The organism is Klebsiella sp. GG_Kp146 (genome assembly GCF_040061975.1).
In the GTDB taxonomy this organism is placed as follows: domain Bacteria; phylum Pseudomonadota; class Gammaproteobacteria; order Enterobacterales; family Enterobacteriaceae; genus Klebsiella; species Klebsiella quasipneumoniae.
The window spans coordinates 1-55,294 of record NZ_JBEAHA010000014.1; the positions used below are offsets into that span (position 1 = coordinate 1).

Annotated in this window: 58 protein-coding genes (1 of these 58 cut by a window edge); 40 read left to right on the plus strand and 18 right to left on the minus strand. The window is 58.1% G+C overall.

Annotation, left to right across the window (positions count from 1 at the left end; genetic code table 11):
- Positions 1–313: 313 nt before the first annotated feature.
- From ghrA to ABLU95_RS16235, 6 genes are all read left to right on the plus strand, one after another.
- A complete protein-coding gene (ghrA, locus tag ABLU95_RS16210; RefSeq protein ID WP_032452421.1) occupies positions 314–1,252 on the plus strand; it encodes a glyoxylate/hydroxypyruvate reductase GhrA in 939 nt (312 codons plus the stop codon).
- 88 nt (positions 1,253–1,340) lie between these two features.
- Positions 1,341–2,078, plus strand: a complete 738-nt coding sequence (locus ABLU95_RS16215; RefSeq protein WP_004204525.1) for a phosphatase — start codon at positions 1,341–1,343, stop codon at positions 2,076–2,078.
- Positions 2,079–2,100: 22 nt separating this feature from the next.
- Positions 2,101–2,655 carry a molecular chaperone gene (locus tag ABLU95_RS16220; RefSeq protein ID WP_023289113.1) on the plus strand — a complete coding sequence of 185 codons (555 nt, stop codon included), beginning with the start codon at positions 2,101–2,103 and terminating at the stop codon, positions 2,653–2,655.
- Positions 2,656–2,758: 103 nt separating this feature from the next.
- The gene (locus ABLU95_RS16225) at positions 2,759–3,241 is read left to right on the plus strand and encodes a DUF1097 domain-containing protein (RefSeq protein ID WP_044522057.1); all 483 of its coding nucleotides are present in this window, start codon (positions 2,759–2,761) and stop codon (positions 3,239–3,241) included.
- A gap of 151 nt (positions 3,242–3,392) precedes the next feature.
- Entirely contained in the window at positions 3,393–3,920 is a 528-nt protein-coding gene (gene ymdB, locus ABLU95_RS16230) for an O-acetyl-ADP-ribose deacetylase (protein ID WP_023289115.1), read from the plus strand.
- A gap of 65 nt (positions 3,921–3,985) precedes the next feature.
- Positions 3,986–4,579: a TetR/AcrR family transcriptional regulator gene (locus tag ABLU95_RS16235; RefSeq protein ID WP_060592419.1), complete on the plus strand. Its 594-nt coding sequence runs from the start codon at positions 3,986–3,988 to the stop codon at positions 4,577–4,579.
- Positions 4,580–4,613: 34 nt separating this feature from the next.
- Here the strand turns inward: ABLU95_RS16235 and mdoC are convergent, their stop codons facing one another.
- A complete protein-coding gene (mdoC, locus tag ABLU95_RS16240) occupies positions 4,614–5,774 on the minus strand; it encodes a glucans biosynthesis protein MdoC (RefSeq protein WP_065812117.1) in 1,161 nt (386 codons plus the stop codon).
- A 251-nt stretch (positions 5,775–6,025) separates the two neighbouring features.
- Here mdoC and mdoG point away from each other — a divergent pair, with 251 nt between their 5' ends.
- From mdoG to ABLU95_RS16255, 3 genes are all read left to right on the plus strand, one after another.
- Positions 6,026–7,579, plus strand: a complete 1,554-nt coding sequence (gene mdoG / locus ABLU95_RS16245) for a glucans biosynthesis protein MdoG (protein WP_004140751.1) — start codon at positions 6,026–6,028, stop codon at positions 7,577–7,579.
- A complete protein-coding gene (mdoH, locus tag ABLU95_RS16250; RefSeq protein WP_064158267.1) occupies positions 7,572–10,100 on the plus strand; it encodes a glucans biosynthesis glucosyltransferase MdoH in 2,529 nt (842 codons plus the stop codon). Before mdoG ends, mdoH begins: the two co-directional genes overlap by 8 nt.
- A 66-nt stretch (positions 10,101–10,166) precedes the next feature.
- Entirely contained in the window at positions 10,167–10,394 is a 228-nt protein-coding gene (locus tag ABLU95_RS16255; RefSeq protein ID WP_004204534.1) for a YceK/YidQ family lipoprotein, read from the plus strand.
- On the opposite strand, the gene ABLU95_RS16260 is transcribed toward ABLU95_RS16255, so the two are convergent.
- From ABLU95_RS16260 to ABLU95_RS16270, 3 genes are all read right to left on the minus strand, one after another.
- Complete coding sequence (locus tag ABLU95_RS16260) at positions 10,395–10,781, minus strand: MysB family protein (RefSeq protein WP_002898981.1); 387 nt, start codon at positions 10,779–10,781, stop codon at positions 10,395–10,397. It lies immediately after the preceding gene.
- Positions 10,782–10,872: 91 nt separating this feature from the next.
- Positions 10,873–12,111: a multidrug efflux MFS transporter MdtG gene (mdtG, locus tag ABLU95_RS16265; RefSeq protein ID WP_348879962.1), complete on the minus strand. Its 1,239-nt coding sequence runs from the start codon at positions 12,109–12,111 to the stop codon at positions 10,873–10,875.
- A 171-nt stretch (positions 12,112–12,282) separates the two neighbouring features.
- The gene (locus ABLU95_RS16270) at positions 12,283–13,203 is read right to left on the minus strand and encodes a Kdo(2)-lipid IV(A) acyltransferase (RefSeq protein ID WP_044522065.1); all 921 of its coding nucleotides are present in this window, start codon (positions 13,201–13,203) and stop codon (positions 12,283–12,285) included.
- Positions 13,204–13,407: 204 nt separating this feature from the next.
- Here ABLU95_RS16270 and ABLU95_RS16275 point away from each other — a divergent pair, with 204 nt between their 5' ends.
- Positions 13,408–14,472 carry a rhodanese-related sulfurtransferase gene (locus ABLU95_RS16275; protein WP_023289122.1) on the plus strand — a complete coding sequence of 355 codons (1,065 nt, stop codon included), beginning with the start codon at positions 13,408–13,410 and terminating at the stop codon, positions 14,470–14,472.
- Here the strand turns inward: ABLU95_RS16275 and ABLU95_RS16280 are convergent.
- The 7 genes from ABLU95_RS16280 to mdtH form a co-directional block, all read right to left on the minus strand.
- Positions 14,458–14,571 carry a DUF2770 family protein gene (locus ABLU95_RS16280; protein ID WP_004204539.1) on the minus strand — a complete coding sequence of 38 codons (114 nt, stop codon included), beginning with the start codon at positions 14,569–14,571 and terminating at the stop codon, positions 14,458–14,460. The two genes, ABLU95_RS16275 and ABLU95_RS16280, sit on opposite strands and share 15 nt — an antisense overlap.
- A gap of 72 nt (positions 14,572–14,643) precedes the next feature.
- Entirely contained in the window at positions 14,644–15,762 is a 1,119-nt protein-coding gene (gene solA, locus ABLU95_RS16285) for an N-methyl-L-tryptophan oxidase (RefSeq protein ID WP_109547547.1), read from the minus strand.
- Positions 15,763–15,888: 126 nt separating this feature from the next.
- Complete coding sequence (bssS, locus tag ABLU95_RS16290; RefSeq protein ID WP_023289124.1) at positions 15,889–16,143, minus strand: biofilm formation regulator BssS; 255 nt, start codon at positions 16,141–16,143, stop codon at positions 15,889–15,891.
- 303 nt (positions 16,144–16,446) lie between these two features.
- The gene (dinI, locus tag ABLU95_RS16295; protein ID WP_023289125.1) at positions 16,447–16,698 is read right to left on the minus strand and encodes a DNA damage-inducible protein I; all 252 of its coding nucleotides are present in this window, start codon (positions 16,696–16,698) and stop codon (positions 16,447–16,449) included.
- Between the two features lie 73 nt (positions 16,699–16,771).
- Positions 16,772–17,818, minus strand: a complete 1,047-nt coding sequence (gene pyrC, locus ABLU95_RS16300; protein WP_023289126.1) for a dihydroorotase — start codon at positions 17,816–17,818, stop codon at positions 16,772–16,774.
- Positions 17,819–17,943: 125 nt separating this feature from the next.
- Positions 17,944–18,504 (minus strand): lipoprotein, encoded by a 561-nt coding sequence (locus tag ABLU95_RS16305; RefSeq protein WP_004204546.1) that lies wholly within the window; start codon positions 18,502–18,504, stop codon positions 17,944–17,946.
- 113 nt (positions 18,505–18,617) lie between these two features.
- Entirely contained in the window at positions 18,618–19,826 is a 1,209-nt protein-coding gene (mdtH, locus tag ABLU95_RS16310) for a multidrug efflux MFS transporter MdtH (protein WP_065881751.1), read from the minus strand.
- A gap of 228 nt (positions 19,827–20,054) precedes the next feature.
- Between mdtH and rimJ the strand changes: the two genes are divergently transcribed.
- The 4 genes from rimJ to murJ all read left to right on the plus strand — a co-directional run bounded on the left by rimJ (position 20,055) and on the right by murJ (position 23,876).
- Positions 20,055–20,639 carry a ribosomal protein S5-alanine N-acetyltransferase gene (gene rimJ / locus ABLU95_RS16315; protein WP_017900738.1) on the plus strand — a complete coding sequence of 195 codons (585 nt, stop codon included), beginning with the start codon at positions 20,055–20,057 and terminating at the stop codon, positions 20,637–20,639.
- A gap of 9 nt (positions 20,640–20,648) precedes the next feature.
- Entirely contained in the window at positions 20,649–21,302 is a 654-nt protein-coding gene (locus ABLU95_RS16320) for a YceH family protein (RefSeq protein WP_101994973.1), read from the plus strand.
- Positions 21,303–21,317: 15 nt separating this feature from the next.
- The gene (locus ABLU95_RS16325; protein WP_072096704.1) at positions 21,318–22,229 is read left to right on the plus strand and encodes a Gfo/Idh/MocA family oxidoreductase; all 912 of its coding nucleotides are present in this window, start codon (positions 21,318–21,320) and stop codon (positions 22,227–22,229) included.
- A gap of 111 nt (positions 22,230–22,340) precedes the next feature.
- Complete coding sequence (gene murJ / locus ABLU95_RS16330; protein ID WP_086075497.1) at positions 22,341–23,876, plus strand: murein biosynthesis integral membrane protein MurJ; 1,536 nt, start codon at positions 22,341–22,343, stop codon at positions 23,874–23,876.
- 54 nt (positions 23,877–23,930) lie between these two features.
- Here the strand turns inward: murJ and ABLU95_RS16335 are convergent, their stop codons facing one another.
- Positions 23,931–25,145 (minus strand): MFS transporter, encoded by a 1,215-nt coding sequence (locus ABLU95_RS16335; protein ID WP_023289132.1) that lies wholly within the window; start codon positions 25,143–25,145, stop codon positions 23,931–23,933.
- Between the two features lie 16 nt (positions 25,146–25,161).
- Between ABLU95_RS16335 and ABLU95_RS16340 the strand changes: the two genes are divergently transcribed.
- Positions 25,162–26,190, plus strand: a complete 1,029-nt coding sequence (locus ABLU95_RS16340; RefSeq protein ID WP_072096710.1) for a LysR family transcriptional regulator — start codon at positions 25,162–25,164, stop codon at positions 26,188–26,190.
- A 40-nt stretch (positions 26,191–26,230) separates the two neighbouring features.
- Here the strand turns inward: ABLU95_RS16340 and rne are convergent, their stop codons facing one another.
- Positions 26,231–29,473 carry a ribonuclease E gene (rne, locus tag ABLU95_RS16345; protein WP_348879968.1) on the minus strand — a complete coding sequence of 1,081 codons (3,243 nt, stop codon included), beginning with the start codon at positions 29,471–29,473 and terminating at the stop codon, positions 26,231–26,233.
- A 698-nt stretch (positions 29,474–30,171) separates the two neighbouring features.
- On the opposite strand from rne, the gene rluC reads away from it, so the two are divergent.
- Positions 30,172–31,125, plus strand: coding sequence for a 23S rRNA pseudouridine(955/2504/2580) synthase RluC (gene rluC, locus ABLU95_RS16350; protein WP_012542245.1), 954 nt, complete (start codon positions 30,172–30,174; stop codon positions 31,123–31,125).
- Between the two features lie 37 nt (positions 31,126–31,162).
- Here the strand turns inward: rluC and ABLU95_RS16355 are convergent, their stop codons facing one another.
- Positions 31,163–31,747, minus strand: coding sequence for a Maf-like protein (locus tag ABLU95_RS16355; RefSeq protein ID WP_194859432.1), 585 nt, complete (start codon positions 31,745–31,747; stop codon positions 31,163–31,165).
- A 141-nt stretch (positions 31,748–31,888) separates the two neighbouring features.
- On the opposite strand from ABLU95_RS16355, the gene yceD reads away from it, so the two are divergent.
- The 22 genes from yceD (at position 31,889) to ABLU95_RS16465 (ending at position 50,862) form a co-directional block, all read left to right on the plus strand.
- A complete protein-coding gene (gene yceD / locus ABLU95_RS16360; RefSeq protein ID WP_017900733.1) occupies positions 31,889–32,410 on the plus strand; it encodes a 23S rRNA accumulation protein YceD in 522 nt (173 codons plus the stop codon).
- A 16-nt stretch (positions 32,411–32,426) separates the two neighbouring features.
- Positions 32,427–32,600: a 50S ribosomal protein L32 gene (rpmF, locus tag ABLU95_RS16365; protein WP_000290724.1), complete on the plus strand. Its 174-nt coding sequence runs from the start codon at positions 32,427–32,429 to the stop codon at positions 32,598–32,600.
- A 203-nt stretch (positions 32,601–32,803) separates the two neighbouring features.
- Entirely contained in the window at positions 32,804–33,901 is a 1,098-nt protein-coding gene (plsX, locus tag ABLU95_RS16370; RefSeq protein WP_201785712.1) for a phosphate acyltransferase PlsX, read from the plus strand.
- A 53-nt stretch (positions 33,902–33,954) separates the two neighbouring features.
- On the plus strand, positions 33,955–34,908 hold the full coding sequence (locus ABLU95_RS16375; RefSeq protein WP_002899288.1) for a beta-ketoacyl-ACP synthase III: 954 nt from the start codon (positions 33,955–33,957) through the stop codon (positions 34,906–34,908).
- A gap of 15 nt (positions 34,909–34,923) precedes the next feature.
- On the plus strand, positions 34,924–35,853 hold the full coding sequence (gene fabD, locus ABLU95_RS16380; protein ID WP_048334680.1) for an ACP S-malonyltransferase: 930 nt from the start codon (positions 34,924–34,926) through the stop codon (positions 35,851–35,853).
- Between the two features lie 12 nt (positions 35,854–35,865).
- Positions 35,866–36,600: a 3-oxoacyl-ACP reductase FabG gene (gene fabG / locus ABLU95_RS16385; RefSeq protein WP_002899294.1), complete on the plus strand. Its 735-nt coding sequence runs from the start codon at positions 35,866–35,868 to the stop codon at positions 36,598–36,600.
- A 210-nt stretch (positions 36,601–36,810) separates the two neighbouring features.
- Positions 36,811–37,047, plus strand: coding sequence for an acyl carrier protein (gene acpP / locus ABLU95_RS16390; RefSeq protein ID WP_000103754.1), 237 nt, complete (start codon positions 36,811–36,813; stop codon positions 37,045–37,047).
- A gap of 88 nt (positions 37,048–37,135) precedes the next feature.
- Entirely contained in the window at positions 37,136–38,377 is a 1,242-nt protein-coding gene (gene fabF / locus ABLU95_RS16395) for a beta-ketoacyl-ACP synthase II (protein WP_012542241.1), read from the plus strand.
- A gap of 125 nt (positions 38,378–38,502) precedes the next feature.
- Positions 38,503–39,312: an aminodeoxychorismate lyase gene (gene pabC / locus ABLU95_RS16400; protein WP_348879971.1), complete on the plus strand. Its 810-nt coding sequence runs from the start codon at positions 38,503–38,505 to the stop codon at positions 39,310–39,312.
- Position 39,313: 1 nt separating this feature from the next.
- Entirely contained in the window at positions 39,314–40,336 is a 1,023-nt protein-coding gene (gene yceG / locus ABLU95_RS16405) for a cell division protein YceG (RefSeq protein ID WP_080819860.1), read from the plus strand.
- Positions 40,326–40,967: a dTMP kinase gene (gene tmk / locus ABLU95_RS16410; protein ID WP_023289141.1), complete on the plus strand. Its 642-nt coding sequence runs from the start codon at positions 40,326–40,328 to the stop codon at positions 40,965–40,967. Before yceG ends, tmk begins: the two co-directional genes overlap by 11 nt.
- Positions 40,964–41,968, plus strand: coding sequence for a DNA polymerase III subunit delta' (gene holB / locus ABLU95_RS16415; protein WP_069603905.1), 1,005 nt, complete (start codon positions 40,964–40,966; stop codon positions 41,966–41,968). The genes tmk and holB overlap by 4 nt, the downstream gene beginning before the upstream one ends.
- 10 nt (positions 41,969–41,978) lie before the next feature.
- On the plus strand, positions 41,979–42,773 hold the full coding sequence (locus ABLU95_RS16420) for a metal-dependent hydrolase (RefSeq protein WP_348879974.1): 795 nt from the start codon (positions 41,979–41,981) through the stop codon (positions 42,771–42,773).
- A 296-nt stretch (positions 42,774–43,069) separates the two neighbouring features.
- A complete protein-coding gene (gene ptsG / locus ABLU95_RS16425; RefSeq protein ID WP_002900680.1) occupies positions 43,070–44,503 on the plus strand; it encodes a PTS glucose transporter subunit IIBC in 1,434 nt (477 codons plus the stop codon).
- 261 nt (positions 44,504–44,764) lie between these two features.
- Positions 44,765–45,121 carry a purine nucleoside phosphoramidase gene (gene hinT, locus ABLU95_RS16430; RefSeq protein WP_032452442.1) on the plus strand — a complete coding sequence of 119 codons (357 nt, stop codon included), beginning with the start codon at positions 44,765–44,767 and terminating at the stop codon, positions 45,119–45,121.
- A gap of 4 nt (positions 45,122–45,125) precedes the next feature.
- Positions 45,126–45,500, plus strand: coding sequence for a YcfL family protein (locus tag ABLU95_RS16435; RefSeq protein WP_218810193.1), 375 nt, complete (start codon positions 45,126–45,128; stop codon positions 45,498–45,500).
- A gap of 21 nt (positions 45,501–45,521) precedes the next feature.
- Positions 45,522–46,160 carry a penicillin-binding protein activator LpoB gene (gene lpoB / locus ABLU95_RS16440; RefSeq protein ID WP_072096711.1) on the plus strand — a complete coding sequence of 213 codons (639 nt, stop codon included), beginning with the start codon at positions 45,522–45,524 and terminating at the stop codon, positions 46,158–46,160.
- Entirely contained in the window at positions 46,141–46,968 is an 828-nt protein-coding gene (thiK, locus tag ABLU95_RS16445; protein ID WP_348879979.1) for a thiamine kinase, read from the plus strand. Before lpoB ends, thiK begins: the two co-directional genes overlap by 20 nt.
- A gap of 23 nt (positions 46,969–46,991) precedes the next feature.
- A complete protein-coding gene (nagZ, locus tag ABLU95_RS16450) occupies positions 46,992–48,002 on the plus strand; it encodes a beta-N-acetylhexosaminidase (RefSeq protein WP_072199202.1) in 1,011 nt (336 codons plus the stop codon).
- 35 nt (positions 48,003–48,037) lie between these two features.
- A complete protein-coding gene (gene ycfP, locus ABLU95_RS16455; RefSeq protein WP_002900775.1) occupies positions 48,038–48,580 on the plus strand; it encodes an alpha/beta hydrolase YcfP in 543 nt (180 codons plus the stop codon).
- Between the two features lie 244 nt (positions 48,581–48,824).
- Positions 48,825–50,129 carry an NAD(P)/FAD-dependent oxidoreductase gene (locus tag ABLU95_RS16460; protein WP_008805997.1) on the plus strand — a complete coding sequence of 435 codons (1,305 nt, stop codon included), beginning with the start codon at positions 48,825–48,827 and terminating at the stop codon, positions 50,127–50,129.
- 193 nt (positions 50,130–50,322) lie between these two features.
- Entirely contained in the window at positions 50,323–50,862 is a 540-nt protein-coding gene (locus tag ABLU95_RS16465; RefSeq protein WP_002900781.1) for a glycine zipper 2TM domain-containing protein, read from the plus strand.
- A 57-nt stretch (positions 50,863–50,919) separates the two neighbouring features.
- Here ABLU95_RS16465 and ABLU95_RS16470 read toward each other — a convergent pair whose 3' ends face one another.
- A complete protein-coding gene (locus ABLU95_RS16470) occupies positions 50,920–53,109 on the minus strand; it encodes a TonB-dependent siderophore receptor (RefSeq protein WP_048297236.1) in 2,190 nt (729 codons plus the stop codon).
- 68 nt (positions 53,110–53,177) lie between these two features.
- Between ABLU95_RS16470 and ABLU95_RS16475 the strand changes: the two genes are divergently transcribed.
- On the plus strand, positions 53,178–53,300 hold the full coding sequence (locus ABLU95_RS16475; RefSeq protein WP_004140642.1) for a hypothetical protein: 123 nt from the start codon (positions 53,178–53,180) through the stop codon (positions 53,298–53,300).
- Between the two features lie 52 nt (positions 53,301–53,352).
- On the opposite strand, the gene ABLU95_RS16480 is transcribed toward ABLU95_RS16475, so the two are convergent.
- Positions 53,353–53,988: a TetR/AcrR family transcriptional regulator gene (locus tag ABLU95_RS16480; protein ID WP_023289148.1), complete on the minus strand. Its 636-nt coding sequence runs from the start codon at positions 53,986–53,988 to the stop codon at positions 53,353–53,355.
- A complete protein-coding gene (locus tag ABLU95_RS16485) occupies positions 53,985–54,104 on the minus strand; it encodes a hypothetical protein (RefSeq protein ID WP_044522093.1) in 120 nt (39 codons plus the stop codon). The genes ABLU95_RS16480 and ABLU95_RS16485 overlap by 4 nt, the downstream gene beginning before the upstream one ends.
- A gap of 133 nt (positions 54,105–54,237) precedes the next feature.
- Here ABLU95_RS16485 and bhsA point away from each other — a divergent pair, with 133 nt between their 5' ends.
- Positions 54,238–54,495, plus strand: coding sequence for a multiple stress resistance protein BhsA (gene bhsA, locus ABLU95_RS16490; RefSeq protein WP_002900788.1), 258 nt, complete (start codon positions 54,238–54,240; stop codon positions 54,493–54,495).
- Between the two features lie 128 nt (positions 54,496–54,623).
- Here the strand turns inward: bhsA and ABLU95_RS16495 are convergent, their stop codons facing one another.
- Positions 54,624–55,294: the 3' portion of a L,D-transpeptidase family protein gene (locus ABLU95_RS16495; protein WP_023289149.1), read on the minus strand. It continues 283 nt past the right edge of the window; only the last 671 of its 954 coding nucleotides appear in the window; its start codon lies off the right edge, out of view — the gene reads right to left on this strand; it ends in the stop codon at positions 54,624–54,626.

Consider the following 55,294-nt stretch of genomic DNA (forward strand, 5'->3'; position numbering starts at 1 on the left):
ACACACTTTCCAGGCGTGCTCCTTCAGCCACTCGGACACCTCACCATATTGTCTTTCCCGTTGTTGTCGGGAACGGGCGCTAATGTAGGGAAATACGTATCGCCCGTCAATCAACTTTTTGCAAAATCAGCGCGTTTAGACAAACTTCGAACAACTTGCTCCTTAAACGTGCGAAATCCGTTTTTTTTGTCGCCACTCCCTTTTCACTTTGCGACAAGGGGAAATTTGCTATGCTGGCAAACCAATAGAAAACAATGAGTAAAATAAGACGCCAGCATTAACCTGCCCCGGGCGTTTGCTATCAGGAGCCCCTATGGAGATTATTTTTTACCATCCGACCTTTGATACCCAATACTGGATCCGAGAGCTGGAAAAGCAGTTACCCGGCGCGCGAGTGCGCGAATGGAAAGCGGGCGATAACCAGCCGGCGGACTATGCCCTGGTCTGGCATCCACCGGTAGAGATGCTGCAGGGCAGGGCGCTGAAGGCCGTGTTCGCCCTTGGGGCGGGGGTGGATTCGATCCTCAGTAAGCTGCGCGATCATCCGGATATGTTGCCCCTGTCGATCCCGCTGTTTCGCCTCGAAGATACGGGCATGGGACGACAGATGCAGGAGTATGCGGTGAGCCAGGTTCTGCACTGGTTCCGCCGGTTCGATGACTATCAGGCGCAGAAGCTGGCGTCCCGCTGGCAGCCGTTGCCTGAGTATCTTGCCGACGATTTCACCGTCGGGATTATGGGCGCCGGCGTGCTGGGGGCGAAGGTGGCGGAAAGCCTGCAACCCTGGGGATTCCCGCTTCGCGTCTGGAGCCGTAGCCGCAAAGCCTGGCCGCAGGTGCAGAGCTTTGCCGGCCAGGCCGAGCTGGGCACATTCCTGCAGGGGACCCGCGTGCTGATCAACCTGCTGCCGAACACCGCTGAAACCGTCGGCATTATTAACCAGACGCTGCTGGCGCAGCTGCCGGATGAGAGCTATGTCCTAAACCTTGCCCGCGGCGTGCATGTCGTTGAAGAAGATCTGCTGGCGGCGCTGAACAGCGGTAAGCTCAAAGGGGCAATGCTCGATGTCTTCAGTCGCGAACCGTTGCCCCAGGAGAGCCCGCTTTGGGCGCACCCGCGGGTGGCCATGACTCCCCACGTGGCGGCAGTCACCCGCCCGATGGAGGCCATTGCCTACATCGCCGGGACCATTAGCCGCCTGGAGCGAGGGGAACCGGTTAGCGGTCAGGTCGATCGTCAGCGCGGTTATTAAGGTAAGCAAACCCCGCCACGGCGGGGTTTTTGCTAATCAAGCGCCCGGATTCCTGCTATTCTTGCGGCAAACAGAAGAGGAGAATGTGATGTATCCCGTTGACCTGCACATGCATACCGTCGCCAGCACCCACGCCTACAGCACCCTGCACGATTATATTGCGGAAGCAAAGCGTAAAGGGATCAAACTCTTCGCCATTACCGATCACGGCCCGGACATGGCGGATGCTCCGCACTACTGGCATTTCGTTAATATGCGCATCTGGCCCCGTCTGGTGGACGGTGTGGGGATCCTGCGCGGTATTGAATCGAATATTAAAAATATCGAAGGCGAGATCGACTGTTCCGGGCCGATGTTGACGTCGCTCGATCTGATCATCGCCGGATTCCACGAGCCGGTGTTTCCGCCGCAGGATAGCGCCACCCATACGCAGGCGATGATTGCCGCGATGGCCAGCGGTAAAGTGCATATGATTAGCCATCCGGGTAATCCGAAATTCCCGGTGGATATCCCGGCCATTGCCGAAGCGGCGGCCCGTTACCAGGTGGCGCTGGAGATCAATAACTCCTCTTTCGTTTCATCGCGCGTGGGCAGTGAAGATAACTGCCGGGCCATCGCCGCCGCGGTGCGCGACGCCGGAGGGTGGGTGGCGCTGGGCTCGGACTCTCACACTGCGTTTACCCTCGGAGAGTTTACCGAATGCCGCAAGATCCTCGATGCTGTCGATTTTCCGGAGGAGAGGATCCTCAACGTTTCTCCGCGTCGCCTGCTCGACTTCCTCGAGTCGCGTGGTATGCCGGCGATCCCGGAATTTGCTGACCTTTAATTTGTATAACTGGAATAACTGAATGAACGAGTTTTCAATCCTCTGCCGCGTGCTGGGTTCGCTGTATTACCGTCAACCGCAGGACCCGCTGCTGGTGCCGCTGTTTACCCTGATCCGCGAGGGCAAACTGGCCGCCAGCTGGCCGCTGGAACAGGACGAGCTGCTGGCGCGTCTGCAGAAAAGCTGTGAAATGCAGTCCCTGGCGACGGACTATAATGCGCTGTTCGTCGGTGAAGCCTGCAGCGTCCCGCCGTACCGTAGCGCGTGGGTGGAGGGTTCCTCGGAAGCGGAGGTCCGGGCTTTTCTGAGCGAGCATGGCATCCCGACGGGAGAAGGTCCGGCGGATCATCTCGGATCACTGCTGCTGGCCGCCTCCTGGCTGGAGGATCATGCCACAGAAGAGCAGAGCGAGACGCTGGAGCGCCTGTTTGCCGACTATATCCTGCCGTGGTGCGGGACAATGCTGGGGAAAGTCGAAGCGCATGCGCACACAGCGTTCTGGCGCACGATGGCGCCGTTGACCCGCGACGCCATCGCCGCGATGTGGGACGAGCTTCAGGAAGAAGATGAGCAATAAAATGTGATTTAAGTCACTATTTTAATGTAACTGAAATTAGCTTCATTCATATAGTGTGTTTTAGATCGCATTCTTCCGGCGCGTATCTGCTAGGATACGCGCCATGAACATACTCTTCGCAATCGCATTAACGACGGGCATTCTCTCCGGGATTTGGGGATGGGTGGCGGTCGCCCTCGGCCTGCTGAGCTGGGCCGGTTTTCTCGGCTGTACCGCCTATTTCGCCTGCCCGCAGGGCGGTCTGAAAGGTCTGGCCATCTCCTCCTGTACGGTAATGAGCGGCGTGGTCTGGGCGTTGGTGATTATCCACGGTAGCGCGCTGGCCCCGCAGCTGCAGATCCTCAGCTATATGATGACCGGCGTCGTGGCCTTTCTGATGTGCATCCAGGCGCGACAGACGCTGCTGTCGTTTGTCCCCGGCACCTTTATCGGCGCCTGCGCGACCTTCGCGGCAGACGGCGACTGGCGTCTGGTTATCCCTTCTCTGGCGCTGGGCCTGGTCTTTGGCTATGCCATGAAAAATAGTGGCCTGTGGCTGGCGGCCCGTGCGGATAAGCATAAATCGTTCGCCAATGACAACGCCTGACGGCGGGACGATGATAGCAACAGGACCCTCAGGGTCCTGTTTTTTTTACCTTCTTGTCGCCGGCGCGGCGGGATAATCTTGCTCCCGGGGGCGGGTATGCCCTAGTATCGGCAGAAAGCCGTATCTACGCGCTATGCCGACAGGAGGAGAAATGGCTGTTCAACCTGAAGTAATTCTCGGCGATATTACGACGCTTGATGTCGATGTGATTGTGAATGCGGCAAACCCCTCGCTGCTGGGCGGCGGCGGGGTGGATGGCGCGATCCACCGGGCGGCCGGTCCCGCGCTGCTGGCGGCCTGCAAGCAAGTGTTGCAGCAGCAGGGCGAATGTCCCCCTGGTCATGCGGTGATCACGATGGCGGGCGATCTTCCCGCCAGCGCGGTGATCCACACCGTGGGCCCGGTCTGGCACGGCGGCGACCGCATGGAGGCGCAAACCCTGGCCGATGCCTACAAAAACAGCCTGCAGCTGGCGGCGGCAAACAATTATCGCTCCATTGCGTTTCCGGCGATCAGCACCGGCGTGTATGGCTATCCGAAAGAGGAAGCGGCGGCGATCGCCGTGCGCACCGTGACCGCGTTTCTCACCCGCTATAACCCGCTTGAACGGGTCCTGTTCGTCTGTTTCGACGAGGAAACGGCGGCTATCTATCGTCGCCTGCTGGCGGCATACCCCTGATTCCGCAGAATAGGCTATGATAACCGCCGGTATTGACAGGAATGATGGATTGCAGGAGGGAGCAGGTGTCGGAAGGAAAAGTACAGCAGAAGCAGCAGGCGCGCCGCGCGGAGATCGTTGCCGCTGCGCAAAGATGTTTTGCGGCAAAGGGATTGCATGGCGCCTCTGTCGCTGATATCGCCCGCGAGGCGGGCCTGAGCGTCGGTCAGCTGTATCGCATTTTTGCCAGCAAGGAAGCGATCATCGAAGCGATTGTCAGCGAAATCGTCAACGCCAGGGTCGGGGAGATGATCGATGAGAACCACAATCTGGCGCGCAAAGCGGCGGTGCTGGCCGGCAGGATCCCGACTTCGGCAGCCACCAAAAGCGACAATTATCTGTTGATGGAAATTAACGCCGAAGCCTCGCGTAACCCACGCTTGCGCGAGATCCTGGTGCAGGCCGATCGGAGGTTGAAAGAGGAGGGCGGCCGTTTGTCGCAGCGCTATCATCCCGGTCTCGGCGATGCGCGACGCAATGCTGCTTCAGAGCTCATCGCCGTTCTGACGGAGGGGGCAGCCTACCGTTGTGAGCTGAGCGCCTCCACTCCGGTCGATAAAGCGGATTTAGAAGCCCTGTATAATATGATCTTCGACCGGCTGTTTGATGAGCAAGCGTAGCGCGGCACGCCTGGCGTGCCGCAAAGGCTAAAGGTTAGCTGGCCGAGGCCGGGGTTTTTGCCGGTTTGCTCATGGGTTTACCGGAGAACAGGAAACGCAGCAGCGGAATACGCAGATGAATTTCATACAGGATCAGGGCAATCCCCACTACAAAAACCAACCCGCCAATAAAGCCTAAGGTATTCGACTTAATGGCCGGGGTGATCCACGCCCCGTACAGCAGCGTCAGCGGATGGTGCACCAGGTAAATAAACAGCGAAGCATTGACGAAGTAGGTCACCCGCGCCGACTGGAAATTCAGCAGGCGATGGCCGAGCGAGAAGATCACATTCACCATCCACAGCCCCAGCACCATGGTGATCACCGATTCCGTTTCATACATCCAACCGTCGCCAGATCCATACTGCTGGTTCAGGCGGTAAGCGATGAATCCCAGCAGTGACGCCACGCAACACCATGGCGACGGGGTGGTGAACATCGCCTTTAAGCGCGGGTTAATAAAGGTCTGGGCCCCCAGCACAAAGAAGGGCAGATAGAACAGCGTCTGCATGACCACAAAGTTAAACAGACCATTGCTCAGCAGGGGCGGGTAGATCACGAATAATGACCGACGGATCAGCGCGTAAAGCACCCCCAGCGCGAGGAAAATCATCGTCAGCTGGCCCATGGTGACAGTGTCACCGAATGCGTGAGCGCCCGGAGTCGGGCGGCGCGTCAGCCATTTAAACAGCACCACCCCCAGCGAGGTCAGCACCACCAGGACCAGCAAAAACCAGAGGTGGGAAATGAGCTCCCACGCCAGGGTGTTGAATTTGTCGTACCCCGAAAGGGTGTGCCAGTTTTCCGCCTTGCCGTTGACGTACTGCAGCATAATAAACTGCGGCAGCGTCAGCAGCGGGATGGCGGTCAGCATCGGAATACCGACCCGTTCGACGCGCACTTTCCACCACTTTTTCAGCGGGTAGCGCAGGAACAGCATGTAGGAGAAATAGCCGGAGATCACGAAGAAGACCTGCATGCGGAAGGCATGAATGAAATCATTAAACAGCGTCAGCCACCACGAGGGCTCTGCGCTGTTGACATGCCAGCTATGGCTGGAATAAATCAGCGAAATGTGAAAAGGGATCCCCAGCAGCATCAGCCAGGCGCGGATGCTGTCGAAAAAATATTCACGCTGTACCGGAGTATTATTCATACGATTCACGACAATCTCAGATAATTCGTCTTATCACTCAAGATGATAACGCTTACATTATCAGCAACCCTACATGAACTCGGGGTACCTGTCTCCAGGATAAGCACGCAAAGTGCAAACGGGACTGCGAACTGTTTATTCCCTGCGCCGCTACGCTGAACAAAGCAGGGATTATGTTGTCGGATTGCCTGAGTTTCCATTAAAATAGATCGGATCGATTTAAGCACACAAAGGGGGAAGTGCTTACTTATATGAAACATAAACCACAGATGATGAAAATGCGTTGGTTAAGCGCAGCCGTAATGTTGTCCCTGTGTACTTCATCTGCATGGGCATTTAGCATTGATGACGTTGCAAAAGAGGCCAAAACGTTAGCCGGGAAAGGCTATGAAGCGCCAAAGAGTAACCTGCCCTCCGCTTTCCGCGACATGAAATACGCGGACTACCAGCAAATTCAGTTTAATCACGATAAAGCTTACTGGAATAACCAGAAAACCCCATTCAAGCTTGAATTTTACCATCAGGGTATGTACTTCGACACGCCGGTCACCATCAATGAAGTGACGGCCACCAGCGTGCGCAAAATTAAATATAGCCCGGACTATTTTAACTTTGGTAACGTTCAGCACGATAAAGACACGGTGAAAGACCTTGGTTTCGCCGGCTTCAAAGTACTGTATCCGATCAACAGCAAAGATAAGAACGATGAAATCGTCAGCATGCTCGGTGCCAGCTACTTCCGCGTGCTGGGTCAGGGTCAGGTATACGGTCTGTCCGCGCGCGGTCTGGCTATCGATACCGCGCTGCCTTCCGGCGAAGAGTTCCCGCGTTTTCGTGAGTTCTGGATCGAGCGTCCTAAAGCTACCGACAAGCGTCTGACTATCTATGCGCTGTTGGATTCGCCGCGGGCAACCGGCGCTTATCGCTTTGTGATCATGCCGGGACGCGATACCGTGGTGGATGTCCAGTCCAAAGTTTACCTGCGTGACAAAGTGGGCAAACTGGGCGTGGCGCCGCTCACCAGTATGTTCCTGTTTGGTTCCAACCAGCCTTCTCCGGCGCTGAACTATCGTCCGGCGCTGCACGACTCCAATGGTCTGTCGATCCTGGCGGGCAACGGCGAGTGGATCTGGCGTCCGCTGAACAACCCGAAACACCTGGCCGTTAGCAGCTATGCGATGGAAAACCCGCAAGGGTTCGGCCTGCTGCAGCGCGGCCGTCAGTTCTCACGCTTCGAGGACCTTGACGATCGTTATGACCTGCGCCCGAGCGCCTGGATCACCCCGAAAGGGGAGTGGGGCAAAGGGAAAATCGAACTGGTCGAAATCCCGACCAACGATGAAACCAACGATAACATCGTGACTTACTGGACGCCGGATCAGCTGCCGGAGCCGGGCAAGGAGATGAACTTCAAGTACACCATCACCTTCAGCCGCGATGAAGACAAGCTGCATGCGCCGGATAACGCGTACGTTATGCAGACCCGCCGCTCTACCGGCGATGTTAAGCAGTCGAACCTGATCCGCCAGCCGGACGGTACCATTGCTTTCATTGTCGACTTCACCGGCGCCGATATGAAAAAACTGCCGGCGGATACCCCGGTCGCCGCCCAGGCGAGCACCGGCGACAACGCTGAAATCGTTGAAAATACCGTGCGTTACAATCCGGTGACCAAAGGCTGGCGAATGATCCTGCGTTTGAAGGTGAAAGATCCGAAGAAAACGACGGAAATGCGCGCCGCACTGGTTAACGGCGATGACACGTTGAGCGAAACCTGGAGCTATCAGCTGCCTGCCAATGAATAAGATAACGAAGTACATTGACGCATTGCCGCTGTCGGACGCCGAGAAATCGGCGCTGCCGGACACCAGCCTGCAGGCCGTTCATCAGGCCCTGGATGACGAACATCAGACCTTCGCCCGCGAAGACGACTCCCCGCTGGGGTCGGTCAAGGCGCGGCTGGCGCACAGCTGGCCGGATTCGCTGTCTGGCGATCAGCTGGTGAAGGATGATGAAGGCCGCACCCAGCTGCATGCGATGCCGAAAGCCAAGCGCTCCTCGATGATCCCTGACCCGTGGCGTACCAACCCGGTTGGCCGCTTCTGGGACCGTCTGCGCGGACGCGATGTCACGCCGCGCTATCTCTCCCGCCTGACGCAAGAAGAGCGCGAGAGCGAGCAAAAATGGCGTACCGTCGGTACCATTCGTCGCTACATCCTGCTGCTGCTGACGCTGTCGCAGACCGTGGTGGCGACCTGGTACATGAAAACCATTCTGCCTTATCAGGGCTGGGCGCTGATCAACCCGGCCGATATGGTGGGGCAGAACCTGTGGGTTTCGTTCATGCAGCTGCTGCCGTACGTTTTGCAGAGCGGCATTCTGATCCTCTTCGCGGTGCTGTTCTGCTGGGTTTCCGCCGGCTTCTGGACCGCGTTAATGGGCTTCCTGCAGCTGTTGATCGGTCGCGATAAGTACAGTATTTCCGCCTCGACGGTCGGTGACGAACCGTTGAACCCGGCGCACCGTACGGCGCTTATTATGCCGATCTGTAACGAAGACGTTGACCGCGTGTTCGCCGGGCTGCGAGCGACCTGGGAGTCGGTGAAAGCCACCGGCAACGCCGCTCATTTCGACGTCTATATCCTCAGCGACAGCTATAACCCCGATATCTGTGTCGCTGAGCAAAAGGCGTGGATGGAGCTGATTGCCGAAGTACAGGGCGAAGGGCAGATCTTCTACCGTCGTCGTCGTCGTCGCGTGAAGCGTAAGAGCGGCAACATCGATGATTTCTGCCGCCGCTGGGGCAGCCAGTATAGCTACATGGTGGTGCTGGATGCTGACTCGGTGATGACCGGAGAGTGTCTGAGCAGCCTGGTGCGCCTGATGGAAGCGAACCCGAACGCCGGGATCATCCAGTCATCCCCGCGCGCCTCGGGCATGGACACGCTGTATGCGCGTTGCCAGCAGTTTGCCACCCGGGTGTATGGTCCGTTGTTTACGGCGGGTCTGCACTTCTGGCAGCTGGGGGAGTCCCACTACTGGGGACACAACGCCATCATCCGCGTGAAGCCGTTCATTGAGCACTGCGCGCTGGCGCCGCTGCCGGGCGAGGGCAACTTTGCCGGGTCGATTCTGTCGCACGACTTCGTTGAAGCCGCGCTGATGCGCCGCGCCGGCTGGGGCGTGTGGATTGCCTACGATTTGCCGGGCTCCTATGAAGAGCTGCCGCCGAACCTGCTGGACGAGCTGAAACGCGACCGCCGCTGGTGCCAGGGCAACCTGATGAACTTCCGCCTGTTCCTCGTGAGAGGGATGCACCCGGTGCACCGGGCGGTGTTCCTTACCGGCGTGATGTCCTACCTGTCGGCGCCGCTGTGGTTTATGTTCCTTGCCCTGTCGACAGCGCTGCAGGTGGTGCATGCCCTGACCGAGCCGCAGTACTTCCTGCAGCCGCGTCAGCTGTTCCCGGTGTGGCCGCAGTGGCGTCCGGAGCTGGCTATTGCGCTGTTCGCCTCGACCATGGTGCTGCTGTTCCTGCCGAAGCTGTTGAGTATCATCCTGGTATGGTGTAAGGGGCCGAAGGAGTACGGTGGATTTATCCGCGTGACGCTTTCCCTGCTGCTGGAGGTCCTGTTCTCGGTCCTGCTGGCGCCGGTGCGCATGCTGTTCCACACCGTCTTCGTGGTCAGCGCTTTCCTCGGCTGGGAAGTGGTGTGGAATTCGCCGCAGCGTGATGATGACTCCACACCGTGGGGAGAAGCCTTTATGCGTCACGGCTCGCAGCTGCTGCTGGGGCTGGTATGGGCGGTCGGCATGGCATGGCTGGATCTGCGCTTCCTGTTCTGGCTGGCGCCGATTGTCGTATCGCTGATCCTGTCGCCGTTCGTGTCGGCGATCTCCAGCCGGGCGACCGTGGGCCTGCGTACCAAGCGCTGGAAGCTGTTCCTGATCCCGGAAGAGTATTCGCCGCCGCAGGTGCTCAAGGATACCGATGCGTACCTGACGCAGAACCGTCAGCGTTCGCTGGACGATGGCTTTATGCACGCGGTGTTTAACCCGTCGTTTAATGCCCTCGCGACCGCGATGGCCACCGCGCGCCACCGTCAGGGTCATATCCTGGAGATCGCCCGCGAGCGCCATGTCGAGCAGGCGCTGAATGAAACGCCGGATAAGCTGAACCGCGATCGTCGACTGGTGCTGTTGAGCGACCCGGTAACCATGTCGCGTCTGCACTATCGCGTATGGGCCGCGCCGGAGAAATACTCCTCGTGGGTGAACGCCTATCAGCAGCTGGCGCTTAACCCGCTGGCGCTGAAAACGAAATAAGCCGTACGTTAAGGAAAATACCGGCAGCGATGCCGGTATTTTTTTATCTGAAACACGAGGTTGTGGATGCGAATACTACCTATCATTGCCATGGCGCTGCTGCTTAGCGGCTGCGGCAGCATTATTAGCCGGACGGTGCCCGGGCAGGGGCATGGCAATCAATATTACCCGGGCGTGCAGTGGGACGTTCGCGATTCAGGATGGCGCTATCTCACCATTCTGGACCTGCCGTTCTCGCTGGTCTTCGATACGCTGCTGCTGCCGCTGGACGCCAGCCACGGGCCCTATAACTGATTAACGCTCGTCCCACTCGTCGGCCGCCGTCTGTCCCTCTTCGGTGTCCAGCGAGGGCTCGAGCTGGAATTCACCTTCATCCCACTCATGAAGCGTATTTTCCTCCAGCCACTCCTGACGCAGCTCTATCTCATCATAATCCCCATCGAAGACGCTCTGCGCGGCTTCGCCGCTGAGCATCGGTAAGCATTCGCCTTGTTCCTCTTCGTCAGCAAAAAATTCGGCCTGCCAGGCGATATCGCCATCCTGCAGCACATACTTTTGAATATTGAGCTGCTCAACGTTAGCGCTCTCTTCATCGCTGTCAGGGTTGTTGGCGAGAAATTCTTCACGTGCTGCATCAATAGCTTCTTCGAGCGTAGCATAGAACATCGAATCCTTTGGCATAGCGAATCTCCTGAGAAGAATATGAATTGAACACGATTCAATCTATAGAAGGCGCCAGGCAAGGCGTCAAGGGGCTGAGCCCCTCTGGACGTTAATTTAGTGAATGGCGGTCGGGCTGCGAGGCGTCCGCGGCTGGCCGGCGCAGGCTGAGGGTCGAATAGATCGCGTTAAACAACACCACTCCTGCGGTGACAAGGAAGACGGCGCGAAAGCCGTAGTTGGCGGAAACCGAGGCGCCGATCAGGGGGCCGGTGACGTTGCCAATATCACGAAATGACTGGTTATAGCTGAAGATCCGCCCGGAGATCTGGCTGGTGGAGTTATACACCAGCAGGGTTTGCACCGCCGGCAGCAGCGCGCCGTCCGCGGCGCCGAGCAGGAATCGCAGGATACCTAACTGCAGCGGGGTCTGGACGAACGACATCGGGATCAGCAACAGCACCGAGATAATCAGCGCCACGATGAGGATTTTTTCCGGTCCGATACGATCCCCCAGTTTGCCCAGACGAGGGGCGCTCATCAGGGCGGCAATGCCCGGCACCGAGGCGATCATCCCGCTGATAAAGGCGATATTGCTGACGTTACCCGCCAGATCGCGCACGTAAAGCGTCAGGATCGGCGCAATGGAGCCGGTAGCGACCTGGATTATCAGCGAGGTGACAAACAGGCTGAGCACCAGTTTCGGATTCTGCAGCGAGGAGAGCACCGCCTTCGCGCTGAGCATCTCTTTTTTGGCGATCGGGACAAAATTTTCACGGATTAAAAACAGGGTAAACAGGAAGCAGATAAACAGCACCGCCGCGGTCATAAAGAAGACAGTACGCAGGCCCCAGTGGTCGGCCAGGAAGCCTCCCGCCAGCGGGCCGAGCAGGGCGCCGCTTACCGCGCCGGTTGACAGCGTGCCCAGCGCCCAGCCGCTTTTATGGCGCGGGATCTGGGTGGCAATCAGGGCGTTGGCATTGGGAATAAAGCCGCCCAGCAGGCCGAGCAGCGCGCGCAGTAGCAGAAACTGCCAGATATCCTGCGCCATCCCCATCAACATCATGACGATGGCCATCCCGAGGGCTGAACGCAGCAGCATGATTTTACGTCCCTTGCGGTCAGCAAGTCCGCCCCAGAACGGCGAGGCGATGGCGGAGAAGAGAAAAGTGATGCTAAAGACCAGCCCGGACCACATGTTGAGGGCGCTATGCCCGGTGACGCCGAGTTGTTCGACGTAGAGCGGCAGAAAGGGCATGACCAGGCTGAAGGCGGCGCCGGTTAAAAAGCAGCCAAGCCAGGTGACGGTCAGGTTTCGTTTCCAGTTAATGGGGGTATCAGCAGACGACATAGGGTTCCACTGGCCTGCGCGGCAGGTCAAATTAAGAGAAAATATGAGCCTGCTAATTATGCGCCTGGGAAATAAATGCCGCAATGGAGGAGAGCTTTTAAAGCTAAAGCAGAGCGTAAAGCCTGAGCGCTGAGGATTCCCGGCCGGGAGGCGCGCGGCCGGGAAAGAGGTTCAGTAGCGGGAGGGCATCCCCTCGGGACGGGTTTTAAAGCGGCGATGGAGCCACATATATTGTTCCGGGGCCATCATAATGCACTGCTCTACGATCTTATTCATCCACGCAGCGGTGGTTTCCGCGTCGTCCAGCGGCGGGGAGCACTCTGGCGGCAGGATAATCAGTTCATAACCTTTACCGTCCGGTTTACGGCGTGGAACAAAGGGCACGATGCAGGCTTTGGACATTTTCGCCAGCATCCAGGTGCCGGAGGTGGTCGCCGCCTGGTCTACGGCAAACAGTGGGGCGAAGACGCTGGCGGTCGGGCCGTAATCATGATCTGGCGCGTACCACACCACGTCGCCTTTTTTCAGCGCGCGGATCATACCTTTCAGATCCTTGCGGTCGATCATGTCCTTGTTGGAGCGCAGTCGGCCCCAGGTCTGCAGCCAGTCGATGACCGGGTTATCGTTGGGACGATAGACGCCAATCCCCGGCTCGTTCATACCGAACATCCGCGCGCCCATTTCCAGTGTCAGGAAATGAATGCCGATCAGCAGAATGCCGCGCTGCTGCGCCTGCACATCGCGAATATGCTCAAAGCCGATGGTGTCGGTCCAGCGGGCGATACGGCGAACCGGCCAGAACCAGGCCATACCGGTCTCCATCAGCCCCATACCCACCGATTCAAAGTTCATCACCACCATCCGGTGACGTTCCTGCTCGCTTTTCTCGGGGAAGCAGAGCTCAAGGTTGCGATAGGCGATCTTCGCCCGGCGCTTCATAAATCGCATGGCCAGCCGGCCGATGGCGTTCCCGAGGCGGTAGATCAGCGGGTAGGGCAGTTGGACAACCAGCCACAGCAGGCCGATACCCAGCCACAGCAGCCAATAGCGCGGATGCAGCAGCGCCGGAGAAAATTTAGGCAAATGAGTCATTTCATACCCGTATCAGTGAGCAACATCTTATATTATCGCATTTTTTTACCGGCCAGCCAAAGGCGGCGACAGCCACATCGTTTTGTTAAGTGGGGGGCGACCGGTGAGAAAAATGTAGCGTAAAATGTAGGGATGTAAATTAATAAGCTTTGCTATATCATGCCCGCCGTTTATTTCCTCATTTCTATGTCGAGCAGGTACACCATGCCAGTGTTACACAACCGCATTTCAAATGAGACGTTAAAGGCGCAAATGCTGGCTGAAACCGAGCCGCGCACGACGATCTCATTCTATAAATATTTCACCATTGTCGATCCGCAAGCGACCCGCGATGCGCTGTGGGTTGCCTTAACCCAGTTGAAAGTCTTTGGCCGCATCTATCTGGCCCGGGAAGGGATCAACGCGCAAATCAGCGTGCCGGAAAGCAACGTTGAAGCCCTGCGTGAGTTTCTCAATGGCTTCGATCCGGCGCTGGCGGGGCTGCGTTTCAATATCGCTCTCGAGGACGACGGTAAATCGTTCTGGGTGCTACGTCTGAAAGTGCGCGACCGCATCGTTGCCGACGGCATCGACGATCCCTCTTTCGACGCCTCCAACGTTGGAGACTATCTCAAGGCGGCGGAGGTCAACGCGATGCTTGACGATCCGGATGCCGTGTTTATCGATATGCGCAACCACTATGAATATGAGGTGGGCCATTTCGAAAACGCGCTGGAGATCCCGGCGGATACCTTCCGCGACCAGTTGCCGAAAGCCGTTGAAATGATGCAGGACCATAAAGACAAGAAAATTGTCATGTATTGCACCGGTGGTATTCGCTGTGAAAAAGCCAGCGCCTGGATGAAGCATAACGGCTTCAATAAGGTCTGGCACATCGAGGGTGGCATCATTGAGTACGCCCGCCGCGCCCGTGAGCAGGGGCTGCCGGTGCGTTTCATTGGCAAAAACTTTGTCTTTGATGAACGGATGGGCGAGCGGATCTCCAATGACGTTATCGCGCACTGTCATCAGTGCGGCGCGCCGTGCGACACCCATACCAACTGCCTGAATGATGGCTGCCATCTGTTGTTTATCCAGTGCCCGAGCTGTGCCGAGAAATTTGCCGGCTGCTGTAGCGAAGCCTGCATGGAAGAGCATAAGCTGCCGGAAGAGGAGCAGCGTCAGCTGCGCGCCGGGCGTGAAAACGGCAATAAAATCTTTAACAAATCCCGTGGCCGGCTGAACACCAAACTCGGGATCCTCGATCCTGAGCCGTCAGAAAAACCATAACCAGACAAGATCGATGATCGCCAGCAGCAGCCAGAGCGCAAGGTAGATCATAAAGTGCTCGCGGACGTTATTGACCAGCAAATTAAACAGGCGACGCATAACCGCTCTCAATCACTAACGGCCTCGACAGAGGCCGTTTTTTTTGCCCGACGGCAAAAGTGCCGCATTCCATTACGCGTTAAAGCGCGCCAGCGAGAAGGGCGCCAGGTTGAAGCTCGAAGCTTCGCCCTGAGCAAACTGACTGGCAATTTCCCCCAGTACCGGGGCAAACTTAAAGCCGTGCCCGCTCAGACCGGTGATGAGCAGCGTGTCTGGTCTGCCGGGTAACGTATCGATAATAAAGTCTTCATCGACGGTATTATCGTAGGTACAGGAGGCGCCGTGCAGGCAGCCGCCGATCCCGGGCAGGACGTTACGCAAAAACGGAAACGATTCGGAGCCATCGCTGGCGACAGCGCCAAACGCCACTCGCTCCTGCGGCATGGAGATCGGCTGACCGCCGTTATGCTTGCCAATCTTCAGCTCGTTATCTTCCGCCGGGAAACCGTAGTATTGATCGCCGTTGGGCAACTCGCCGGTGAAGGCCGGGAAGTGATTCTTGCTGCTGTAACGGCCATCGGCCTGGTACCAGGCGAACACCTTGCGTACCGGCTGGATGGGGAGGTCCGGAAGCAGGCGGGTGACCCAGGTCCCGGCGCTGACCAGCAGCTTTTTACCGTGATATTCACCGTCGATAGTATCGATGGTGACCCCATCTGCATGGTGATGAATAGCCGAGACCGGGCAGTTGAATAGCTGCGCGCAGCCCGCTTCCCGCGCCAGACGGATCCAGGTTTCCACGGCCAGTTCGCTGCGCAGTACGCCGGAAGCGGGTTCAAAAATCGCCCGATAGTCATCGGGGAGGCGTATCTCCGGCCAGCGCTGCATCACGGCCTGGGCATCCAGCTCTTCCACCTCAAGCTGGAACGCACGGGCGCTGGCGGCAACGTTGGCGAGGAAAGGGGAGCTGGCGGGGCCGAGGTTTATGACGCCGGTGCGTTCAAACACGGCTTCGCCACTGATCTCGGCCAGTTCATCCCACAGCTGCTGGGCGCGCAGCACCAGCGGAACATATTTTTCACCTTCACCATAGGCGTGACGGATAAGACGGCTGCTGCCGTGATGGCTGCCTTCCTGGTGAGGAGGCTGATGGGCATCGGTCATCAGAACATTGAGTCCGGCACGACGCGCATAATAGCCAGCGGCGGCGCCGACGGAGCCGCTGCCGATAATGATAAGATCGTATTGCATGGTGAGTTCCGGGTAATTGCCTTGTTAGCAGGGTAATTAACTCCCTGTGCTTATACAAGCCCGAAAATAATTCAGGCACCCGCAGGTGCCTGTTAAGCTTATTGTTAAGTCATTCCGAGGGCCGCGTTAATGTCTGCGGTACTCGTTTTCCTGGTATTCGCCAGATTCAATTTTTGCAATGCCTGCTTCCAGGATTGAAATAAACTGACGTGCGACGTCCGTCGTTAGCCATAGCGTCTGGCCTATCTCAGCATCATGACTGTTTTCTTGAGCGGGGTTCTGGTAGTGCAGGCGCAACATCAGCGCATCGTAGCTATCAACGGTGCTGATGTCCCATCCAACGAGGGGATGGGTCTGAATGACTTCATTATTTTTTTCCATCATAACCCCTTATTCATATGTTAAAAGACAACAATTCTCGAGGTTTAATGCATGTTTTTTGAAGCAAGTTAATTATATCAGGGATCAAGAATAAACTCGAGAAATTAAATGAAAGGCAGCATGATTTTCTTGTTTTGCCGCTTTTTTACTCAAGATAAGCGTGCAAAACGGCCATTTTAGTCGATATTAAGCAGAATAATCAGGAATATTCTGAACATGAGAAGAGGATAAAAAAGCCGGGGCGACCCGGCAAAGAAAAGCACAATGAGGGAGCAAACCAGAGTAACTGGATCCCGCCATGCTTCAGGAGAGGTCGTGGACAAACCAGTCGTCCGCGCTTTCCCAGGTTTCTTGCAGGATTTCGCTTATCCGGTCTTTGTCTTCTTTCAGGCCGCCGAACACCGAGAGCTGATTGCCCGTGGCGTAGCGGACGCTCACCTGGCTGTCGATGGCCGGGAACTGTTCGGCGATACGGCGAGAGAGTTCGTTATTCAGCGCTTCCAGCGCGCCGTTGGGTAAGGCGGTCGTTTTGGCGATAGAGACTTCAATGCGCATAATTGCCCCCTGTGTTTGATACTGGTTATTTATACAGTATCTGGTGAGCATTGACAACAGGGGGCCGCGTTTTTTATCGCTTCATGGTCCAGCGGACGGTTTCACCTGCCAGGAACGGCACCAGGGTGTCATTGGGCAACGCAATACTGTCGACGACGGTCGTCTCTTCACGCACCAGTTCAACATAGCTTTCATTGACCGGCAGACCGTAAAAGCGCGGGCCGTTCAGCGAGCAGAAGGCCTCAAAGTGCTGCAGAGCGTTCATTTCTTCAAATACGGTGGCGTAGCTGCCGAGGGCGGTCGGGGCGTTGAAGCAGCCGGCGCAGCCGCAGCTGGCTTCCTTACGATGGCGGGCATGCGGCGCGGAGTCGGTGCCAAGGAAGACGCGGCTAAAGCCGCTGGCGACCAGTTCGCGCAGTGCCTGCTGATGAATATTGCGTTTGAGTACCGGCAGGCAGTACAAGTGAGGACGAATACCGCCGACCAGCATATGGTTACGGTTGAACATCAGATGCTGCGGGGTGATAGTGGCCGCCAGCAGTTCATTGCCGTCACGCACATACTCGGCGGCATCTTTGGTGGTGATATGCTCAAAGACCACCTTCAGGCCGGGCAGGCGCTGGCGCAGCGGCTCCATCACGGTTTCAATAAAGCGCGCTTCGCGGTCGAAAATATCAATCTCGGCATGGGTGACTTCGCCATGTACCAGCAGCGGCATCCCCAGTTTTTCCATCCGCTCCAGCACCGGCATAATAGCGTCGGTGCTGGTGACGCCGTGGCTGGAGTTGGTGGTGGCATTGGCCGGGTAAAGCTTGGCGGCGGTGAACACGCCTTCGTTAAAGCCGCGCTCCAGCTCAGCCGGGTCGAGGGAGTCTGTCAGATAGCAGGTCATCAGCGGGGTAAAATCGTGCCCGGCCGGGACGGCGTCCATAATGCGCTGGCGATAGGCGATAGCCGCCGCGACGGTGGTGACAGGCGGCACCAGATTCGGCATCACGATCGCCCGGCCATAAAACTCACTGGTATAAGGCACGACGGTTTTCAGCATATCGTCATCACGCAGATGGATATGCCAGTCGTCTGGGCGGCGGATTTTCAATACCTGGGATTGTGCTGTCATGGAAGGCTCCGGCTAATAGGTTCAGTCATCAGGGCTGTTTTTTGCCGGGCACTAAGGATAAGCGTAAACGTTTTCCTTTGCACTCATTTCCGTAAAAAATTGAGGGCGCCGCGGCGCCCTGGAGATTAATTGGTAAAGGGGATGACAATCTCGCCCGGCTTCACCTCTATGCCTTTGGCGTATTTCTTCGCCAGCGCTTCACCGGTGCTGGCGTCCTCACGCAGGACATAGGCAGGCTGCTGGCTGAAGTAACTGCGCAGCGACTGATTCAGATAGGGGAGCAGGGCCTGAATGACCGACTGCAGCTTCTCGGGCGCCACTTTGGCATCCACCACCTCCATTTCCTGCAGGAAGATGGCGCCTTTCTCTCTGTCAAAGGTTGGCAGCGCTTTGAGCTTCAGATCGATCGTCGCTTTCTGCGTACCGAACAGGGAGTTCAGGTCGACGTTAGCGATCCCGGTCAGCGTGACTTTGCCCGGCTCCTCGCGCCCGATGGCGCTGGTGAGGTTCTGCAGTTCGATATGGGCGTCGGCAACGCCTTTCAGACCAATATCTTTGGCAAAATGGTTTCGCTTCTGCAGGGCCTGGTTAATCTCCTGCTCGCTTACCGTGTATTGGGTCAGCTGATTACAGCCGCTCAGCAGGCCGCTGACAATCAGCGCGGCGGCGATCAAAATCTTTTTCATGGGGGTCCTCTGGCTCATATCTTCATTCATCCTGACACAAAGCATCATGACCTGTCAGCACCCTCGATACCAGCAGAATAGGCTGAAAGCGGGAGAAACCGCCGCCGCGCGCATCAGGTCCGCGGCTCCAGCATGCCGGAGGTAGAGCGTTTCGGACTAAACTGCCACCACAGCGCCAGGAAGGTGATAACCCCGATGGCCCCGAGCATCAGCCACGGCAGCTCGGGCTGACCCGCGGCCTTACCGGCATCAAACAGCCAGCCGCCGCCCGCATATCCCAGCGCGCCGCCAAAGGCGAGCCCCAGGCGGCTGAAGCCCATATAGCTGCCGCGCGCCCGGGCGTCCGCCAGCGAGGCGCCCAGCGTCTCCCGGGCGGGTTCGGCAATGATGGAGCCGATGTAAAACAGGCAGATCAGGGTAAACAGCTGTTGCAAACTGCTGGTCATGCCGATGGGGAGCATGGCCAGAGTCATCACCAGCAGACCGGCCATCAGCCGGTGCTCAAGGCGAAAACGTTTTTCGCTCCAGCGGGCAATGGGATAGAGCAGGGTCAGCGAAATGGTGGCTTCGATGGCGTACATCCACTTCACGGCGGCCGGCGAGCCGGCGATGTCATTCACCATGATCGGCAGCATCAGCATCACCTGCACCGCCAGCATGTAATAGCCCGTCAGCGTCAGGACATAGGTGACGAAGCGCTTGTCCCGCAGCACCCGGCCCAGCCCCTCGCGGATCGGCGTTTTCACCGTCGAGAGCTTCCATGCCGGCAGATACCAGGCGTTAAATGCCGCGCAGGCGATAAACAGCGCGGCGCCGGCGCTGCACACCAGGCGGAAATCATACTGCAGCAGCCAGCTGCCCAGCAGCGCGCCAATCACCGCGCCGGCGCTATCCTGCATCATCAGGATGGAGAAAAAGCGGCCGCGCTGATGCGGGCGCACCAGCTTAACCACCAGCGCCGCCCGCGGCGGATCGAACAGCGTGCCGCCGAGCCCGGAAAGTATGCACGAGAACCACAGCACCCACGGCTCATGGGCGACGGCCATCGCCGCGAAGCCGCCGGCGCGCATCAGCATACCGGTGACGATCATCGGTTTGGCGCCGAAGCGGTCGGCGATAGCGCCGCCAAAGATACCTAATCCCTGCTGCACCAACTGGCGCAGGCCGAGTGCGATGCCGACCATCAGCGCCGCCCAGCCCATCTGATCGACAAAGCGGATGGAAATCAGCGGGAAGACGACAAAAAAGCCCAACACGACCAGCATGTTATCGACTAACAGGAAATATTTACCCAGGCTCCTTGCCTGCGAGACGCGGGACATTTCCCCTCCAGGGAAAAATAGAGATAAGCGTGGATATTCTGCGGGCAATCTGCTGCTTTTCCCAGCGCCCTTGCGACAATATTTTTTTATCAAAATGCAAGTTCGATTGAGGCTATTCATCGAAAAGAGGAGATGGCGCAGAAAATGGTATGTTGCTGTTTTCACACCGTCGCGCAGGACAGGTATAGTGAAGGCAGCAAGAATGAAGTCAGGGGGACTGAAAAGGAAATGTTTGGCTATCGCAGTAACGTGCCGAAGGTGCGTTTGACGACGGACCGGCTGGTGGTGCGCCTGGTTCACGATCGTGACGCCTGGCGTCTGGCCGATTATTACGCCGAGAATAAGGCGTTCTTAAAACCCTGGGAGCCGGTTCGTGACGACAGCCACTGCTATCCTTCCGGATGGCAGGCGCGTCTGTCGATGATCGCCGAGTTTCATAAACAGGGGTCTGCTTTTTATTTCGCGCTGCTCGATCCGGAGGAAAAGGAGATCGTCGGCGTGGCGAACTTTTCCAACGTGGTGCGTGGATCATTCCATGCCTGCTATCTCGGCTACTCTATTGGCGAGAAGTGGCAGGGGCAGGGGCTGATGTTTGAAGCGCTGACGTCAGCGATTCGCTATATGCAGCGTACGCAGCATATTCATCGCATTATGGCCAACTATATGCCGCATAATCAGCGCAGCGGCGCGCTGCTGGCGCGGTTGGGGTTTGAAAAAGAGGGTTACGCCAAAGATTACCTGCTGATCGACGGGCAGTGGCGTGACCATGTATTGACGGCGCTAACGACGCCGGACTGGTCAGCGGGACGTTAAGGAGAGAGGATGAAATATCAGTTAACCGCGCATGAAGCGCGCGTCATTGGCTGTCTGCTGGAAAAGCAGGTCACCACGCCCGAGCAGTATCCGCTGTCGGTGAACGCCGTCGTGACCGCCTGCAATCAGAAAACCAACCGCGAGCCGGTGATGTCGCTGAGCGAAGGCGAGGTCCAGACGCTGCTGGATACCCTGGTGAAACGCCACTATCTGCGCACGGTCAACGGATTCGGCAATCGGGTAACCAAGTATGAGCAGCGCTTTTGCAACTCCGAATTTGGCGATCTGAAGCTCAGCGCCGGCGAGGTGGCGGTGGTGACGACGCTGCTGCTGCGCGGCGCCCAGACGCCGGGTGAATTACGCAGTCGGGCGCAGCGGATGCATGAGTTCAGCGATATGGCGGAAGTGGAAAGCGTGCTGGAAGGGCTGGCGACCCGCGAAGATGGTCCCTTCGTCGCCCGTCTGCCCCGGGAGCCGGGAAAACGGGAAAGCCGCTATATGCATCTGTTTTGCGACGAGATGGATACGCTGATCACGACGGTGGAAGCACTCGCGCCGCTGGAAGAGGATGACGATCTGCGAGCCAGGGTTGAAGCGCTGGAAGGCGAGGTGGCGGAGCTGAAAGCGCGCCTCGATTCGCTGTTACACCATCTGGGGGACTAAAACGTGGGGACAAGATTGCGCATCGGAGTGGTTGGCTTAGGCGGCATTGCGCAGAAAGCGTGGCTGCCGGTGCTGGGGGCGGCGGAAAGCTGGACGCTGCAGGCGGCCTGGTCGCCGGGAAAAGAGAAGGCGCTGCGGGTCTGCGAAACCTGGCGGATCCCCTACGCTGAATCACTGGATGCTCTGGCGGCGCAGTGCGATGCGGTTTTTGTCCATACGTCGACGGCTTCACATTATGAAGTGGTGAATCATTTGCTGAATGCCGGGGTTCATGTTTGCGTGGACAAACCGCTGGCGGACAAGCTGAGTGAGGCGGAGATGCTGGTCGAGCTGGCGGCGCGGCGGCGTCTGACGCTGATGGTCGGTTTCAATCGCCGCTTCGCGCCGCTCTATCGGGAGCTGAAGGGACGGCTGGGCGAGGCGGCCTCGCTGCGGATGGATAAGCACCGCAGCGATAGCGTGGGCAACGATCTGCGCTTTACCCTGCTTGATGACTATCTGCACGTGGTGGATACCGCGCTATGGCTGGCCGACGGTCAGGCGCGTCTGCGCGGTGGCGCGCTACAGATCACTCCGCAGGGCGAGATGCTCTATGCCGAACACCAGTTCAGTTCGCCCCGGCTGCAGGTCACCACCAGCATGCACCGCCGCGCAGGCAGCCAGCGCGAGTGGGTGCAGGCGGTGACGGATGGCGGGCTATATGCCGTCAGCGAGATGCGCGAATGGCAGGAAGAGTGCGGTCACGGCGTGGTCCAGCGCCCGGTCGCCGGCTGGCAAACCACCCTGGAGCAGCGCGGCTTTGTCGGCTGCGCGCGCCATTTTATCGAATGCGTGCAAAATCAGACCGTTCCTGAAACTGCAGGCGAACAGGCGCTGCTGGCTCAGCGGGTGGTCGACAAACTCTGGCGCGACGCCATTAGCGAATAATCCGTTGTAACAACTGACAGTAGTAATTCATGTTGAACCCGGTAGACTATCGCCACTTTCCAGCGCCCGCATTTGCGGGCGTTTTACTCCAGGGTTTGGAATAACAGCGTAATGAACCTTTTAAAATCACTGGCGGCCGTCAGTTCGATGACCATGTTTTCGCGCGTGCTGGGCTTTGCCCGCGATGCGATTGTGGCGCGCATTTTTGGCGCCGGGATGGCGACCGACGCCTTTTTCGTCGCCTTCAAACTGCCTAATCTGCTGCGGCGTATTTTTGCCGAAGGCGCCTTCTCGCAGGCGTTTGTGCCGATCCTTGCCGAATATAAAAGCAAACAGGGCGAAGATGCCACCCGGGTGTTTGTCTCGTATGTCTCCGGATTGCTGACCCTGGCCCTGGCGATCGTCACCGTTATCGGGATGCTGGCGGCGCCGTGGGTGATCACCATCACCGCCCCCGGGTTTGCTGATACCGCCGATAAATTTGCGCTGACCACCCAATTGCTGCGCATTACCTTCCCCTATATTTTGCTGATCTCCCTGGCCTCGCTGGTGGGGGCGATCCTCAATACCTGGAACCGCTTCTCGGTGCCGGCCTTTGCGCCGACGTTCCTTAACGTCAGCATGATTGGCTTTGCGCTGTTTGCCGCGCCGTACTTCCATCCGCCGGTGCTGGCGCTGGCCTGGGCTGTCACTATCGGCGGCGTGCTGCAGCTGGCCTACCAGCTGCCGCACCTGAAGAAGATTGGCATGCTGGTCCTGCCGCGCATCAATCTGAAAGATGCCGGCGCGATGCGGGTGGTGAAGCAGATGGGCCCGGCGATCCTCGGCGTGTCGGTAAGCCAGATCTCCCTTATCATCAATACCATCTTCGCTTCGTTTCTCGTGTCGGGATCGGTGTCGTGGATGTACTATGCTGACCGCCTGATGGAGTTTCCGTCCGGTGTTCTGGGGGTGGCGCTCGGCACTATCCTGCTGCCCTCGCTGTCAAAAAGCTTCGCCAGCGGTAATCATGACGAGTATTGCCGGCTGATGGACTGGGGGCTGCGTCTCTGCTTCCTGCTGGCGCTGCCGAGCGCGGTGGCGCTGGGGATCCTCGCTAAACCGCTGACCGTGGCCCTGTTCCAGTACGGCAAATTTAGCGCCTTTGATGCGGCGATGACCCAGCGCGCGCTGGTGGCTTATTCCGTGGGGCTCATGGGGCTTATCGTGGTGAAGGTGCTGGCGCCGGGTTTCTATTCCCGTCAGGACATCAAGACCCCGGTCAAGATTGCCATTGTCACCCTGATTATGACCCAGGTGATGAACCTGGCGTTTATCGGCCCGCTGAAGCATGCGGGTCTGTCGCTGTCCATCGGTCTGGCGGCCTGCCTGAACGCTGCGCTGCTTTACTGGCAGTTGCGTAAACAGAAAATTTTCACCCCTCAACCGGGCTGGCTGGCCTTCCTGCTGCGTCTGATTGCTGCGGTGCTGGTCATGGCCGCGGCGCTGCTGGGCGTCATGCATCTCATGCCGGAGTGGTCGCTGGGGACGATGCCGTTCCGTCTGATGCGTCTGCTGGTGGTGGTGATCGCCGGAGTGGTGGCCTATTTCGCCACACTGCTGCTGCTGGGCTTCCGCGTGAAAGAGTTTGCCCGTCGTACAGCGTAATCGCTTGAATGGGAATTGATGAACCCGCTTCGCCTCAGGCGAAGCGGGTTTTTTTTATGATGCGCGGCGTTCGGCTGCAACGATACGGGCATTCTCCAGCAAGCGGATCGCCAGGGCAATCGCCCCGCTGACCACCGCCAGGGTAACCACCCCGTTCCAGCCGGCCAGTACGTAAAGCTTGCTGCCCAGCACCGACCCCAGCGACATCCCAATGAAGACCACGGTAAACAGCAGAGCGTTCAGGCGGCCGCGGGCCTGTGGCTCGAGGCCATACACCAGGTTCTGATGCGCCACCAGGCTTGACTGCAGGCCAAGGTCGAAGCCAATCGCCGACAGGGCAATCAGCGCCAGCTGGCCATGCAGTGGCAGCAGCGGCAGTATAAACATCAGGGCGAAGGAGACGGTGACCAGCGCCGCCCCCATTTGCGTCACTTTACCGGCGCCAAATTTATCGGCCAGTCCGCCGGCCAGCGGCGCGGCCAGCGCCCCGGCGGCCCCGGCGATACCAAAGCCGCCCGCTACCGCGCTGCCCATGTGATAGTGTTCGGAGAGCATCACCGCCAGCGTCGACCAGAAGGCGCTGAAGGCGACAGAGAGCGCCCCCTGAGCCAGCGCAGCGCGGCGTAGCGCCGGGTAACGCTGCCAGAGATGCGCCATCGAGGCCATCAACTGCGGATAGCTCAGCGTCGAGTGAATGGCGAAGCGCGGCAGCACCCGCCACATCACCAGGCCAATCAGCGCCACGCTGACCGCCGCCGCCTGATACATCACCCGCCAGCCGAACACTGCGCCCACCACGCCGCTGACCGTCCGGGAAAGCAGGATCCCCAGCAGCAGCCCGGTCATCACCGTGCCCACCATTTTTCCCTGCTTGCCCGCCGGGGCGAGGATCGCCGCCGCCGGGACGATATCCTGCGCCATGGTCGCCGCCATACCGATCAGCAGACTAACCACCAGCAGTGAGCTGAGCTGGCCGGTGAGGCTGCACAGCAGCAGCAGGAGCGCCAGCAGCGCGCTTTTCACCAGGATCAGCCGGCGGCGATCGTGGCGGTCGCCGAGCGGAAGCAGGAACAGAATGCCGAGCGCATAACCCGCCTGCGTCAGCGTAGGGACCAGACCCATACCTTCTACCGTCAGGTGGAGATTGGCGCCCATCAACGGCAGCAGCGGCTGCGCGTAGTAGATAGAGGCGACGCTAAAGCCAGCGCCGAGCGCGAGAATGAAGATAATCCAGCCTGCGTCGCGGGCGGAAAGAGAAGTCGGTGTCATGATCAGTGCCTCGTGTATGCGATGGGGCTATTTTTCCCTGAACGCGGCTGGCGCGGTAGCTGGGCTGGTGGTAAAACGGTTATACGTAGCACGTATAGGCAAAAGAAGAATGAAAAGACAGGAGCGTATAGACCGCATTGAGCTGATGCGCACTTATATCCGCATTGTGGAGACCGGGTCTCTCTCCGCCGCGGCGGGACAGATGGATACCACTCAGGCGACCGTCAGCCGCCGCCTGCAGTCCCTTGAAGGGCTGCTGGGGGTCAAGCTGATCCTGCGTACCACCCATGCGATGAAGCTCACTGACGATGGCGAACGCTGCTACCGTCACGCTCGCCAGCTGGTGGATGCCTGGCTGGCGCTGGAAGATGACCTGCGTATTGCCGACGATCGGCCGGTAGGGGTGCTGCGGGTGAGGGCACCGCACGCTTTTGGCCAGCAGCAGCTGCTGGGGCCGCTGGTCGCCTTTCTCCAGCGTCATCCGCAGCTGTCGGTGGAGTGGATGCTGAATGATAATACTGTCGACTTTCTCAGCGATAATATCGACTGCGCCATCCGCGTGGGGGCGGAGGTGGATCCGGCCACGGTCTCCGTGCTGCTGGCGGAAGTGCCGCGCTGCGTGGTGGCCTCTCCTGAACTGCTGGCGAAGTACCCGCCGTTAACCTCGCTGGAGGCATTATCCGGCCTGCCGTGGATCGCCATTAACACCTTTTATCAGCATGAGGTACGGCTCCGACATCAGGTAAGCGGGCAGATCGTCTCCACGGCGATTACCCCCTGTCTGAGCACCGACAGCCTGTACGTCGCGCGCAATACCGCGCTGGCGGGTCTGGGGGTGGCGATGGTGTCCAGCTGGACGGTGGCGGAGGATCTTGCCGCCGGAAGGTTGACAGAGCTGTTCCCGCAGTGGCGTCCCGCCTCGCTGCCGGTCCATCTGGTCTATCCCTGGGCGCGCTATTATCCGACGCGGCTGCGTAAGTTCCTTGACCTGATGCGGGAGATCATGCCGGACCTCGCCGGCATGCAGCCTCCGCAAAGCGCATAAAAAAAACCGGCCAGGAGGCCGGTTTTTTTATTTAGCACGCTTACTCGACGGGCTGTGGGCGGGTCGGTTCAGCGGTGGCTTTATGAGTCGCGCTATGACCGCCGGCGGCGCCTTTACCTTCAAAGGCGAATGGCGGCCGCACCCAGGTGCTGTGGCGCGGTGCTTCCGGGACATAGTCCGGCGCTGGCGCACGGGTCATTGGCGCGGTGGCATGGCGATGACTCGCCACCACTACCGGCTTGCTCACCGGTGGCTCGGCTTTGACCGGCTCGACAGGCGCTGCTTCGACAACCGGTGCTTCAACCACAGTTTCCGGCGCCGGGGCGATGGTTTCCACTGGCGCTTCAACGACAGGCGCCGTTTCCACCACTTCAGGTTCTACCACCACCGGCTCGGCGTCGATCGTCACTGGCGCGATAGCCTGAGGCGCTTCGACAGCCGGCGCTTCGGTGACCAGCTCCTGCGGCGCAGGCTCGACGGCTGCTGGCGCGACAACTTCCGCAGCATCAACGACCACCGGCTCGGCGGCCGCGACCGGCTCGACGACCACAGGCTCAGCGGTAACCGGCTCCATAGTAGCCGGCTCGACTGTGACCGGCGCAGCGGTAACGGTTTCAACGACGGCAACCGGGGCCGCAACGGCCGCGACGGTTTCCACGACGTTGTCGTCCTGAACCTGAACCTCTTCCGGCTGCTGGTCCTGCGGACGAACCACCGGGTAGCGGATCCAGACTTTACCGGAAGCCATCTCCGGCGATGCGCAGGCCACGGTCAGCGGCATTGGCGACTGGGTCGGATAGCGTTCGTCACGATAGCGACGACGACGCTGACCGCTGACGCGCAGGTGACGCGGGGAACGACGTGAACGACGCGGCATACCGTTCGCTTCACGGGATTCGCCATTTTCGTCCTGGTCCGCCACGCTCTCCACGACTGCTGGCAGCTCGGTTTTCACCGGCTCGCTGCGCGGAGCGATAACTTCCGCCACTACGGCTTCTGGCACGATCTCGGCAACCTGCTCAACGACAGCGGACTCGACGCGTACTTTCTGTGCCAGCTGGCGCGGTTTACGACGCGGCAGGGTCTGCACACGCTCTTCCTGCTCCGTCTCCTGCACTACCGGCTCTTCGCGTGTCTGCGCTTTGGCTTCCTGCTGCGCCTGACGTTTGTCGTCATTGCGGCGGCGGGTGCGTTCGCGGCGCGGCTGCTGCTCGTCACGAGATTTCGCTTTTTCCGCATCGTCACCTGAGGTCTGGCGAACATCGCGGGCTTCCACGTTCTGCGACGGCTTCTCGCGACGGTTGCGACGGTTCTCTTCACGCGATTCGCGCGGTTCACGGCCTTCGTTATTCTCGGCACGCGCGTCGCGGTTATCACGGTTGTCGCGGTTGTCGCGATTATCACGATTGTCGCGATTGTCACGACGGTCGTTGCGATCGCGGCGGTTGTTGGCGCGCGGTTTACGGCGCTCCTGCTGACGCTCCGGTTTTTCTTCCGCTTTCTTCTCGACCTGAACTTCAGCCGGTTTGGCCTCTTCGGCGCCAGAGAAGATATTCTTCAGCGCGCTGAAGAAGCGCGAGAGCAGGCCAGGCTGCGCCGGTGCGGCGGCCGCGACCGGGGTCGCTGCGGCGACAGGCGCGGCGGCTGGCTCTTCGAGCATCGGGGCCGGCGGCGCGTCAGGCATGACAAAAGCGGCGAGGGCCGGTTGTTCCGGACGTTTCCGTTCTGCCGGCTCATCGTCGCCCGGCAGCGCCATCTCTTCTTCATGCAGCTTCGGCAGCAGGTAGCTCAGCGTTGAGGTCTCTTCACCTTTGCGCACGCGCAGGACGGAGTAGTGCGGCGTCTGCATTTCGTCGTTTGGCACGATGATCACGCGCACATCGCCCTGACGGGATTCAATAGCGCTCACCGCGGCACGTTTTTCGTTCAGCAGATAGGAGGCGATCGGTACCGGAACGATGGCATGAACTTCTTTGGTGTTCTCTTTCAGCGCTTCTTCTTCAATCAGACGCAGAATAGAGAGCGACAGCGATTCGTTATCACGCACGGTGCCGGTGCCGGAGCAGCGCGGGCAGACGTGGTGGCTGGATTCGCCCAGCGACGGACTCAGGCGCTGGCGGGACATCTCCAGCAGGCCGAAGCGCGAGATATGGCTGATCTGAATGCGCGCCCGGTCCTGACGGACGGCTTCGCGCAGACGGTTCTCCACGGCGCGCTGGTGGCGAACCGGAGTCATATCGATAAAGTCGATAACGATCAGGCCGCCGAGGTCGCGCAGACGCAGCTGGCGGGCAATCTCGTCAGCCGCTTCGAGGTTGGTGTTGAACGCCGTCTCTTCGATATCGCCGCCGCGGGTAGCGCGGGCGGAGTTGATATCGATAGCGGTCAGCGCTTCAGTGCTGTCGATGACGATAGAACCGCCGGACGGCAGACGGACTTCACGCTGGAAGGCGGATTCAATCTGGGATTCGATCTGGTAGTGGCTGAACAGCGGGATTTCACCGGTGTACAGTTTGATTTTGCTGCTGAAATCCGGACGACCCAGCGCGGCGATATGCTGGCGCGCCAGCTCAAGCACTTTCGGGTTATCGATCAGGATTTCGCCGATATCCTGGCGCAGGTAGTCACGGAAGGCGCGGACAATGACGTTGCTTTCCTGGTGGATCAGGAACGGCGCCGGACGGCTTTCCGCGGCTTTCTGAATCGCTTCCCAGTGTTTCAGACGGAAGCTCAGGTCCCACTGCAGGGCTTCGGCGGATTTGCCGACGCCAGCGGTGCGAACGATAAGGCCCATGCCGTCCGGAAGCTCCAGGCTCGCCAGCGCTTCTTTCAGTTCGGTACGGTCGTCGCCCTCGATGCGGCGGGAAATTCCCCCTGCGCGCGGGTTGTTCGGCATCAGTACCAGATAGCTGCCCGCCAGGCTGATAAAGGTGGTGAGCGCAGCGCCTTTGTTGCCGCGTTCTTCTTTATCAATCTGCACGATAACTTCCTGACCTTCACGCAGTACGTCTTTGATATTAGGACGACCATGCGCATTGTAGTTGGCGGGGAAGTATTCGCGGGCGATTTCTTTGAGGGGGAGGAAACCATGACGCTCGGCGCCGTAATCAACAAACGCGGCTTCAAGGCTGGGTTCAATGCGGGTGATTTTGCCTTTGTAGATGTTCGCTTTTTTCTGTTCGTGCCCGGGGCTTTCGATATCCAGGTCGTACAGGCGCTGCCCATCAACAAGGGCGACGCGCAACTCTTCCTGCTGAGTTGCGTTGATTAACATTCTTTTCATCGTAACTTACTCATTATTCTTACATTGACGACTAAGCTGCGGGCAGAGTAATGCCTTTCCGGGGGAAAACCGATGGCCTCGTGTCTGGTTCACGTCGCCAACCTCACGGTTGTCGCGCGCTTAAGAGGCGCAGAGTGTCGGTCGCCTGTGTTTCAAACGGAAACACAGCGCAATTATTCAGGGAACAGCCTGGGATGTATCACCAGAGAATATTCCATTTATACTCGTCGTCTTTCGCGTTGCAGGCATGATGGCTTAACCTGCTCACCTCGATCGGCTGATCCAGATGAGCTCCCGGGAGTCCCGGAGTTGACGCCTTCCTGCGACTTGAAATCCATAGAGCCTGTACCGGTAAGGACTGCAACCCGCAGCCCGCTAACTGTCTGAAAGATCACAACGTCTTACGCCATTGCTGCGTGGGCGATCGGTCAGACAAAATTGGTCATTCCGCTAATGTCTTGTTCTAACAAGATGCAATACGGAAAACGGTCTCATTATTCCATTGCTAACCTTGTTATAGCAAGTTGACTTTCACCTTTTATCACCCGGTTACTCACAGTTTTATCACCTGCCCATACAGATTGTTCTAATAACAAACAATATGGCGGTCAGGCAAACCGTGAAAACAGGATAATGATAAATATAAGCATATAAAAATGAGTGGCGCTAATGCGTCCGGCTATTTAGAATCGCGCACCATGAAAACTGAGACCCCAACCGTAAAAATGGTTGCCATTGCTGCTGATGAAGCGGGGCAACGTATCGACAACTTTTTGCGTACGCAATTGAAAGGCGTACCGAAGAGCATGATTTATCGTATCCTGCGTAAAGGCGAGGTGCGGGTGAATAAAAAACGCGTGAAGCCGGAGTATAAGCTGGAAGCGGGCGATGAAGTCCGTATCCCGCCGGTGCGCGTGGCGGAGCGTGAAGAAGAGGCGGTATCGCCGCATCTGCAGAAAGTCGCGGCGCTCTCTGAGGTGATCCTCTATGAAGACGATCATATTCTGGTCCTCAATAAGCCTTCCGGCACTGCGGTACATGGCGGCAGCGGCCTGAGCTTCGGGGTGATTGAAGGGCTGCGCGCCCTGCGCCCGGAGGCGCGCTTCCTTGAGCTGGTGCATCGACTCGACCGCGATACTTCAGGCGTGCTGCTGGTGGCGAAAAAGCGCTCGGCGCTGCGTTCGCTGCACGAGCAACTGCGCGATAAAGGCATGCAGAAAGACTATCTGGCGCTGGTGCGCGGCCAGTGGCAGTCGCATACCAAAGTAGTGCAGGCCCCGCTGTTGAAGAACATTCTGCAAAGCGGGGAGCGAATTGTCCGCGTGAGTCAGGAAGGCAAGCCGTCAGAGACGCGCTTTAAAGTGGAAGAGCGTTATGAATTCGCCACGCTGGTGCGCTGCAGTCCAGTCACCGGGCGCACCCATCAGATTCGCGTTCATACCCAGTATGCTGGCCATCCTATCGCTTTTGACGACCGCTATGGCGACCGCGAATTTGATAAGCAACTCTCTGGTACCGGCTTAAACCGCCTGTTCCTCCACGCTGCTGCGCTGAAGTTTACCCACCCGGGGAGCGGGGAGGTGATGCGCGTTGAGGCGCCGCTGGATAACCAGCTGAAGCACTGTTTACAGGTGCTACGGAAGAGCAAATAAGCGCAACGGCGGAATCAGTTCCGCCGTTTTTTTGGCCTTAGCCTAACAGCGGGTTGTCGTTTTCGCGGCGCAGCATCTGACACAGCGCGATTAAGGGTAACCCGATCAGCGTATTCGGATCGCGACCTTCCAGCCGTTCGAACAGCGTAATGCCTAACCCCTCGCTCTTGAAACTCCCGGCGCACTGCAGCGGGTTCTCTTTGCGCACATAGCCTTCGATCTCTTTATCGCTGAGATGGCGGAAGTGGACGTCAAAGGGCTCGCATTCGGTTTGCAGATGACCGCTGGCGGAGTTATACAGCGCCAGGCCGGTATAAAAGGTGACGATTGACCCGCTGGCCTTTCTCAACTGCCTGCGAGCATTTTCCTCGGTGTGCGGTTTACCGGTGATCTCACCGTCCAGTACGCAAACCTGATCGGAGCCTATAATAAGGTGATTGGGGTAGCGCGAGGCCAGGCTCTGCGCTTTGGCCTGCGCCAGCCGGGTGACAAGCTGACGCGCGGATTCTTCAGGACGGGGCGTTTCGTCGACGTCAGGCGCCGCGCATTCAAACGGTAATCCCAGTTTTTCCAGCAGCATGCGCCGCCAGGGAGAGGTTGACGCCAGGATAAGTTCAGACATATTTTTTCATCCACATATAGCGCTTCGCAGAGCATCATCTTAAACTATGCGCCGCAATGTGTGCGAATAAATGGCAAAAGGCAACCTGAGGCTGCCTTTTTCTTTGACTCTATGACATTACAAAGTTAATATGCGCGCCCTATGCAAAAGGTAAAATTACCCCTGACTCTTGATCCGGTACGCACGGCTCAAAAACGCCTTGATTACGAAGGCATCTATGCCCGCGATCAGGTTGAACGTGTAGCCGATTCTGTAGTCAGCGTGGACAGCGATGTGGAATGCAGCATGTCGTTCGCTATCGATAACCAGCGTCTCGCCGTCATTACAGGCGATGCGAAGGTAACGGTAACCCTCGAATGCCAGCGTTGCGGGAAACCGTTCTCCCATCACGTCCACACCACGTATTGTTTTAGCCCCGTCAGAAATGACGAACAGGCCGAAGCACTACCGGAAGCGTATGAGCCGATTGAGGTTAACGAATTCGGTGAAATCGACCTGCAGGCAATGGTCGAGGATGAAATTATCCTCTCCCTGCCCGTAGTTCCGGTGCATGATTCTGAACACTGTGAAGTGTCCGACGCGGACATGGTCTTTGGCGAACTGCCTGAAGAGGCACAAAAACCAAACCCATTTGCCGTATTAGCCAGCTTAAAGCGTAAGTAATTGAGGAGTAAGGTCCATGGCCGTACAACAGAATAAACCAACCCGTTCCAAACGTGGCATGCGTCGTTCCCATGACGCGCTGACCGCAGTCACCAGCCTGTCTGTAGACAAAACTTCTGGTGAGAAACACCTGCGTCACCACATCACTGCCGACGGTTTCTACCGCGGTCGCAAGGTTATCGCTAAGTAATCACGCGATACTCGCAGGATTTCCCGTTGCAGGCCATGGCGGGCGTGTGCGTACCTGGACACTCGGTTAACCCGGTAACCAGAAGCGTCAATGCCCGGATTGTTGCGTCTGCAGCGTGAAAATTCGCGGGTGCCAGCGTGATGAAGCTTAGTGAGGACTCCCCGGGCAACTGGGGAATCACCGAACCGGGCAGCGACGATACCTTGACACGTCTAACCCTGGCGTTAGATGTCATGGGGGGCGATTTCGGCCCATCCGTGACAGTGCCTGCAGCACTGCAGGCACTGAACTCTAATTCGCAACTCACACTTCTTTTAGTCGGCGATCCCGACGCCATCACGCCATTACTCGCCAAAGCTGACTTCGAACAACGTTCGCGTCTGCAGATTATTCCTGCGCAGTCAGTTATTGCCAGTGATGCGCGACCCGCACAGGCTATCCGCAGCAGTCGCGGAAGCTCAATGCGCGTGGCGCTGGAGCTTGTGAAAGAAGGGCGGGCGGAAGCCTGCGTTAGCGCCGGCAACACCGGCGCGCTGATGGGCCTGGCGAAACTGCTGCTCAAGCCGATCGAAGGTATTGAGCGGCCGGCGCTGGTGACGGTTTTGCCGCACCAGCAGAAAGGCAAAACCGTGGTGCTGGATCTCGGCGCCAACGTCGACTGCGACAGCACGATGCTGGTGCAGTTCGCAGTGATGGGCGCGGTACTGGCGGAAGAGGTGGTCGGCATTGCCAATCCACGCGTCGCCTTGCTGAACATCGGCGAAGAAGAGATGAAAGGCCTCAGCAGCATCCGCGATGCTGCCGCAGTGCTCAAAACGCTGCCTTCCCTCAACTACATCGGCTATCTTGAAGCCAATGAACTGTTGACCGGAAAAACCGATGTGCTGGTTTGTGACGGATTCACGGGCAACGTCACATTAAAAACCATGGAAGGTGTTGTCAGAATGTTCCTTTCACTGCTGAAATCTCAGGGAGAGGGCAAAAAACGGTCGTGGTGGCTGCTGTTACTAAAACGTTGGTTACAAAAAAGCCTGGCGAGGCGATTCAGTCACCTCAACCCCGACCAGTATAATGGCGCCTGTCTGTTAGGATTGCGCGGTTCCGTGATCAAGAGTCATGGTGCTGCCAATCAGCGCGCCTTTAGCGTCGCGATAGAGCAGGCAGTGCAGGCGGTGCAGCGGCAAATTCCTCAACGGATCGCCGCGCGCCTGGAATCTTTATACCCAGCTGGTTTCGAGCTGCCGGAAAGCGACAGTGACGTGAACGCCCGACAGCAAAGCGGGACGAATGGACACCACTGACGCCGCGGCGGTTGAACGAGGCGGGTATATTACCCAAGAGTGACTGAGCGTACATGTATACGAAGATTATTGGTACCGGCAGCTATCTGCCCGAGCAAGTGCGTACAAACGCCGACCTGGAAAAAATGGTAGAGACCTCTGACGAGTGGATTGTCACCCGCACAGGTATCCGTGAGCGTCGTATTGCCGCAGCGCATGAAACAGTTGCTACGATGGGCTTTGAAGCCGCAAAGCAGGCGCTGGCGATGGCGGGGGTGTCCGCGGAGCAAATTGGTCTGATCATCGTTGCGACCACCTCCGGCACGCACGCGTTTCCGAGTTCGGCTTGCCAGATTCAGTCTATGCTGGGCGTCAAAGGCTGCCCGGCGTTTGACGTCGCGGCCGCCTGCGCCGGTTTCACCTATGCGCTGAGCGTCGCCGATCAGTATGTGAAAAACGGCGCGGTGGATTATGCGCTGGTCGTTGGCGCTGATGTGCTGGCGCGCACCTGCGATCCGGCCGATCGCGGGACGATTATTATTTTCGGCGATGGCGCCGGCGCGGTGGTGCTGGGCGCCTCCGAAGAGCCTGGCATTATCTCGACGCATCTGCATGCTGACGGTAGCTATGGCGAACTGCTGACCCTGCCGAACGCCGATCGCGTCGATCCGGAAAATCCGATCTATCTGACGATGGCCGGTAATGAAGTCTTCAAAGTGGCGGTCACCGAGTTAGCGCATATCGTTGATGAGACGCTGGCCGCGAACAATCTTGAACGTTCAGCGCTGGACTGGCTGGTGCCGCATCAGGCAAACCTGCGGATCATCAGCGCGACGGCGAAGAAACTGGGCATGTCGATGGATAACGTCGTAGTGACCCTCGACCGCCATGGCAACACCTCCGCGGCGTCAGTCCCTTGCGCGCTGGATGAGGCCGTCCGCGATGGCCGCATTCAACGTGGGCAGCTGATTTTGCTGGAAGCCTTTGGTGGCGGTTTCACCTGGGGTTCCGCGCTGGTTCGTTTTTAGTATAAGGATTTAAACATGACGCAATTTGCTTTTGTGTTCCCGGGACAGGGCTCTCAGGCCGTAGGCATGCTGGCCGATATGGCGGCGACCTGGCCAGTCATTGAAGAGACCTTCGGTGAAGCTTCCGCAGCGTTGGGTTACGATCTGTGGGCGCTGACGCAACAGGGCCCGGCAGAAGAACTGAATAAGACCTGGCAGACCCAGCCGGCGCTGCTGACCGCCTCCGTGGCGCTGTACCGCGTCTGGCAGCAGCAGGGCGGCAAAGCGCCGGCGCTGTTGGCAGGCCACAGCCTTGGCGAATACTCCGCGCTGGTTTGCGCGGGCGTTATCGCTTTCGCTGATGCCGTTCGCCTGGTTGAACTGCGCGGCAAATTCATGCAGGAAGCCGTACCGGAAGGTACCGGCGCCATGTCAGCGATTATCGGTCTGGACGATGCGGCTATTGCCAAAGCCTGTGAAGACTCGGCCGAAGGGCAGGTTGTCTCTCCGGTGAACTACAATTCCCCGGGACAGGTGGTTATCGCCGGTCACAAAGAGGCCGTCGAACGCGCAGGCGCCGCCTGTAAAGCCGCGGGCGCTAAACGCGCGCTGCCGCTGCCGGTGAGCGTGCCCTCCCACTGTGCGCTGATGAAGCCCGCTGCGGAAAAACTGGCGCTTGAGCTGCAGAACATCACCTTCAACGCGCCGACGATTCCGGTGGTAAATAACGTCGACGTGAAGTGCGAAACCGCGCCGGACGCCATTCGCGACGCGCTGGTACGCCAGCTGTATAGCCCGGTTCAGTGGACCAAAACCGTTGAGTTTATGGCTGCTCAGGGCGTCACGCATCTGTATGAGGTTGGCCCGGGTAAAGTCCTCACCGGCCTGACCAAACGTATTGTTGACACCCTGACCGCTTCCGCGCTTAACGAGCCGGCGGCGATGTCTGCGGCGCTTGAGCAATAAAAGAGGAAAACCATGAGTTTTGAAGGAAAAATCGCGCTGGTTACCGGTGCAAGCCGCGGTATTGGCCGCGCCATCGCTGAAACGCTCGTCGCCCGCGGCGCGAAAGTTATCGGTACTGCGACCAGCGAAAGCGGCGCGCAGGCGATCAGTGACTATTTAGGCGCCAACGGTAAAGGTCTGATGTTGAATGTGACCGACCCGGCATCTATTGAATCTGTTCTGGAAAATGTGCGCGCAGAGTTTGGCGAAGTGGATATCCTGGTGAATAATGCCGGGATCACTCGCGACAACCTGTTAATGCGCATGAAAGATGACGAGTGGAACGATATTATCGAAACCAACCTGTCATCGGTTTTCCGTCTGTCAAAAGCGGTAATGCGCGCTATGATGAAAAAGCGTCATGGACGTATTATCACTATCGGTTCTGTGGTTGGTACCATGGGAAATGCGGGTCAGGCCAACTACGCTGCGGCGAAAGCGGGTCTGATCGGCTTCAGTAAATCACTGGCGCGTGAAGTTGCGTCACGCGGTATTACTGTAAACGTTGTTGCTCCGGGCTTTATTGAAACGGACATGACGCGTGCGCTGACCGATGAGCAGCGTGCGGGTACGCTGGCGGCAGTTCCTGCGGGGCGCCTTGGCACCCCAAATGAAATCGCCAGCGCGGTGGCATTTTTAGCCTCTGACGAAGCAAGTTACATCACTGGTGAAACCCTGCACGTCAACGGCGGAATGTACATGGTCTGACCGAGATTTGTGCAAAACGTTCAGGAACCGCGCACTTCGCACGGTTCTGTGTGCGGTTTTGTGCGAAAAGATTTGCGTTCTTAGGGCAAACGGCCTCAAAATAGCGCAAAATCGTGGTAAGACCTGCCGGGATTTAGTTGCAAATTTTTCAACATTTTATACACTACGAAAACCATCGCGAAAGCGAGTTTTGATAGGAAATTTAAGAGTATGAGCACTATCGAAGAACGCGTTAAGAAAATTATCGGCGAGCAGCTGGGCGTTAAGCAGGAAGAAGTTACCAACAATGCTTCCTTCGTTGAAGACCTGGGCGCTGATTCTCTTGACACCGTTGAGCTGGTAATGGCTCTGGAAGAAGAGTTTGATACTGAGATTCCGGACGAAGAAGCTGAGAAAATCACCACCGTTCAGGCTGCCATTGATTACATCAACGGCCACCAGGCGTAAGTGAACATCTCCAGGCGGTCATTCGACCGCCTGAGTTTTATCTTTTTTTGTCCCACAAGAATCTATTTTCCCTCCCTGGAGGACAAACGTGTCTAAGCGTCGTGTAGTTGTGACCGGACTGGGCATGTTGTCTCCTGTCGGCAATACCGTAGAGTCTACCTGGAAAGCTCTCCTTGCCGGTCAGAGTGGCATCAGCCTGATCGACCATTTCGATACTAGCGCCTATGCAACGAAATTTGCTGGCTTAGTAAAGGATTTTAACTGTGATGACATCATCTCGCGCAAAGAGCAGCGCAAGATGGATGCCTTCATTCAATATGGAATTGTCGCTGGCGTTCAGGCCATGCAGGATTCTGGCCTTGAAGTGACGGAAGAGAATGCTACCCGTATTGGCGCCGCAATCGGCTCCGGTATTGGCGGTCTCGGCTTGATCGAAGAAAACCACAGTTCGCTGGTCAACGGCGGACCGCGTAAGATCAGCCCATTCTTCGTTCCCTCCACAATTGTTAACATGGTGGCCGGGCATCTGACTATCATGTTTGGTCTGCGTGGACCAAGTATCTCCATCGCGACCGCCTGTACTTCAGGCGTGCACAACATCGGTCAGGCTGCGCGCATCATCGCCTATGGCGATGCCGATGCGATGGTGGCAGGCGGTGCGGAAAAAGCCAGTACCCCGCTTGGCGTGGGCGGCTTTGGCGCAGCGCGGGCGCTCTCCACGCGCAATGACAACCCGCAGGCGGCAAGCCGTCCGTGGGATAAAGATCGCGACGGCTTCGTGCTGGGCGACGGCGCGGGCATGGTGGTGCTGGAAGAGTACGAGCATGCGAAAAAACGCGGCGCGAAAATCTACGCCGAGATCGTCGGCTTCGGCATGAGCAGCGATGCTTACCACATGACGTCACCGCCGGAAGATGGCGCGGGCGCCGCGCTGGCGATGGTGAATGCCATTCGCGATGCGGGCATCGAACCGGGCCAGATCGGCTACGTCAATGCCCACGGCACCTCGACGCCGGCTGGCGATAAAGCGGAAGCGCAGGCGGTTAAGTCTGTCTTCGGCGATGCGGCGAGCCGCGTAATGGTGAGCTCCACCAAATCCATGACCGGGCATCTGCTGGGCGCGGCAGGGGCGGTAGAGTCGATTTACTCTATCCTGGCGCTGCGCGATCAGGCGGTTCCGCCGACGATCAACCTCGACAACCCGGATGAGGGCTGCGACCTCGACTTCGTTCCGCACGAAGCGCGTCAGGTTTCCGGTATGGAGTACACCCTGTGCAACTCCTTCGGCTTCGGCGGCACTAATGGTTCGCTGATCTTCAAAAAAGTGTGACAGGGCTTGCCCCGGTACTGCTTTAACAAAAGGCCCGTTCGTCGGGCCTTTTTTATTCGGCTTTCTCCGCTTGTCCTCTGCTCCGTGTCCTGAGACACTCACCGACCTGTGAAAAGGAGTCCTTTATGTTCTTGATAAATGGCGTTGAACAGGACACGCTGGCGGCGAACGATCGCGCCGTCCAGTTTGGCGACGGTTGTTTTACCACCGCCCGTATACAGCACGGGGAGGTTGCGTTACTGGACGCCCATCTGCAGCGTTTGCAGACGACCTGCGAAAAATTACGCATCCCATTTGACGACTGGCTGACGTTGAGCGACGAGATGCAGCGTCTGGCTCGGCCGCACGCCCAGGGTGTGCTTAAGGTGGTCCTCACCCGCGGCGTCGGGGGGAGGGGATACAGCACGGCGGGCTGCGCGTCGCCCACCCGCATTCTGAGCGTCTCTTCGCTTCCGGCGCACTACGCGCGCTGGCGGGAGGAGGGCATTACCCTGACCCGGAGCCCGGTGACCCTGGGGCGCAACCCCTGGCTGGCCGGTCTGAAGCATCTTAATCGTCTGGAGCAGGTGCTGATCCGCTCTCATCTTGAACAGACGGACGCCGATGAGGCGCTGGTCCTTGACAGTGACGGGTGGCTTACGGAATGCTGTGCCGCGAATTTATTCTGGCGTCAGGGACGGGATGTCTTTACTCCGCGACTCGATTATGCCGGGGTCAACGGCATAATGCGGCAGCGTTGTATCGCGCAGCTGGCACCATCGACGTTTCGCGTTGTCGAAGTGACAGCGCGTCCCGAGACGTTGCGGGAGGCCGATGAAGTGCTGATCTGCAATGCGCTTATGCCGCTGGTGCCGGTTCGTCGCTGGGAGGAGACCGTCTGGTCCTCTCGCGAGCTTTACCATTTTTTAGCCCCTTTGTGTGAGCTGTCTGGTTAGTATGAAGAAAATGTTACGTTTTATCCTGTTGCTGGTCATGCTGTTGGGCATCGCCGCGGCGGCAGGAATGTGGAAGGTACGCCAGCTGGCGGACAGCAAGCTGCTGATTAAAGAAGAGACCATCTTTACCCTCGAAGCCGGCACCGGCCGGCTGGCGCTGGGGCAGGATCTCTATCGTGAGAAGGTGATCAATCGTCCGCGCGTGTTCCAGTGGCTGCTGCGGATGGAGCCTGAGCTGTCTCACTTCAAAGCCGGGACCTATCGCTTCACGCCGCAAATGACGGTGCGCGAAATGCTGCAGCTGCTGGCCAGCGGCAAAGAGGCGCAGTTTCCGCTGCGCTTTGTCGAAGGCATGCGCGTCAGCGACTACCTTCGTCAGCTGCGCGATGCCCCCTACGTGAAGCACACGCTTGAAGACGATAGCTACGCGACGGTGGCTAAGGCTTTAGGTCTTGACCACGCCGACTGGGTGGAAGGTTGGTTCTGGCCGGATACCTGGATGTACACCGCCAATACCAGCGACATCGCCATCCTCAAGCGCGCGCATCAGAAAATGGTCACCGAAGTGGCGAAGGTCTGGGAAGGACGGATGGATAATCTGCCCTATGACGATCAGAATCAGCTGTTGACCATGGCCTCGATTATTGAGAAAGAGACCGCGGTGGCGGAAGAGCGCGATCGCGTCGCGTCGGTGTTTATCAACCGCCTGCGCATCGGCATGCGTTTACAGACTGATCCAACGGTGATCTACGGGATGGGCGAAGGGTATAATGGTAAGTTAACGCGCAAGGATCTGGAGACGCCGACCGCGTACAATACCTATACCATCAGCGGCCTGCCGCCAGGCCCTATTGCGGTGCCGGGCGAAGCGTCGCTGAAGGCGGCCGCCCATCCGGCGAAAACGCCATACCTCTATTTTGTCGCCGACGGGAAAGGGGGCCATACGTTTACCACAAACCTGGTCAGCCATAACCGCGCGGTGCAGGACTATCTGAAAGTACTTAAGGAAAAAAATGCGCAGTAACTATATCGTCATCGAGGGGCTGGAGGGCGCCGGGAAGACCACCGCACGTCAACTGGTGGTGGAGACGCTGCAGTCGGCAGGTATTCACGATATGGTGTTTACCCGTGAGCCGGGGGGCACAATCCTTGCCGAAAAACTGCGTAGCCTGGTGCTGGATATCCAGTCCACGGGCGATGAAGTGATTAACGATAAAGCGGAAGTGCTGATGTTTTACGCGGCGCGCGTCCAGCTGGTGGAGACCGTGATTAAGCCTGCTCTGGCTCGCGGCCAGTGGGTGATCGGCGATCGTCACGATCTCTCCACTCAGGCCTATCAGGGCGGCGGCAGGGGGATTGACCGCACGATGCTGGCGACGCTGCGTGATGCCGTTCTCGGCGATTTTCGACCTAATTTGACGCTGTACCTCGACGTCACGCCGGAAGTGGGGCTGCGGCGCGCCCGCGCCCGCGGCGAACTGGATCGCATTGAGCAGGAGTCCATGAACTTCTTCAATCGTACCCGTGCGCGCTACCTTGAGCTGGCCGCGGCGGATCCTTCTATCCGCACGGTGGACGCGACGCAGCCGCTGGATGCCGTCGCGCGCGATATTCGCGCCACGATCGTCCAGTGGATGGCGGAGCAACCGGCATGAAATGGTATCCGTGGCTGCGCCCCTCGTTCGAGCAACTGGTCGGTAGCTATCAGGCCGGACGAGGCCACCACGCCTTACTGTTACAATCCCTGAGCGGGATGGGCGGCGAGGCGTTGATTTATGCGCTGTGCCGCTTCCTGATGTGCCGCCAGCCCGAAGGGCATAAAAGCTGCGGTCACTGCCACAGCTGCCAGCTGATGCAGGCCGGTACGCACCCCGATTACTACCCGCTGAGCCCCGAGAAAGGCAAAAGCGCGCTGGGTATTGACGCGGTGCGCGATGTCAACGACAAGCTCTATGAGCGCGCGCGCCTCGGTGGGGCGAAGGTGGTATGGATTAGCGATGCCGCCTTGCTGACCGATGCCGCCGCCAACGCGTTGCTGAAAACGCTGGAGGAGCCGCCGGAAAATACCTGGTTCTTCCTCGCCTGCGAGGAGCCGGCGCGTCTGCTGACCACTCTGCGCAGTCGCTGCCGCCTGCACCACCTGTCGCCGCCGACGGAATCTTATGCCCTGGCCTGGCTGGAGCGTGAGGTGAACCTGCCGCAGGAGGCGCTGCTGACCGCGTTACGTCTGTGCGCCAGCGCGCCGGCCGCCGCGCTTGAGCTGCTTAAGGAGCCGCAGTGGACGGCGCGACAGCAGCTGTGTCAGGCGCTGGCGACCACGCTGGCGAGCGGTGACTGGCTGGCGCTGCTGCCAATACTCAATCATGAACAGGCGGCGGTTCGCCTGCACTGGCTGGCATCGCTGCTGGTCGATGCGCAAAAACGACAGCAGGGAATTGCCCTGGTGAGTAATCCGGATGTCTGGCCGCTGCTGGAGCAGTTGGCGCATAGTCTGCCCGCCTCCCGGCTGCAGGCGATTGCCCATGACGTCTGTACCTGCCGCGAGCAATTGCTGAACGTCGTCGGCGTCAACCGCGAACTGCTGCTCACCGAGCGCCTGCTGCGCTGGGAACATTACCTGCAACCCGGGACGGTTTTACCCGTCTCCCACCTCTGAGTGAGACATTATGTTTTTAGTCGACTCCCACTGCCATCTTGATGGTCTGGATTATCAAACTCTGCACAAAAACGTCGATGACGTGCTGGCAAAAGCGGCCGCGCGCGATGTGAAATTTTGCCTGGCGGTCGCCACGACGCTGCCTGGCTACCGCAGTATGCGCGAGCTGGTAGGAAGGCGTGACAATGTCGTTTTCTCCTGTGGCGTGCACCCGTTAAACCAGGACGAGCCCTACGAGGTGGAGACGCTGCGCACGCTGGCGGCGGAAGAGGGCGTCGTCGCGATGGGAGAGACCGGGCTGGATTATTTTTATACCCCGGAAACCAAAGCCCAGCAGCAAACCTCATTCCGTGACCATATCCGCATCGGCCGGGAGCTGAATAAGCCAGTGATCGTGCATACCCGTGACGCTCGCGCCGATACCCTGGCCATTTTACGTGAAGAAAAGGTGACGGATTGCGGAGGCGTACTACACTGTTTCACTGAGGACAGGGAGACGGCGGGTAAGCTGCTCGACATGGGGTTCTATATCTCGTTTTCCGGTATCGTCACTTTCCGTAACGCCGAGCAACTGCGCGATGCGGCGCGCTATGTTCCGCTGGATCGTCTGCTGGTGGAGACCGATTCACCGTACCTGGCGCCGATACCCCATCGCGGCAAAGAGAACCAGCCGGCGATGGTTCGTGACGTTGCTGAATACATGGCGGTACTGAAGGGTGTGTCGCTGGAGCAACTGGCTCAGCAGACCACCGACAATTTTGCCACGCTGTTCCACATTGACCCCGCCCGCTTGCAACCTGCTTGATCTGCTTATTATTTTAAGGCTCGTAATTAATAGCCAAAGCGAGTAAAGTTCACCGCCACAAAAGTGGCGGTGAAGGTTTTTTGGCAACATCTGGATACAACTTATGTAAGCTGATGTAAATTTTTACCGGAAGGCTGATTGAAACGTGATAGCCGTCAAACAATCATCCCGTTAATTATTTTACTCTGTGTAATAAATAAAGGGCGCTTAGATGTCCTGTCCACGGCGCGGTTCTCCCCCCGGGCCAATGCGTGAAAACGTAAAAAAGTACCAAATACTCAGGAGCACTCTCAATTATGTTTAAGAATGCATTTGCTAACCTGCAGAAGGTCGGTAAATCGCTGATGCTGCCGGTATCCGTACTGCCTATCGCAGGTATCCTGCTGGGCGTCGGTTCCGCAAACTTCAGCTGGCTGCCAGCCGTGGTCTCCCACGTTATGGCAGAAGCAGGCGGTTCTGTTTTCGCCAACATGCCGCTGATCTTCGCTATCGGTGTGGCCCTCGGCTTCACCAATAACGACGGTGTATCCGCACTGGCTGCAGTCGTAGCTTACGGCATCATGGTGAAAACCATGGCGGTGGTTGCGCCGCTGGTGCTGCATTTACCTGCTGACGAGATTGCGGCAAAACACCTGGCTGATACCGGCGTGCTTGGCGGTATTATCTCCGGTGCTATCGCCGCGTACATGTTCAACCGCTTCTATCGCATCAAGCTGCCAGAATATCTCGGCTTCTTTGCGGGCAAGCGCTTTGTACCGATTATCTCTGGTCTGGCCGCTATCTTCACCGGCGTGATCCTCTCCTTCATTTGGCCGCCGATCGGTTCCGCGATCCAGACCTTCTCCCAATGGGCTGCTTATCAGAACCCGGTGGTGGCGTTTGGTATCTACGGTTTCATCGAGCGTTGCCTGGTGCCGTTTGGTCTGCACCACATCTGGAACGTTCCTTTCCAGATGCAGATCGGCGAATACACCAACGCGGCGGGTCAGGTATTCCACGGCGATATCCCGCGCTACATGGCAGGCGACCCGACTGCGGGCAAACTGTCTGGCGGCTTCCTGTTCAAAATGTACGGTCTGCCGGCAGCGGCTATCGCGATTTGGCATTCTGCTAAACCGGAAAACCGCGCCAAAGTGGGCGGTATCATGATCTCCGCCGCGCTGACCTCGTTCCTGACCGGTATCACCGAGCCGATCGAGTTCTCGTTCATGTTCGTGGCGCCGATCCTGTACGTTATCCATGCCATCCTGGCGGGTCTGGCGTTCCCGATCTGTATCCTGCTGGGTATGCGTGACGGTACCTCGTTCTCTCACGGCCTGATCGACTTTATCGTGCTGTCCGGTAACAGCAGCAAGCTGTGGCTGTTCCCGATCGTCGGTATCTGCTATGCGATCGTGTACTACGTCATTTTCCGCGTGCTGATTAAAGCCCTGGATCTGAAAACCCCGGGTCGTGAAGATACCACCGAAGAGAGCAAAGCTGGCGCAACCAGCGAGATGGCTCCGGCTCTGGTCGCCGCTTTCGGCGGTAAAGAGAACATCACCAACCTCGACGCATGTATTACTCGTCTGCGTGTTAGCGTGGCGGATGTAGCGAAAGTTGACCAGGCTGGCCTGAAAAAACTGGGCGCCGCTGGCGTGGTAGTGGCAGGTTCTGGCGTACAGGCCATCTTCGGTACCAAGTCCGATAACCTGAAAACTGAAATGGATGAGTACATCCGTAACAGTTAAGACGTAGTATCGGGGAGACTAAGGCAGCCAACTGGCTGCCTTTTTTACGTGACCAGATCGGCCTTCCAGAGGCGATAACCCCGCAAACTGTCCGCCAAATGCTTATTCCCTCAGCAGCTAAGTCCATAGTTGAATAAGAAAAAGAGCTTTCAGGTTGAAAGAGAGGGAGGATGTCGCTCATACTCTTACCGGAACCTGTGCGTCCGCGTTTATCTGCAGAAGCAGGCCAGCGTACGGGATAAAACTAATAAGGAATCAGTCATGGCAGAAGAAACGATTTTCAGCAAAATCATTCGCCGGGAGATCCCGTCGGATATGGTTTATCAGGATGAGCTTGTGACCGCTTTTCGCGACATCTCCCCGCAGGCGCCCACCCACATTCTGATTGTCCCGAACGTTCTGATTCCTACCGTAAATGACGTTACCACTGAACATGAACTGGCCCTGGGCCGGATGATGACCGTCGCGGCGAAGATTGCCCGCGATGAAGGCCTCGCCGACGATGGCTACCGGTTGATCGTCAACTGCAACCGTCACGGCGGCCAGGAAGTTTACCATATCCATATGCATCTGCTGGGCGGTCGTCCGCTGGGTCCGATGCTGGCGCACAAAGGCTAACGTCATGCTCAGGACCCTTTTGGGCGCGTGTCTGGCGGCGGGGCTGCTGGCCGGTTGTAGTTCACATCCGGAGATCCCGGTTTCTGACCAGCAGGCGCTGGTGATGGAGTCGAGCGTGCTGGCCGCCGGGATCAGCGCCAGCGAGCCTGTCGTCGTGGCGACGGAGATCCAGGCCACCGCCTCCTCTACGCTGTATAACGAGCGCCAACAGCCGGTCGCCGTGCATTATCGTTTTTTCTGGTATGACGCCCGAGGGCTGGAGATGCACCCTCTGGAGGCGCCGCGCACCATCGTGGTTCCGGCTCGCTCCTCGGTGACGTTGTATGGCAGCGCCAATATCCTGGGGGCGCATAAGGCCCGCCTTTATCTTTATCTGTAAGGGGTAATTATAATGATGAAAATGTGTCGCTATGCGTTAATCACAGCACTGGCGATATTCCTCGCAGGCTGTGCGGGGCTGCGTGAGCAGCCCGCGCCGGTAGAAGAGGCCAAACCGCAGCCGCAGCAGCCTGCGCAGCCGCAGCCCACGGTGCCGACGGTACCGGCGGTGCCATCCGTCCCGTCACAGCCAGGACCGATTGAGCATCAGGATCAGCAGTCGGGTCAGCCGGCGCCGCGCGTGCGTCATTATGACTGGAACGGCGCGGTGCAGCCGATGGTGGGACAGATGCTGCAGGCGGGCGGGGTCAATGCCGGCAGTATTCTGCTGGTTGACAGCGTGAACAACCGCACCAACGGTTCGCTGAATGCCGGAGAAGCTACCACCGCGTTACGCAACGCGCTGGCGGGCAACGGCAAATTTACCCTTGTTTCACCGCAGCAGCTGGCGGTCGCCAAGCAGCAGCTGGGCCTGTCGCCGCAGGACAGCCTCGGCAGCCGCAGCAAAGCCATGGGCATCGCCCGCAACGTGGGCGCGCAGTATGTGCTTTACTCCAATGCCACCGGCAACGTCAACGCGCCTGAGCTGAAGATGCAGTTGATGCTGGTGCAAACCGGCGAGATTATCTGGTCAGGTAAAGGTGCTGTTCAGCAACAATAAGCTAACGCGCGACGAGCTCTTGTCGCGCTTCTTTCCCTACTATCATCCTGTCGCCTCGCTGAGCCAGACCGGCCTCAGCGGCGGCAGTGTGATTATCAGCGACGGCGACCGGCGACGAGTGCTGCGTCAGCCGCACGACCCGTCTGCCGCTGCCTGTTATTTTCGCCGTCAGTATCGCGCGCTGCGCCGGCTGCCTGCCAGGCTGGCGCCCAACCCCCTGTTTTACTCGCCCTGCTGGATGGTGGTGGAGTATTGCGCGGGTGAGGTGAAAAGCGAGTTACCTGACTGCCCGCAGCTGTCTGGCTTATTGTATGATTTGCATCAGCAACCGCGGTTCGGCTGGCGTGTTAGTCTCGGGCCGCTGCTGGCGCAGTACTGGCAGAGGAGCGATCCGGCCCGGCGCACGCCGCGCTGGTTACGCTGGCATCAGCGGCTGTGCCGCCGGGGCGAGCCTCGTCCTCTGCGCCTGGCGCCGCTGCATATGGACGTCCATGCCGGCAATATTATCCACAGCGACGCCGGTCTGAAGCTGATCGACTGGGAATATGCCGGCGATGGCGATATCGCGCTGGAGCTGGCCGCCGTATGGATCGCCCCTGGCGAGCGCCGCCAGCTGGTGATGGCGTATGCCCGGCGGGCGGCCATCGACCCGCAGCAGCTATGGCGGCAGGTGGCGCGCTGGCGTCCGTGGGTACTGCTGCTGATGGCGGGCTGGTATGAAATGCGCTGGCGGCAGAGTGGGGATCGGCAATTTATCACGCTGGCAGATGAAACATGGTGTCAGTTAGACAACGAACGCAAAGGATAAGAGAGGTCAGTGTGGGCCCAGTGATGTTGGATGTTGAAGGGTATGAACTGGATGCGGAAGAGCGAGAGATACTGGCGCATCCGCTGGTGGGAGGGTTGATCCTCTTCACCCGAAATTATCACGATCCGGCGCAGCTGCGGGAGCTGGTGCGCCAGATCCGCGAAGCTTCCCGTAACCATCTGGTGGTGGCGGTCGATCAGGAAGGGGGACGCGTTCAGCGTTTCCGCGAAGGCTTTACCCGTTTACCGGCGGCCCAGTCTTTCGCCGCGCTGCTGGGGATGGAAGAGGGGGGCAAACTGGCCGCCGAGGCCGGCTGGCTGATGGCCAGCGAAATGATCGCCATGGACATCGATATTAGCTTTGCGCCGGTGCTGGACGTCGGCCATATCAGCGCCGCTATCGGCGAACGTTCTTATCATGAAGATCCGCAGAAAGCGCTGACGATGGCGCGTCACTTCATTGACGGCATGCACGCTGCGGGCATGAAAACCACCGGCAAACACTTCCCGGGACACGGGGCGGTGACTGCCGATTCGCATAAAGAAACCCCGTTCGATCCGCGTCCGGCATCGGTTATCCGCGACCACGATATGGCGATATTCAAAAGCCTTATCGCCGAGCAGCGTCTGGATGCCATTATGCCGGCGCATGTGATTTATCCGGAGCTCGATCCGCGCCCGGCCAGCGGTTCAGCGTACTGGTTGAAGACGGTGCTGCGCGGCGAGCTGGGCTTCGACGGGGTGATTTTCTCCGACGATCTGTCGATGGAAGGGGCGGCGATCATGGGCAGCTATGCCGAACGCGGCCAGGCATCGCTCGACGCCGGTTGCGATATGATACTGGTCTGCAATAATCGTAAGGGCGCGGTCAGTGTGCTGGATAACCTGTCGCCGATCAAAGCAGAGCGTGTTACGAAATTGTATCATAAAGGTTCCTTTTCCCGTCAGGAGTTAAGGGATTCAGCCCGTTGGAAAACGGTGAGTGCCCAGCTGGAGCAGCTTCATGCGCGCTGGCAAGAGGCGAAGTCCGCGTAACGCTCTGCGGGGCGTTGTTGTCTGGTGAGGATGCGATGATTATCTATTTACACGGTTTTGACTCGAACAGCCCCGGTAACCACGAGAAGGTGATGCAGTTGCAGTTTATTGACCCTGACGTGCGGTTGATAAGCTACAGCACGCGCCACCCCAAGCACGACATGCAGCATTTGCTGAAAGAGGTCGATAAAATGCTGCAGCTTACCGCCGATGACCGGCCGCTGATCTGCGGCGTTGGACTCGGCGGTTACTGGGCTGAGCGGATTGGTTTCCTGTGCGATATTCGTCAGGCGGTGTTCAATCCGAACCTGTTTCCGCATGAGAATATGGAAGGCAAAATCGACCGACCGGAAGAGTATGCTGACATCGCCACCAAGTGCGTGACCAACTTTCGCGAGAAGAACCGCGATCGCTGCCTGGTGGTGCTTTCCCGGCAGGACGAAGCGCTGGACAGCCAGCGTTCCGCCGACCTTCTGCACCACTATTATGAAATTATCTGGGATGAAGAGCAGACCCATAAGTTTAAAAACATCTCGCCGCACCTGCAGCGGCTGAAAGCGTTTAAAACCCTCGGTTAAGCCTTTTCCCCTGTCTCCAAACCCGCGCCGGGTTCACCGCGCGGGTTTTTTCATGTCTACACTTATTGGTTTCGCTGAAAAAATACGCGACAAAACTTGATGCACATCAATTTTGGTATGACCAATGCACCGTTCATGGTATTCTCGACAGTGCTGAATGGTTTCATTGACGTAACTTGTTGTTAAATAAAGGCTATTTTAATAACTTTTATTTAACAATTGGTTAATAATTTTAGGGGTACACATGACTACGCCATTGAAAAAAATCGTAATTGTGGGTGGCGGCGCAGGCGGACTGGAACTGGCAACTCAGCTGGGGAAAAAGTTAGGGCGCCATAAGAAAGCGAAAATCACCCTGGTGGACCGTAACCACAGCCATCTGTGGAAGCCGCTGCTGCACGAAGTGGCCACCGGTTCTCTGGATGAAGGCGTTGATGCGCTGAGCTATCTGGCCCATGCCCGCAACCACGGCTTCCAGTTCCAGCTGGGGTCGGTGGTCGATATCAATCGCGAAGGGAAGACCATCACCCTCGGCGAACTGCGCAATGAAAAAGGCGAGCTGCTGGTGGCTGAGCGTAAACTGCCGTACGACACGCTGGTGATGGCGCTGGGCAGTACCTCGAATGACTTCAACACCCCTGGGGTGAAAGAGAACTGCATTTTCCTCGACAACCCACATCAGGCGCGTCGTTTCCATCAGGAGATGCTCAACCTGTTCCTTAAGTACTCCGCGAACCTTGGCGCTAACGGTAAAGTGAACATTGCCATCGTCGGCGGCGGCGCCACCGGCGTGGAACTCTCCGCTGAGTTGCATAATGCCGTGAAACAGCTGCACAGCTACGGTTACAAAGGGCTGACCAACGAAGCGCTGAACGTCACGCTGGTCGAAGCGGGCGAACGCATTCTGCCTGCGCTGCCGCCGCGCATTTCCGGCGCGGCGCACAATGAGCTGACCAAGCTGGGCGTACGGGTGCTGACGCAGACCATGGTCACCAGCGCCGATGCGGGCGGCCTGCACACCAAAGATGGCGAATATATTGAAGCGGATCTGATGGTCTGGGCGGCCGGGATCAAAGCGCCAGATTTCATGAAAGAGATCGGCGGCCTGGAAACCAACCGTATCAATCAGCTGGTGGTTGAGCCGACGCTGCAGACCACCCGCGACGCGGATATTTTCGCCATCGGCGACTGCGCCTCCTGCGCCCGTCCGGAAGGCGGGTTTGTGCCACCGCGTGCTCAGGCGGCGCACCAGATGGCCACCTGCGCCCTGAATAACATCCTCGCGCAGATGAAAGGCAAACCGCTGAAGGCGTATACCTATAAAGACCATGGCTCGCTGGTGTCGCTGTCCAATTACTCCACCGTCGGCAGCCTGATGGGCAACCTGATGCGCGGCTCGATGATGGTGGAAGGGCGCATTGCGCGCTTCGTGTATATCTCCCTGTACCGTATGCACCAGATCGCCCTGCACGGCTATTTCAAAACCGGCCTGATGATGCTGGTTGGGCGCATCAACCGCATCATTCGCCCGCGTCTCAAGCTGCACTAATCGCTATCGCGACCCGGAGCGCGCCCTGGCGGCGCCTCCGGGCTCTTCTGCTGAACCGGCGGGGATCCCGCTCGGAATCCTCTGAATCCCTTTGATTTGCAGCGAATTCTCGCACTTTTCATCCGCTATCTGATTTGCGCCTTCCCGGGTCCAGTTGCAAAATTGTATCTACAGCAACAAAGGAGGATCTCCCGTGAATAAATCTATGTTGGCGGGTATAGGGATAGGCGTGGCTGCCGCGCTGGGCGTTGCAGCTGTCGCTGGTCTCAACGTGTTAGATCGCGGCCCGCAGTATGCGCAAGTGGTCTCCAGTACACCGATTAAAGAAACCGTGAAAACGCCGCGCCAGGAATGCCGCAATGTCACCGTGACCCATCGTCGTCCGGTACAGGATGAAAACCGCATCGCCGGTTCCGTGCTGGGCGCGGTGGCGGGCGGGGTGATTGGCCACCAGTTCGGCGGCGGTCACGGACGCAGCGTGGCGACGGTGGTGGGCGCGCTGGGCGGCGGCTATGCCGGTAACCAGATCCAGGGCGCGATGCAGGATAACGACACCTACACCACCACGCAGCAGCGCTGCAAAACGGTGTATGACAAATCCGATAAAATGCTGGGCTACGATGTGACCTATAAGATAGGCGATCAGCAGGGGAAAATCCGTATGGATCACGATCCTGGCAGCCAGATCCCGCTGGACAACAACGGCCAGCTGGTCCTGAACAACAAAATCTAAAAACAGATTTGTGTAATGATTAGCCCCTCAATCGCTCAGGCTGAGGGGCTTTTTTTGTCAGAAAGTTAACGCGTAATTCAGACCGAAGGTACGGCCACGGCCTTTATATTCATACAGCGACGAACTGCCGTAGGTTGGGCTGTAGAGCAGCGGCGCGCGCTGGCCCCAGATGGTGACATAATCTTCGTTAAGCAGGTTTTCGATACTGAAGGTCAGTTTCCCCACCGGCAGCGCGTAACTGCCGATAAAATCGACGGTATTATAGCCTTCCAGCTTGTTGCCGGCGGCGTCGCTGAGGTCAAACACCTGCTGGCTCTGCACGCGCAGGCTCCACGGATCCGGCGCCCAGCCTACCCAGGCGGTGGCTTTGGACGGCGAGGCGAGGGTGACGTCCCATTTTTGCCAGCGGCCATCGGTCTGCACCTGTGATTTCAGCACGTTGAAGTTGCCGCCGACGCTCCAGTCGCTGTCCGGAATAAAGTAATCGACCGCTCCCTCAACGCCGTAAATACGCCGCTTGTCGGACTGAACATCGATGGTCATGTCGGTACGGTTGACCACGATGGTTTTATCCGAAGTCGAGTAATACGCCGCCAGCTGGGTGCGCAGGTTATCGCCGGTGTAGCGCCAGCCCAGCTCATACGAGTTAACTTTGATCCCCTGCAGCGGCGAGTCATCGACGTTGACGCTGGAGAGCAGCGGCAGATGACCATTGACCGCGGCGCCGTATTTCCCGATGCCATAGTATTTACCCGGATCCGGCAGCTCAACGCCCTGCGAGAAGTTAAACCAGGTCTGTTGACGCTCGGTCAGATGGGCGACGATCCCGGCGTTAAACAGGAAGTTGTCATAATCGGTTTTGCCGCCTTTGATGGCGTCGGCGGAGCGCGCTTTGCCGTTGGCGATATCCTGTTGCTGGGCGTAGCCGACAAAGTCGTCAACCCGGTTTTCGGTCCACTGGTAGCGAACCCCGCCGCTAATGGTAAAGATATCGTTCAGATCGTAGCTTGACTGCAGGAACGGCGCGACGTTGGAGATGCTGTATCCCGGGTAGCGGCCGGTGGTGTAGATCGATTCGTTGTGCAGCCCGCCGGAAGCCAGCGATTGTTGCAGATCGAAGAACATCTGATTGGCATTGAAGGTCTCATGATCGGCGTCGAGACCCCAGGTGAGATCCCAGCCCGCCAGCGGCTGACTGTTCAGGGTCAGCTTTGCCCCATACTGATCGGTATCCTGCTGCGACGAGGAGAAACTGCTGACCTGGCCTTTGCTGAGCGTCGGGAACGGATAGAAGGTGAGGGATTCATCGCGATAGTAAACCTGGCTCACCAGATTCTGACCGAAGAAGTCGGCATCGGAGTACTGGAGGCTGATCAGATGGCGCTCGGTGCCGGGGATACGATCGGAATTGAGCCCATCGGTGGTGTACGCTTTGCCGCCGCTGGTCACCGCGGACATATTCTTCCCGAGCCACAGGCCATAGTCATCATCGCCCTGGCTTTTATAATACTGGGTGACCAGCTGCAGCTGGCGGTTGTCGTCGATCTCGATCGTCCCCGTTCCCATGACGTCCAGACGGTCAGAGTGCTGGAGCCCCGTTTGGGTGTTATCGAGGAGCAGCGCATCGTTGTTGCCGTCGTACCAGCCGCCGAAACGCTGATAGGCTACCGATAAACGCCCGGACGCGTGGTCTGTCCCGCCGCTGACGGCCGCTGCGACGCGCTCATCATGATCGTTGCTGTTGGCAAACCCGCTCTTGCTACCCACCTCAAGATCGACCTGCCGATCCTGCTGCCCTTTTTTGGTGACGATGTTGATAAGTCCGCCGGTACTGCCGCCGCCGTACAGTGAGGTCGCCCCGGAGATCACTTCGATATGTTCGATGTTGAACGGATCGATGGCGTCGAGCTGGCGACTGTCGGTGCGTGAGGAGTTGAGCCGGACGCCGTCAATCAGCACGACGATGGCGCGCCCGCGCATGTTCATCCCGTAATTGGTGCGCCCCTGGCTGCTGACATCGATGCCCGGGATCAGCTGCGCCAGCACGTCTTTGAACTCTTTCCCGCCCTGGACCTGCTGCTCAATCTCCTGGCCCTCAATGACCCAGGTGGTTTGGGCCATCTCGGCCACGGTACGGTGGGTGCGGTTCGCGCTAACGATGATGCTGTCTTCATCAGACTGAGCCGCCAGCGCAGGCAGCGCGCTGGCCAGCAGCAGAGGGTGGAGCACCCAGAGGCGCTTTTTCATATCCATTCCTTTTATGAGCAAGTTGCTTTGTCGTTGTTATGGGCCGGCGTCGGCCGGTATTCGTTACAATGCGAAACATCTGGAAAAACTCAAAAAAGGATTTTGCACATAATGAATATCGCAATCAATATCATTTGCGTTTATCTTGCGCGAGAAAAGGTAATAAAAATCAATCTATTTTGTGGGGGTAAAGCGAAACGGCGGGCGGTTCCGGCGGCAGAATACCGCCGGAAGCGGGGCGCTTCAGGACTCGAGGACCAGCGGCCAGAGACGGAGAGTGGTGTCAGTGATTTGCATCAGTTTGTCGAAATCGGCGCCTTCCCGTGCGCTGATGGACATCCCCTGCAGGACACAGTTGAGAAACTGCGCGAGCTGCGCCACGTCGCGGCCCGCGGGCAGTTCGCCCTGCGCTTGCCGCTGCTGCAGAAACTGGGTTAGCGCCTGCTCCTGCATCGCATGGCGGGATTTGATGGTGTTGGCGATATCCGTCGAGGAGGCGGCCAGCGCGGCGGAGGTATTGATGATAAAGCAGCCGGCCGGCGTCTCTTTGCTGGTAAAGCAGGTGGCGACCGCGGTGAAGTAGTCGCGCAACGCCCGATCGACGGTTTTTCCCTCAGCAAACAGCACGGCTTCGTGCTTCGCGGCAAAGCGCGAAATGTAACGATCCAATACTGCGCGGAACAGTCCTTCTTTATTCACAAATTCCGCATACAGGGTGGGGGCTTTTGCTCCTGTCGCCTCGACCAGATCGGCGAGCGAGGTCGCCTCATAGCCGTGCTGCCAGAAGAGTGTCATGGCTTTGTCCAGCGCCGCATCCCTGTCGAACACCTTCGGTCGGCCACGGCTTTTTTTGGCGCAACTTTGAACGTCAGTTGTCATGATGCCGTTGTACCTATGTTGGTTTGGTGAATGGCCATTATAAAAATAAACGATCGCCGGGGCCAGCGCTGTTGGTTCAAAAATAAATAATTCATATGCGTATGAAAATTAAGCATTTTATAAATAGTTAAACGATCGTTATAAAAATGCGTTGACGTGTGACTTAGATCACATTATTATTTACCTATCGATCGTTAAGTTAATGCTTGCGACCCTACTATAAAATTCATCTGCATAGGTATAATAATCATGAAAACCGTTAATACTCTGGCTATTGCCGCCGTGCTTAGCTCCCTCTCTTTCGCCAGCTTTGCCGCTGTTGAGGTGCAGTCCACCCCAGCCGGCCAGCATAAAGTGGGCACCATCTCTGCGTCCGCAGGGACTAACCTGGGGTCGCTGGAAGACCAGCTGGCGCAGAAAGCGGATGAAATGGGCGCCACCTCATACCGTATTACTTCGGTAACCGGTCCGAATACTCTTCACGGTACCGCGGTTATCTACAAGTAAACCCGATGCGTCGCTGCCCGGCCCCCTTCACCGGTCAGCGATGAGTAAGACCCTGTTGTACCCCTGTTTGACCCTTGCCAACAAAAAACCCGCCGTCAGGCGGGTTTTTTGTTTTCTGCAGCGTGAGGTTACAGCGACTGCGGACCAGGGTCGGCATGACGGGTAACGTCAATGGGCATGCCCGAGCGGTAATTCATCGCGCGCTCCATTACCGTGCCGTCGGTCTGCGGCGCCTGTTTGAACGCCTTCATGGCCGCATTAAGCGTAATAGGCAGGGTCTGCGGGTCGTCATCAATATGCTCAGACAGCGGCTGGTGGATTTCGACCAGACGGCGGCCGTCCGGCTCCACCGACGCCTTAATCGGCGTGTTGATAATATTCACCTTCGTGCCCGGCGAGATCGCGTTGTACAGCGCCTTGATATCGTTGTCGCGCAGACGAATACAGCCGGAGCTGACGCGCATGCCGATGCCGAAATCGGCATTGGTGCCGTGCAGGAGATAGACTCCGCCATAGGCGGCAAGGCGGATAGCGTGATGGCCCATCGGGTTGTCAGGACCGGCAGGCACCACCGCCGGCAGCTCAATCCCCATCGCTTTGTAACGCGCGCGAATGTTGGCGGTTGGCGTCCAGGTCGGATTAGCCCGCTTGTCGGACACGGTGGTGACCATCGTCGGTGTGATGGTGGTTCCGCCCAGTTGGCCGATGCCGATCGGGTAGACAGTCACTTCATTCTTGCCCGGCGGGTAATAGTAGAGGCGCAGTTCGGCAAGGTTAATCACCAGCCCTTCGCGCGGCG

What these genes read in the sequence shown, in the direction of transcription:
- dinI (WP_023289125.1), bottom strand. Translation starts at nt 16,698, where the DNA reads ATGCGCATTGAAGTCTCTATCGCCAAAACGACCGCCTTACCCAACGGC.
- bssS (WP_023289124.1), bottom strand. Translation starts at nt 16,143, where the DNA reads ATGGAAAAAAATAATGAAGTCATTCAGACCCATCCCCTCGTTGGATGG.
- ABLU95_RS16225 (WP_044522057.1), top strand. Translation starts at nt 2,759, where the DNA reads ATGAACATACTCTTCGCAATCGCATTAACGACGGGCATTCTCTCCGGG.
- bhsA (WP_002900788.1), top strand. Translation starts at nt 54,238, where the DNA reads ATGAAAACCGTTAATACTCTGGCTATTGCCGCCGTGCTTAGCTCCCTC.
- yceD (WP_017900733.1), top strand. Translation starts at nt 31,889, where the DNA reads ATGCAAAAGGTAAAATTACCCCTGACTCTTGATCCGGTACGCACGGCT.
- mdoC (WP_065812117.1), bottom strand. Translation starts at nt 5,774, where the DNA reads ATGAATAATACTCCGGTACAGCGTGAATATTTTTTCGACAGCATCCGC.
- mdtH (WP_065881751.1), bottom strand. Translation starts at nt 19,826, where the DNA reads ATGTCCCGCGTCTCGCAGGCAAGGAGCCTGGGTAAATATTTCCTGTTA.
- ghrA (WP_032452421.1), top strand. Translation starts at nt 314, where the DNA reads ATGGAGATTATTTTTTACCATCCGACCTTTGATACCCAATACTGGATC.
- ABLU95_RS16340 (WP_072096710.1), top strand. Translation starts at nt 25,162, where the DNA reads ATGCGATGGGGCTATTTTTCCCTGAACGCGGCTGGCGCGGTAGCTGGG.
- ABLU95_RS16280 (WP_004204539.1), bottom strand. Translation starts at nt 14,571, where the DNA reads ATGCGTCGCCTGTTTAATTTGCTGGTCAATAACGTCCGCGAGCACTTT.
- rne (WP_348879968.1), bottom strand. Translation starts at nt 29,473, where the DNA reads ATGAAAAGAATGTTAATCAACGCAACTCAGCAGGAAGAGTTGCGCGTC.
- ABLU95_RS16260 (WP_002898981.1), bottom strand. Translation starts at nt 10,781, where the DNA reads ATGCCAAAGGATTCGATGTTCTATGCTACGCTCGAAGAAGCTATTGAT.
- ABLU95_RS16375 (WP_002899288.1), top strand. Translation starts at nt 33,955, where the DNA reads ATGTATACGAAGATTATTGGTACCGGCAGCTATCTGCCCGAGCAAGTG.
- mdoG (WP_004140751.1), top strand. Translation starts at nt 6,026, where the DNA reads ATGAAACATAAACCACAGATGATGAAAATGCGTTGGTTAAGCGCAGCC.
- ycfP (WP_002900775.1), top strand. Translation starts at nt 48,038, where the DNA reads ATGATTATCTATTTACACGGTTTTGACTCGAACAGCCCCGGTAACCAC.
- ABLU95_RS16275 (WP_023289122.1), top strand. Translation starts at nt 13,408, where the DNA reads ATGCCAGTGTTACACAACCGCATTTCAAATGAGACGTTAAAGGCGCAA.
- rimJ (WP_017900738.1), top strand. Translation starts at nt 20,055, where the DNA reads ATGTTTGGCTATCGCAGTAACGTGCCGAAGGTGCGTTTGACGACGGAC.
- pabC (WP_348879971.1), top strand. Translation starts at nt 38,503, where the DNA reads ATGTTCTTGATAAATGGCGTTGAACAGGACACGCTGGCGGCGAACGAT.
- mdtG (WP_348879962.1), bottom strand. Translation starts at nt 12,111, where the DNA reads ATGTCGTCTGCTGATACCCCCATTAACTGGAAACGAAACCTGACCGTC.
- ABLU95_RS16270 (WP_044522065.1), bottom strand. Translation starts at nt 13,203, where the DNA reads ATGACTCATTTGCCTAAATTTTCTCCGGCGCTGCTGCATCCGCGCTAT.
- rluC (WP_012542245.1), top strand. Translation starts at nt 30,172, where the DNA reads ATGAAAACTGAGACCCCAACCGTAAAAATGGTTGCCATTGCTGCTGAT.
- fabG (WP_002899294.1), top strand. Translation starts at nt 35,866, where the DNA reads ATGAGTTTTGAAGGAAAAATCGCGCTGGTTACCGGTGCAAGCCGCGGT.
- ABLU95_RS16475 (WP_004140642.1), top strand. Translation starts at nt 53,178, where the DNA reads ATGCGAAACATCTGGAAAAACTCAAAAAAGGATTTTGCACATAATGAA.
- murJ (WP_086075497.1), top strand. Translation starts at nt 22,341, where the DNA reads ATGAACCTTTTAAAATCACTGGCGGCCGTCAGTTCGATGACCATGTTT.
- fabD (WP_048334680.1), top strand. Translation starts at nt 34,924, where the DNA reads ATGACGCAATTTGCTTTTGTGTTCCCGGGACAGGGCTCTCAGGCCGTA.
- nagZ (WP_072199202.1), top strand. Translation starts at nt 46,992, where the DNA reads ATGTTGGATGTTGAAGGGTATGAACTGGATGCGGAAGAGCGAGAGATA.
- ymdB (WP_023289115.1), top strand. Translation starts at nt 3,393, where the DNA reads ATGGCTGTTCAACCTGAAGTAATTCTCGGCGATATTACGACGCTTGAT.
- pyrC (WP_023289126.1), bottom strand. Translation starts at nt 17,818, where the DNA reads ATGACAGCACAATCCCAGGTATTGAAAATCCGCCGCCCAGACGACTGG.
- ABLU95_RS16470 (WP_048297236.1), bottom strand. Translation starts at nt 53,109, where the DNA reads ATGAAAAAGCGCCTCTGGGTGCTCCACCCTCTGCTGCTGGCCAGCGCG.
- solA (WP_109547547.1), bottom strand. Translation starts at nt 15,762, where the DNA reads ATGCAATACGATCTTATCATTATCGGCAGCGGCTCCGTCGGCGCCGCC.
- ABLU95_RS16305 (WP_004204546.1), bottom strand. Translation starts at nt 18,504, where the DNA reads ATGAAAAAGATTTTGATCGCCGCCGCGCTGATTGTCAGCGGCCTGCTG.
- ABLU95_RS16320 (WP_101994973.1), top strand. Translation starts at nt 20,649, where the DNA reads ATGAAATATCAGTTAACCGCGCATGAAGCGCGCGTCATTGGCTGTCTG.
- ABLU95_RS16480 (WP_023289148.1), bottom strand. Translation starts at nt 53,988, where the DNA reads ATGACAACTGACGTTCAAAGTTGCGCCAAAAAAAGCCGTGGCCGACCG.
- ABLU95_RS16435 (WP_218810193.1), top strand. Translation starts at nt 45,126, where the DNA reads ATGCTCAGGACCCTTTTGGGCGCGTGTCTGGCGGCGGGGCTGCTGGCC.
- acpP (WP_000103754.1), top strand. Translation starts at nt 36,811, where the DNA reads ATGAGCACTATCGAAGAACGCGTTAAGAAAATTATCGGCGAGCAGCTG.
- yceG (WP_080819860.1), top strand. Translation starts at nt 39,314, where the DNA reads ATGAAGAAAATGTTACGTTTTATCCTGTTGCTGGTCATGCTGTTGGGC.
- ABLU95_RS16420 (WP_348879974.1), top strand. Translation starts at nt 41,979, where the DNA reads ATGTTTTTAGTCGACTCCCACTGCCATCTTGATGGTCTGGATTATCAA.
- ptsG (WP_002900680.1), top strand. Translation starts at nt 43,070, where the DNA reads ATGTTTAAGAATGCATTTGCTAACCTGCAGAAGGTCGGTAAATCGCTG.
- ABLU95_RS16355 (WP_194859432.1), bottom strand. Translation starts at nt 31,747, where the DNA reads ATGTCTGAACTTATCCTGGCGTCAACCTCTCCCTGGCGGCGCATGCTG.
- hinT (WP_032452442.1), top strand. Translation starts at nt 44,765, where the DNA reads ATGGCAGAAGAAACGATTTTCAGCAAAATCATTCGCCGGGAGATCCCG.
- tmk (WP_023289141.1), top strand. Translation starts at nt 40,326, where the DNA reads ATGCGCAGTAACTATATCGTCATCGAGGGGCTGGAGGGCGCCGGGAAG.
- ABLU95_RS16215 (WP_004204525.1), top strand. Translation starts at nt 1,341, where the DNA reads ATGTATCCCGTTGACCTGCACATGCATACCGTCGCCAGCACCCACGCC.
- mdoH (WP_064158267.1), top strand. Translation starts at nt 7,572, where the DNA reads ATGAATAAGATAACGAAGTACATTGACGCATTGCCGCTGTCGGACGCC.
- rpmF (WP_000290724.1), top strand. Translation starts at nt 32,427, where the DNA reads ATGGCCGTACAACAGAATAAACCAACCCGTTCCAAACGTGGCATGCGT.
- lpoB (WP_072096711.1), top strand. Translation starts at nt 45,522, where the DNA reads ATGTGTCGCTATGCGTTAATCACAGCACTGGCGATATTCCTCGCAGGC.
- holB (WP_069603905.1), top strand. Translation starts at nt 40,964, where the DNA reads ATGAAATGGTATCCGTGGCTGCGCCCCTCGTTCGAGCAACTGGTCGGT.
- ABLU95_RS16255 (WP_004204534.1), top strand. Translation starts at nt 10,167, where the DNA reads ATGCGAATACTACCTATCATTGCCATGGCGCTGCTGCTTAGCGGCTGC.
- ABLU95_RS16485 (WP_044522093.1), bottom strand. Translation starts at nt 54,104, where the DNA reads ATGCTTAATTTTCATACGCATATGAATTATTTATTTTTGAACCAACAG.
- ABLU95_RS16460 (WP_008805997.1), top strand. Translation starts at nt 48,825, where the DNA reads ATGACTACGCCATTGAAAAAAATCGTAATTGTGGGTGGCGGCGCAGGC.
- ABLU95_RS16220 (WP_023289113.1), top strand. Translation starts at nt 2,101, where the DNA reads ATGAACGAGTTTTCAATCCTCTGCCGCGTGCTGGGTTCGCTGTATTAC.
- ABLU95_RS16335 (WP_023289132.1), bottom strand. Translation starts at nt 25,145, where the DNA reads ATGACACCGACTTCTCTTTCCGCCCGCGACGCAGGCTGGATTATCTTC.